Annotated in this window: 54 protein-coding genes and 1 pseudogene (2 of these 55 running past the window's edge); 23 read left to right on the top strand and 32 right to left on the bottom strand. The window is 70.9% G+C overall.

Annotated features, from left to right (window positions below; all coding sequences use genetic code 11):
* The 4 genes from ACFYR3_RS04480 to ACFYR3_RS04495 form a co-directional block, all read left to right on the top strand.
* Positions 1-582, top strand: the 3' portion of a protein-coding gene (locus tag ACFYR3_RS04480; protein ID WP_355846725.1) for a M18 family aminopeptidase. Its footprint begins 714 nt before the window's first position; 582 of the gene's 1,296 nt are visible here — the last part of the coding sequence; the start codon falls outside the window, past its left edge; the stop codon is at positions 580-582.
* Between the two features lie 150 nt (positions 583-732).
* Entirely contained in the window at positions 733-978 is a 246-nt protein-coding gene (locus tag ACFYR3_RS04485) for a DUF6458 family protein (protein ID WP_355846727.1), read from the top strand.
* A gap of 276 nt (positions 979-1,254) precedes the next feature.
* Entirely contained in the window at positions 1,255-2,292 is a 1,038-nt protein-coding gene (locus tag ACFYR3_RS04490) for a glycosyltransferase family 2 protein (protein ID WP_355846819.1), read from the top strand.
* A gap of 43 nt (positions 2,293-2,335) precedes the next feature.
* The gene (locus ACFYR3_RS04495; RefSeq protein ID WP_355846730.1) at positions 2,336-2,488 is read left to right on the top strand and encodes a hypothetical protein; all 153 of its coding nucleotides are present in this window, start codon (positions 2,336-2,338) and stop codon (positions 2,486-2,488) included.
* A 161-nt stretch (positions 2,489-2,649) separates the two neighbouring features.
* Here ACFYR3_RS04495 and ACFYR3_RS04500 read toward each other — a convergent pair whose 3' ends face one another.
* On the bottom strand, positions 2,650-3,060 hold the full coding sequence (locus ACFYR3_RS04500) for a cupin domain-containing protein (protein ID WP_389281442.1): 411 nt from the start codon (positions 3,058-3,060) through the stop codon (positions 2,650-2,652).
* 51 nt (positions 3,061-3,111) lie between these two features.
* On the opposite strand from ACFYR3_RS04500, the gene ACFYR3_RS04505 reads away from it, so the two are divergent.
* Both ACFYR3_RS04505 and ACFYR3_RS04510 read left to right on the top strand, forming a co-directional pair.
* Complete coding sequence (locus ACFYR3_RS04505) at positions 3,112-4,182, top strand: GlxA family transcriptional regulator (RefSeq protein ID WP_389281444.1); 1,071 nt, start codon at positions 3,112-3,114, stop codon at positions 4,180-4,182.
* Positions 4,179-4,673: an LURP-one-related family protein gene (locus ACFYR3_RS04510; RefSeq protein ID WP_355846739.1), complete on the top strand. Its 495-nt coding sequence runs from the start codon at positions 4,179-4,181 to the stop codon at positions 4,671-4,673. Before ACFYR3_RS04505 ends, ACFYR3_RS04510 begins: the two co-directional genes overlap by 4 nt.
* A 137-nt stretch (positions 4,674-4,810) precedes the next feature.
* Here ACFYR3_RS04510 and ACFYR3_RS04515 read toward each other — a convergent pair whose 3' ends face one another.
* Entirely contained in the window at positions 4,811-5,650 is an 840-nt protein-coding gene (locus tag ACFYR3_RS04515; protein ID WP_355846742.1) for a carbon-nitrogen family hydrolase, read from the bottom strand.
* Between the two features lie 154 nt (positions 5,651-5,804).
* Between ACFYR3_RS04515 and ACFYR3_RS04520 the strand changes: the two genes are divergently transcribed.
* On the top strand, positions 5,805-6,629 hold the full coding sequence (locus tag ACFYR3_RS04520; RefSeq protein ID WP_355846745.1) for a maleylpyruvate isomerase family mycothiol-dependent enzyme: 825 nt from the start codon (positions 5,805-5,807) through the stop codon (positions 6,627-6,629).
* Positions 6,630-7,040: 411 nt separating this feature from the next.
* Here ACFYR3_RS04520 and ACFYR3_RS04525 read toward each other — a convergent pair whose 3' ends face one another.
* Both ACFYR3_RS04525 and ACFYR3_RS04530 read right to left on the bottom strand, forming a co-directional pair.
* Positions 7,041-8,339: an MFS transporter gene (locus ACFYR3_RS04525; RefSeq protein WP_356783738.1), complete on the bottom strand. Its 1,299-nt coding sequence runs from the start codon at positions 8,337-8,339 to the stop codon at positions 7,041-7,043.
* On the bottom strand, positions 8,336-9,010 hold the full coding sequence (locus ACFYR3_RS04530) for a GntR family transcriptional regulator (RefSeq protein ID WP_355846751.1): 675 nt from the start codon (positions 9,008-9,010) through the stop codon (positions 8,336-8,338). Before ACFYR3_RS04530 ends, ACFYR3_RS04525 begins: the two co-directional genes overlap by 4 nt.
* Before the next feature lie 202 nt (positions 9,011-9,212).
* On the opposite strand from ACFYR3_RS04530, the gene ACFYR3_RS04535 reads away from it, so the two are divergent.
* Positions 9,213-10,109, top strand: a complete 897-nt coding sequence (locus tag ACFYR3_RS04535) for a serine hydrolase (RefSeq protein WP_356783737.1) — start codon at positions 9,213-9,215, stop codon at positions 10,107-10,109.
* Between the two features lie 192 nt (positions 10,110-10,301).
* On the opposite strand, the gene ACFYR3_RS04540 is transcribed toward ACFYR3_RS04535, so the two are convergent.
* The 3 genes from ACFYR3_RS04540 to pdhA (ACFYR3_RS04550) are packed head-to-tail and all read right to left on the bottom strand — an operon-like array spanning position 10,302 to position 14,012.
* The gene (locus tag ACFYR3_RS04540) at positions 10,302-11,789 is read right to left on the bottom strand and encodes a dihydrolipoamide acetyltransferase family protein (protein WP_389281447.1); all 1,488 of its coding nucleotides are present in this window, start codon (positions 11,787-11,789) and stop codon (positions 10,302-10,304) included.
* A 10-nt stretch (positions 11,790-11,799) separates the two neighbouring features.
* A complete protein-coding gene (locus tag ACFYR3_RS04545) occupies positions 11,800-12,780 on the bottom strand; it encodes an alpha-ketoacid dehydrogenase subunit beta (protein WP_355846760.1) in 981 nt (326 codons plus the stop codon).
* 2 nt (positions 12,781-12,782) lie between these two features.
* Complete coding sequence (gene pdhA, locus ACFYR3_RS04550; RefSeq protein WP_355846763.1) at positions 12,783-14,012, bottom strand: pyruvate dehydrogenase (acetyl-transferring) E1 component subunit alpha; 1,230 nt, start codon at positions 14,010-14,012, stop codon at positions 12,783-12,785.
* Between the two features lie 413 nt (positions 14,013-14,425).
* Here pdhA (ACFYR3_RS04550) and ACFYR3_RS04555 point away from each other — a divergent pair, with 413 nt between their 5' ends.
* Entirely contained in the window at positions 14,426-15,091 is a 666-nt protein-coding gene (locus tag ACFYR3_RS04555) for a response regulator (protein WP_389281450.1), read from the top strand.
* A gap of 186 nt (positions 15,092-15,277) precedes the next feature.
* Here the strand turns inward: ACFYR3_RS04555 and ACFYR3_RS04560 are convergent, their stop codons facing one another.
* On the bottom strand, positions 15,278-16,843 hold the full coding sequence (locus ACFYR3_RS04560; RefSeq protein ID WP_389281452.1) for a protein kinase: 1,566 nt from the start codon (positions 16,841-16,843) through the stop codon (positions 15,278-15,280).
* A 305-nt stretch (positions 16,844-17,148) separates the two neighbouring features.
* On the opposite strand from ACFYR3_RS04560, the gene ACFYR3_RS04565 reads away from it, so the two are divergent.
* Positions 17,149-18,765, top strand: coding sequence for a protein kinase (locus ACFYR3_RS04565; protein ID WP_355846771.1), 1,617 nt, complete (start codon positions 17,149-17,151; stop codon positions 18,763-18,765).
* Between the two features lie 238 nt (positions 18,766-19,003).
* On the opposite strand, the gene ACFYR3_RS04570 is transcribed toward ACFYR3_RS04565, so the two are convergent.
* Positions 19,004-19,546 carry a bacterial proteasome activator family protein gene (locus ACFYR3_RS04570; RefSeq protein WP_355846774.1) on the bottom strand — a complete coding sequence of 181 codons (543 nt, stop codon included), beginning with the start codon at positions 19,544-19,546 and terminating at the stop codon, positions 19,004-19,006.
* 228 nt (positions 19,547-19,774) lie between these two features.
* Between ACFYR3_RS04570 and ACFYR3_RS04575 the strand changes: the two genes are divergently transcribed.
* Positions 19,775-20,524 (top strand): hypothetical protein, encoded by a 750-nt coding sequence (locus ACFYR3_RS04575; RefSeq protein WP_355846777.1) that lies wholly within the window; start codon positions 19,775-19,777, stop codon positions 20,522-20,524.
* A gap of 198 nt (positions 20,525-20,722) precedes the next feature.
* On the opposite strand, the gene ACFYR3_RS04580 is transcribed toward ACFYR3_RS04575, so the two are convergent.
* Positions 20,723-21,703, bottom strand: a complete 981-nt coding sequence (locus ACFYR3_RS04580) for an NAD(P)H-quinone oxidoreductase (protein ID WP_389281455.1) — start codon at positions 21,701-21,703, stop codon at positions 20,723-20,725.
* Positions 21,704-21,803: 100 nt separating this feature from the next.
* Positions 21,804-22,157 (bottom strand): hypothetical protein, encoded by a 354-nt coding sequence (locus ACFYR3_RS04585; RefSeq protein WP_355846783.1) that lies wholly within the window; start codon positions 22,155-22,157, stop codon positions 21,804-21,806.
* Between ACFYR3_RS04585 and ACFYR3_RS04590 the strand changes: the two genes are divergently transcribed.
* Positions 22,147-22,470: a hypothetical protein gene (locus ACFYR3_RS04590; RefSeq protein ID WP_355846786.1), complete on the top strand. Its 324-nt coding sequence runs from the start codon at positions 22,147-22,149 to the stop codon at positions 22,468-22,470. The genes ACFYR3_RS04585 and ACFYR3_RS04590 overlap by 11 nt on opposite strands.
* 183 nt (positions 22,471-22,653) lie before the next feature.
* Here ACFYR3_RS04590 and ACFYR3_RS04595 read toward each other — a convergent pair whose 3' ends face one another.
* From ACFYR3_RS04595 to pdhA (ACFYR3_RS04630), 8 genes are all read right to left on the bottom strand, one after another.
* Positions 22,654-23,139 (bottom strand): hypothetical protein, encoded by a 486-nt coding sequence (locus ACFYR3_RS04595; protein WP_389281457.1) that lies wholly within the window; start codon positions 23,137-23,139, stop codon positions 22,654-22,656.
* A 222-nt stretch (positions 23,140-23,361) separates the two neighbouring features.
* Entirely contained in the window at positions 23,362-23,904 is a 543-nt protein-coding gene (locus tag ACFYR3_RS04600; RefSeq protein WP_389281459.1) for a SipW-dependent-type signal peptide-containing protein, read from the bottom strand.
* Positions 23,905-24,030: 126 nt separating this feature from the next.
* Positions 24,031-24,636, bottom strand: a complete 606-nt coding sequence (locus tag ACFYR3_RS04605) for a signal peptidase I (protein WP_355846795.1) — start codon at positions 24,634-24,636, stop codon at positions 24,031-24,033.
* A 1,200-nt stretch (positions 24,637-25,836) separates the two neighbouring features.
* Entirely contained in the window at positions 25,837-27,294 is a 1,458-nt protein-coding gene (locus ACFYR3_RS04610) for a molybdopterin molybdotransferase MoeA (RefSeq protein ID WP_356786836.1), read from the bottom strand.
* Positions 27,291-28,394: a DUF6457 domain-containing protein gene (locus ACFYR3_RS04615; protein WP_389281461.1), complete on the bottom strand. Its 1,104-nt coding sequence runs from the start codon at positions 28,392-28,394 to the stop codon at positions 27,291-27,293. The genes ACFYR3_RS04610 and ACFYR3_RS04615 overlap by 4 nt, the downstream gene beginning before the upstream one ends.
* Before the next feature lie 89 nt (positions 28,395-28,483).
* Positions 28,484-30,046, bottom strand: a complete 1,563-nt coding sequence (locus ACFYR3_RS04620) for a dihydrolipoamide acetyltransferase family protein (protein WP_355851706.1) — start codon at positions 30,044-30,046, stop codon at positions 28,484-28,486.
* Positions 30,046-31,050: an alpha-ketoacid dehydrogenase subunit beta gene (locus ACFYR3_RS04625; protein ID WP_355851691.1), complete on the bottom strand. Its 1,005-nt coding sequence runs from the start codon at positions 31,048-31,050 to the stop codon at positions 30,046-30,048. The genes ACFYR3_RS04620 and ACFYR3_RS04625 overlap by 1 nt, the downstream gene beginning before the upstream one ends.
* Entirely contained in the window at positions 31,047-32,216 is a 1,170-nt protein-coding gene (pdhA, locus tag ACFYR3_RS04630; protein ID WP_355851688.1) for a pyruvate dehydrogenase (acetyl-transferring) E1 component subunit alpha, read from the bottom strand. The genes ACFYR3_RS04625 and pdhA (ACFYR3_RS04630) overlap by 4 nt, the downstream gene beginning before the upstream one ends.
* A 174-nt stretch (positions 32,217-32,390) precedes the next feature.
* Here pdhA (ACFYR3_RS04630) and ACFYR3_RS04635 point away from each other — a divergent pair, with 174 nt between their 5' ends.
* Positions 32,391-32,891, top strand: coding sequence for an Lrp/AsnC family transcriptional regulator (locus tag ACFYR3_RS04635; RefSeq protein WP_261703685.1), 501 nt, complete (start codon positions 32,391-32,393; stop codon positions 32,889-32,891).
* A 195-nt stretch (positions 32,892-33,086) separates the two neighbouring features.
* Here ACFYR3_RS04635 and ACFYR3_RS04640 read toward each other — a convergent pair whose 3' ends face one another.
* Positions 33,087-33,674: a TetR/AcrR family transcriptional regulator gene (locus ACFYR3_RS04640; RefSeq protein WP_355851684.1), complete on the bottom strand. Its 588-nt coding sequence runs from the start codon at positions 33,672-33,674 to the stop codon at positions 33,087-33,089.
* Complete coding sequence (locus ACFYR3_RS04645) at positions 33,671-35,185, bottom strand: 3-hydroxyacyl-CoA dehydrogenase (protein WP_389281464.1); 1,515 nt, start codon at positions 35,183-35,185, stop codon at positions 33,671-33,673. Before ACFYR3_RS04645 ends, ACFYR3_RS04640 begins: the two co-directional genes overlap by 4 nt.
* Before the next feature lie 148 nt (positions 35,186-35,333).
* On the opposite strand from ACFYR3_RS04645, the gene paaN reads away from it, so the two are divergent.
* Complete coding sequence (paaN, locus tag ACFYR3_RS04650) at positions 35,334-37,046, top strand: phenylacetic acid degradation protein PaaN (RefSeq protein ID WP_356785124.1); 1,713 nt, start codon at positions 35,334-35,336, stop codon at positions 37,044-37,046.
* A 4-nt stretch (positions 37,047-37,050) separates the two neighbouring features.
* Here paaN and ACFYR3_RS04655 read toward each other — a convergent pair whose 3' ends face one another.
* The 3 genes from ACFYR3_RS04655 to ACFYR3_RS04665 are packed head-to-tail and all read right to left on the bottom strand — an operon-like array spanning position 37,051 to position 40,132.
* On the bottom strand, positions 37,051-37,800 hold the full coding sequence (locus ACFYR3_RS04655; RefSeq protein WP_355851675.1) for an RNA methyltransferase: 750 nt from the start codon (positions 37,798-37,800) through the stop codon (positions 37,051-37,053).
* Complete coding sequence (locus ACFYR3_RS04660) at positions 37,797-39,029, bottom strand: HTTM domain-containing protein (RefSeq protein WP_355851672.1); 1,233 nt, start codon at positions 39,027-39,029, stop codon at positions 37,797-37,799. Before ACFYR3_RS04660 ends, ACFYR3_RS04655 begins: the two co-directional genes overlap by 4 nt.
* Entirely contained in the window at positions 39,026-40,132 is a 1,107-nt protein-coding gene (locus ACFYR3_RS04665; protein ID WP_355851669.1) for a DUF5819 family protein, read from the bottom strand. The genes ACFYR3_RS04660 and ACFYR3_RS04665 overlap by 4 nt, the downstream gene beginning before the upstream one ends.
* A gap of 262 nt (positions 40,133-40,394) precedes the next feature.
* Between ACFYR3_RS04665 and paaA the strand changes: the two genes are divergently transcribed.
* From paaA to ACFYR3_RS04695, 6 genes are all read left to right on the top strand, one after another.
* Positions 40,395-41,435 (top strand): 1,2-phenylacetyl-CoA epoxidase subunit PaaA, encoded by a 1,041-nt coding sequence (gene paaA, locus ACFYR3_RS04670; RefSeq protein WP_389281468.1) that lies wholly within the window; start codon positions 40,395-40,397, stop codon positions 41,433-41,435.
* Positions 41,432-41,719 carry a 1,2-phenylacetyl-CoA epoxidase subunit PaaB gene (paaB, locus tag ACFYR3_RS04675; RefSeq protein ID WP_164372737.1) on the top strand — a complete coding sequence of 96 codons (288 nt, stop codon included), beginning with the start codon at positions 41,432-41,434 and terminating at the stop codon, positions 41,717-41,719. Before paaA ends, paaB begins: the two co-directional genes overlap by 4 nt.
* Positions 41,716-42,435: a 1,2-phenylacetyl-CoA epoxidase subunit PaaC gene (gene paaC, locus ACFYR3_RS04680; protein ID WP_355851662.1), complete on the top strand. Its 720-nt coding sequence runs from the start codon at positions 41,716-41,718 to the stop codon at positions 42,433-42,435. The genes paaB and paaC overlap by 4 nt, the downstream gene beginning before the upstream one ends.
* Positions 42,429-42,962 (top strand): 1,2-phenylacetyl-CoA epoxidase subunit PaaD, encoded by a 534-nt coding sequence (paaD, locus tag ACFYR3_RS04685; RefSeq protein WP_389281470.1) that lies wholly within the window; start codon positions 42,429-42,431, stop codon positions 42,960-42,962. The genes paaC and paaD overlap by 7 nt, the downstream gene beginning before the upstream one ends.
* A complete protein-coding gene (locus ACFYR3_RS04690) occupies positions 42,962-44,026 on the top strand; it encodes a 2Fe-2S iron-sulfur cluster-binding protein (RefSeq protein WP_355851656.1) in 1,065 nt (354 codons plus the stop codon). Before paaD ends, ACFYR3_RS04690 begins: the two co-directional genes overlap by 1 nt.
* A gap of 208 nt (positions 44,027-44,234) precedes the next feature.
* On the top strand, positions 44,235-45,368 hold the full coding sequence (locus ACFYR3_RS04695) for an acyl-CoA dehydrogenase family protein (protein WP_389281472.1): 1,134 nt from the start codon (positions 44,235-44,237) through the stop codon (positions 45,366-45,368).
* 13 nt (positions 45,369-45,381) lie between these two features.
* Here the strand turns inward: ACFYR3_RS04695 and ACFYR3_RS04700 are convergent, their stop codons facing one another.
* From ACFYR3_RS04700 to ACFYR3_RS04715, 4 genes are all read right to left on the bottom strand, one after another.
* A complete protein-coding gene (locus ACFYR3_RS04700) occupies positions 45,382-45,729 on the bottom strand; it encodes a rhodanese-like domain-containing protein (RefSeq protein ID WP_355851650.1) in 348 nt (115 codons plus the stop codon).
* 36 nt (positions 45,730-45,765) lie between these two features.
* Positions 45,766-46,788 (bottom strand): hypothetical protein, encoded by a 1,023-nt coding sequence (locus ACFYR3_RS04705; protein WP_389281474.1) that lies wholly within the window; start codon positions 46,786-46,788, stop codon positions 45,766-45,768.
* Positions 46,789-46,985: 197 nt separating this feature from the next.
* The gene (locus ACFYR3_RS04710) at positions 46,986-48,551 is read right to left on the bottom strand and encodes a DUF2252 domain-containing protein (RefSeq protein WP_355851644.1); all 1,566 of its coding nucleotides are present in this window, start codon (positions 48,549-48,551) and stop codon (positions 46,986-46,988) included.
* A 197-nt stretch (positions 48,552-48,748) separates the two neighbouring features.
* The gene (locus ACFYR3_RS04715; RefSeq protein ID WP_355851641.1) at positions 48,749-49,117 is read right to left on the bottom strand and encodes a helix-turn-helix domain-containing protein; all 369 of its coding nucleotides are present in this window, start codon (positions 49,115-49,117) and stop codon (positions 48,749-48,751) included.
* A gap of 297 nt (positions 49,118-49,414) precedes the next feature.
* Here ACFYR3_RS04715 and ACFYR3_RS04720 point away from each other — a divergent pair, with 297 nt between their 5' ends.
* On the top strand, positions 49,415-50,068 hold the full coding sequence (locus ACFYR3_RS04720) for an NAD(P)H-dependent oxidoreductase (protein WP_355851638.1): 654 nt from the start codon (positions 49,415-49,417) through the stop codon (positions 50,066-50,068).
* Positions 50,069-50,805: 737 nt separating this feature from the next.
* Here ACFYR3_RS04720 and ACFYR3_RS04725 read toward each other — a convergent pair.
* The 3 genes from ACFYR3_RS04725 to ACFYR3_RS04735 are packed head-to-tail and all read right to left on the bottom strand — an operon-like array spanning position 50,806 to position 53,161.
* Entirely contained in the window at positions 50,806-51,651 is an 846-nt protein-coding gene (locus ACFYR3_RS04725) for a phosphatase PAP2 family protein (protein WP_355851635.1), read from the bottom strand.
* A complete protein-coding gene (locus ACFYR3_RS04730) occupies positions 51,648-52,472 on the bottom strand; it encodes a polyphosphate polymerase domain-containing protein (protein WP_389281477.1) in 825 nt (274 codons plus the stop codon). Before ACFYR3_RS04730 ends, ACFYR3_RS04725 begins: the two co-directional genes overlap by 4 nt.
* Positions 52,469-53,161 (bottom strand): DUF4956 domain-containing protein, encoded by a 693-nt coding sequence (locus ACFYR3_RS04735; protein ID WP_355851629.1) that lies wholly within the window; start codon positions 53,159-53,161, stop codon positions 52,469-52,471. The genes ACFYR3_RS04730 and ACFYR3_RS04735 overlap by 4 nt, the downstream gene beginning before the upstream one ends.
* Before the next feature lie 212 nt (positions 53,162-53,373).
* Here ACFYR3_RS04735 and ACFYR3_RS04740 point away from each other — a divergent pair, with 212 nt between their 5' ends.
* Positions 53,374-54,045, top strand: coding sequence for a response regulator transcription factor (locus ACFYR3_RS04740; protein WP_355851626.1), 672 nt, complete (start codon positions 53,374-53,376; stop codon positions 54,043-54,045).
* A complete protein-coding gene (locus tag ACFYR3_RS04745; RefSeq protein ID WP_355851623.1) occupies positions 54,042-55,427 on the top strand; it encodes an ATP-binding protein in 1,386 nt (461 codons plus the stop codon). The genes ACFYR3_RS04740 and ACFYR3_RS04745 overlap by 4 nt, the downstream gene beginning before the upstream one ends.
* A 5-nt stretch (positions 55,428-55,432) precedes the next feature.
* On the opposite strand, the pseudogene ACFYR3_RS04750 reads toward ACFYR3_RS04745, so the two are convergent.
* Positions 55,433-55,851: pseudogene (locus tag ACFYR3_RS04750) on the bottom strand (MFS transporter) (it continues 722 nt past the right edge of the window).

Raw genomic sequence — 55,851 nt, forward strand, 5'->3', positions numbered from 1 at the left:
CACGCCGCCACGGCCGCACTGGCCGCGGTTGCGACAGCCGACTCCGGGCTCTCGTACATCCCGGTCCTCGCCGCCTTCGACCACGAGGAGAACGGCTCGCAGAGCGACACCGGCGCCGACGGGCCGCTGCTCGGAAGTGTGCTGGAACGTTCTGTCTTCGCCCGCGGCGGTTCCTACGAGGACCGCGCGCGCGCCTTCGCCGGCACCATCTGCCTGTCCTCCGACACCGGCCACGCCGTGCACCCCAACTACGCCGAGCGGCACGACCCGACGCACCACCCGCGTGCCAACGGCGGCCCCATCCTCAAGGTGAACGTCAACAACCGCTACGCCACCGACGGTTCGGGCCGCGCGGTGTTCGCCGCCGCCTGCGACAAGGCCGGCGTTCCCGTCCAGTCCTTCGTCTCCAACAACTCCATGCCCTGCGGCACCACGATCGGCCCCATCACGGCGGCCCGGCACGGCATCAAGACGGTCGACATCGGCGTGGCCATCCTCTCCATGCACAGCGTCCGCGAACTCTGCGGCGCCGACGACCCGTTCCTGCTGACCAACGCGCTGGTGGCGTTCCTGGAGGGATAGTCCTCCGCGGCGCAGAGGGGGTTCGGCACGCCGTCGTGAGGGACGGCGTGCCGTGACGTGAGCGATCGCCTCCGCATGTCTCTCGGGGTCCCGGGTACCCGGGACGGGTCCGGAATGACTCCGAGTTGCTTATTCAAGGAGGCGACACCCATGGGCCTGGGCGGATGCATCATCCTGATCGCCGCAGGGGCGATCCTCACGTTCGCGACCGACTGGCACATGCAGGGGGTCGACCTTCACGTGGTCGGCGTGATCCTCATGATCGCCGGACTGATCGGTGTGGCGAGCTTCGGCAGCATCGCCCGGCGCAGGCGAGTGGTCGTACCGCCGACGGCGACCGTCGTGGAGGACGAGCGGCACCACCGGAACGGCTATTCCGACGGATACGGCATATGAGCTGTATCACGAACTAAGGGCATTACAGGGATGGATACGGACAAGGCATGACAGAACGCACCTCTCCATCACCTGTCAAAATATGTACATATCGTGAAGAATTGACGCTCTTGCGGTCATAAGGCCACGCAATCCTTCGCGATAGGAGAGTCCGCCGTGCACGGTCTGACACTGTCCGGCGGTCTCTCCACCGACGCAGGCGCACGTGGCTCGCGGGTCACCCGTCCGCGGCGCCACGCCGCCGACGAGGAACCGGCCGACGGCCCCCGCCTCGCGGTGCTGATCCCGGCCCACAACGAGCAGGACCGCATAGCCGCCGCCATCGACGGCCTGTGGCAGCAGACCCGGCGCCCCGACCTGATCGTGGTGGTGGCCGACAACTGCACCGACGACACCGCCGCCGTGGCCGCCGCCCACGGCGCACAGGTCTTCCACACCGAGGGCAACACCCACAAGAAGGCCGGAGCCCTCAACCAGGCCATCGCCTCGACGCTGCCCCGTCTCGACGACCACGACCTGTTGCTGGTCCAGGACGCGGACACCGTCCTGAACCCCAGGTTCGTCGAGACCGCCCTCGCCACCTTCAGCCGCGAGGTCGGCGCCGTCGGCGGCGTCTTCTACGGCGAGGCGGGCGGCGGATTCCTCGGCCAGCTCCAGCGCATGGAGTTCCACCGCTACGCCTGGGAGCTGGAACGCACCGGCGGCAAGGCCCAGGTACTCACCGGCACCGGAACGGTGTTCCGGGCCCGGGTGCTGCGCGAGGTGCGCGCCGCCCGCCTCTCCGGCCGGATCGGCGGCGGCACCAGCTACTACAGCCTGGCCTCGCTCACCGAGGACGACGAGATGACCAAGGCCGTCAAGACCCTCGGCTACCGGGCCATGTCCCCGGCCGGCTGCGCGGTCACCACCGAGGTCATGACCACCCTGCCCAAGCTGTGGCACCAGCGGCTGCGCTGGCAGCGGGGTGCCCTGGAGAACCTCCGCGACTACGGCTGGACCCGGGTCACCGCCCGCTACTTCCTGCAGCAGTTCCTCATGGGCTTCGGCGCGCTGGCCCTGTTCGTCTACCTCACCTACATGGTCGCGTACACGGTGTTGTACGGCTGGCCCGGCCTCTCGCCGTTCTGGACGGCGATCGGCCTGATCTTCTTCGTCGAGAAGACCGTCTCCGTACGCCGCGCCGGACCCCGGGCCGTTCTGGTGGCCGCGCTGCTGATCCCGGAGATGCTCTACGACATGTTCCAGCACGCCGTCTACTTCTCCTCACTGTGGGGTCTGATGCGCCGCAGCGAGGAGAAGTGGGTGGCCACGTGAGCCACCCTCCCCTTCGTCCCACCGCAAGAGCACTCCGAAATTGATGAGTGCCAGCACCGCCGGAGCGGGCGGGGCCGCGGTGGCCTCCACCGGGGGGACGTGGATGAACAGCATGGCGCTGGTCGTGGCGGCCACCACGCTGGTGGCGGCCACGATGGCCATGTACAAACTTGCACGGTGGACGCGCCGCCACTGAGCCGCCGGGCACGCCGGGCCATTACATGCCCCGTGCCCGTAAGGAACCCCGAACCCACGCGCCCTGGCCGTCAGACGCCCTGAGTTGTCGTCAGACGTTCCGGACGGTGACCGCCGCGGTCCGGTCGGCCGGGGTGTGAACGTGTTCGGTCGGGGCGGGCGTCAGTCCAGGGCATGGCCCGTCGTGGCGTCCACGTGGGTGGGGATCTCGTCGTGGCGGTCGCCGACGGTGAGGGTGCCGGTGGGTTCGAAGAGGAGGATCGCCGCGCCGCCGGGGGCGGACGGCTTGTGCTCGGTTCCGCGCGGGACCGTGCAGACGGAACCCTTGGGAAGCACGACGGTCCGCTCGCCGGCCGGCTTCCGGAGCGCGATGGTCAACTCGCCCTCCAGAACCAGGAAGAACTCGTCCGTGTGGTCGTGCACGTGCCAGACATGCTCGCCCTCGACCTTCGCGACGCGCACGTCGTAGTCGTTGACGGCGGTGACGATGCGGGGACTCCACAGGTCGGTGAAGGAGGCGAGGGCGGCGGAGAGCGAGACGGGTTCGCCGCGTCGGGCGGATTCGCTGGTCATGCGCTCATCCTCGGCACTCCGCTGCGTGCCCGCGAGTGCTAGAAATCGCGTATGCCGCAAGGATCCTCGCACCCTCCCGTCTCCCGGGAACCCTCCCCCTCGCGCGGACAGGGAGGACGGGGAAGACAGGAAGAGCCGTCGCGTCGGCCGCATCGCGTCGCCGTGATCGTCGACGAGGGCACGAATCCGTTCGAAGTCGGCGTCGCGACGGAGCTGTTCGGGCTTCCCCGGCCCGAGTTGGGGCGACCGGAGCCGCTCTACGAACTGATCCTGTGCACCCCCACGCCCGGCGTCCGGATGAACCACGGGTTCTTCACCCTGAGCGGAGTACCCGGACTCGACGCGGTGGACGACGCCGACACCCTCGTCGTCCCCGGCCGGCCCGACAACGTCGTACCGCGCCGGGCCGTCGTCCTGGACGCCATCCGGCGCGGCCACGCGCGCGGGGCCCGGGTGGTGAGCTTCTGCACCGGAACCTTCGCGCTCGCCGAGGCGGGACTGCTCGACGGGCGGCGGGCCACCACCCACTGGCGGTGGACGAACCTCTTCCGGGAGATCCATCCGAAGGTGCTGCTGGATCCGGACGTGCTCTTCGTGGACGAGGGGGACGTGCTGACGGCGGCGGGCAGCGCGGCCGCGCTCGATCTCGGGCTGCACCTCGTACGGCGGGACCACGGCGCGGAGATCGCCAACGCGGTGTCGCGCCGGCTGGTCTTCGCCGCGCACCGGGACGGGGGCCAGCGCCAGTTCGTACAGCGCCCGCTGCCCGACGTGACGGACGAGTCGCTGGCACCCCTGCTGGCCTGGGCACAGGAGCGGCTCGGTGAGCCGCTGACGGTCGGCGACCTGGCGGCGCGCGCCGCGGTCAGCCCGGCGACGCTCCACCGCCGCTTCCGCGCCCAGCTCGGCACGACACCGCTGGCGTGGCTGACGGCGGAGCGGGTGGCGCTGGCCTGCCGGCTCATCGAGCGCGGCGAGGTCCGGCTCGACGTGGTGGCGGACCGGAGCGGGCTCGGGACCGCCGCGAACCTGCGCGAGCGGGTGCGCCGGGCGACCGGACTCAGCCCGTCGGCCTACCGGCGGCGTTTCGGACCGCCCACCGGGGAACCGGTGATGGCATGAGATACCTCGTACGCGACCGGCTGCTCGGTTTCGGTGACGACTACTGGATCGAGGACGACCACGGCAACAAGGTCTTCCTCGTCGACGGCAAGGCCATGCGGCTGCGGGACACCTTCGAGCTGAAGGACACCGGCGGACGCGTCCTGATCGACATCCACCAGAAGATGCTCGCGCTGCGCGACACGATGATCATCGAGCGGGACGGCGACCCGCTCGCGACCATCAAGCGCAAACGTCTGTCCCTGCTCCGCAATCACTATCGGGTGTCCCTGGTCGACGGCACCGAACTCGACGTCAGCGGCAAGATCCTCGACCGTGAGTTCGCCGTCGACTACGACAACGAACTCCTCGCCCAGATCTCCCGCCGATGGCTCCACATCCGCGACACGTACGGCGTCGACGTCGTACGGGAGGACGCCGATCCGGCGTTGCTGATCGCGGTGGCGGTGTGCGTGATCCATCTGGCGGAGAAGGAACGGGGGGACGACTGACAGCGGCGACTCGACTGACAGCGGCGGCCGACAGGGGCGGCCGACAGCAGACGGTCGACGGCAGGCGGCCGGCAGCGCGGCAGGGGCCGGCAGCGGGGACGTCCGGCCGCGCGGGTGGGCCGGGTCCCTGCCGCCCGTCAGCGGCGGGGAGTCTCCAGGCCCAACAGGCGGTCCTTCAGGGCCGGGAACTGTTCCCGCGTCGTCGCGACCTTCGCCGGGTCGAAGTCCACCGTGAGGATCTCCTCGTCCGAGCCCGCCTCGGCGAGGACCTCGCCCCACGGGTCCACCACGATCGAGTGACCGGCCTGGGGAACTCCCGCGTGCGTACCGGCCGTTCCGCAGGCGAGGACGTACGCCTGGTTCTCGACGGCGCGTGCCTGTGCGAGCAGGGTCCAGTGGGAGCGGCGGCGCTCGGGCCAGCCGGCCGGGAGGACGAAGGTCTGCGCCCCCGCGTCGACGAGCCCGCGGAAGAGCTCGGGGAACCGGAGGTCGTAGCAGGTGGCCACACCGAGGACGGTCTCCGGCAGCCGCACGGTCACCAGTTCGGTGCCCGCGCCCATCAGCACGGCCTCGCCCTGGTCGAAGCCGAAGCGGTGGATCTTGCGGTAGGCGGCGACGAGTTCGCCTGCGGGGGAGTAGACCAGGGAGGTGTTGTAGAGGGGTGCCTCGGAGGCGGACGCGGAGGCGGACGCGGAGGAAGAGCGGGCCTCGGACGCGGCGCGCTCGGGGATCGAGCCCGCGTGCAGCCACACGCCCGCGTCGCTCGCCGCCTTGCTCATCGCCTCGTGAGTCGGCCCGTCGAGCGGTTCGGCCTGCGCTCCGAACTCCTCGTAGGCGAAGGCCCCGGTGGTCCACAGCTCGGGGAGCACGACGAGATCGACTCCGGCTTGATCACGTACCAGATCTGCCACACGGCGTCTGCGGGCTGCGACCGATTCGTCGTCGTTTACGTCGATCTGGAGGAGCGAGGCGCGCACACTACCACCGTCCTGGCATTCGAGCCGTCGATACGGGCCTACGATCGTCACACGAAAGCACTGCCGGGGTGCCTCACAGCAGCGTAACTTAGCGTCCCAAGACACCCGCTGCCTGTGCACTGCCCGCGTCCAACCGCCCGAGGGGTCCCGTTCCGTGAGTCTGCATCCGAGTCTTCAGTCCTACGCCGACGCCTGGGCCCACTCGATCGAAGCTATATCCGAGCTGGTGCAGCCGCTTGTGGAGGGCGAGTGGAACCGGCGGACTCCGTGTCCCGGCTGGTCGGTCCGCGACATCATCTCGCATGTCATCGGGCTGGACTGCGAGATGCTCGGTGATCCCCGGCCGATCCACACGCTTCCCCGCGATCTCTACCACGTGACGAACGAACACCAGCGGTACATGGAGATGCAGGTCGACGTGCGCCGCCACCACACGGCGCCGGAGATGACCTCCGAGCTGGAGTACACGGTCATCCGTCGCAACCGGCAGCTGCGGAACGAGTCGCGGCAGCCCGACGCCAAGGTGCGCGGTCCTCTCGGCACCGAGGTGACCCTCGAACAGGCGATGCGCAACCGCGCGTTCGACGTGTGGGTGCACGAGCAGGACCTGCGGTACACGCTGGGCCGGCCGGGGAACCTCGACTCCCCCGGTTCGCAGATCGTGCGGGACGAGTTGCTGGCCGCGCTGCCGAAGGTCGTCGCCAAGGACGCGGGGGCGCCGGCGAACTCCGCGGTCGTCTTCGACGTGCACGGTCCGGTCGAGTTCCTCCGTACCGTCCGCATCGACGCCGACGGACGCGGATCGATAAACGGTTCGCCCTCCCTCGGTCCCGCCGCGAGCCTCGCGCTCGACTGGGAGACCTTCGTCCGGCTCGCCTGCGGCCGCGTCCACGCCGACGCCGTGTCCGACCGCATCAAGACCGAGGGCGACCCGGAGCTGACGGCGGCAATCCTGCGCAATTTCACCGTCACGCCGTAACGGGGCCGGGCGGGGCGGTCCCCCGCCCCTCCACCTCGCTCCACCGTTCCCGTATCCGGGAACGTTTCGCTTCCGGCGCCCCGGGTGCCTTCCAGGATCCGGGACCGTACCCGTGTCCGAGGACCTTCCGTGTACGGGGCCTGTCCTGTGCGCGGCCCCGTCCCACACAGCCCGGTCCCCTCCCGTGTCCGGGGCCGTCCCGAATCCGGGGCGCCGTCGGCCGGGACCTTCCGCGTCACGCCGACGCGTCTCTCGGCAGTCGCCGGACGGGCGAGGGCCTTCCGGCGCGCCCGGACGGCAGGGGCGGCTCGGCCCCTCCGGCGTTCGTGGAGCGGGTCCGGGCCGAAGGCGAACGCCCGGGTCGGGACAGCCGACGGGGGCCGGTGGCAGCGGGCGGCATGCCCCCGGCGGCTACGCCGGTACGTGCACCGTTTCCACCCGGCTGGCCACCAGCCGCTCCCTCTCCCGGCGGGCCGCCTGCTTCCGCAGCCGGAAGATCTGGCTCAGTCCGACCGCCTGGAGCACGAACACGGCGGCGAAGGCGATGCGGTAGTTGTCGTCGGTGGCGTCGAGCAGCACGCCGATGGCCAGCAGTGTCGTCATCGAGGCGACGAAACCACCCATGTTGGTGATCCCGGACGCGGTCCCCTGACGTTCCGGCGGATTCGCAGGCCGCGCGAAGTCGAAGCCGAGCATCGAGGCCGGCCCGCAGGCCCCGAGCACGGTGCACAGCACGACCAGCACCCACATCGGCGCGTGTTCGCCGGGGTACACCAGCACCCCCGCCCACACGAGCGCCGTCGCCGCGACCGTGCCCAGCGCCAGCGGCAGCCGCGCGGTGTGGTGCCGGGCGACGATCTGCCCGTACACCAGCCCGACGACCATGTTGGACAGGACGACGAGCGTCAGCAGTTCACCGGCCGTGGCCCGCGAGAGACCCTGTGCCTGGACGAGGAACGGCATCCCCCACAGCAGCAGGAACACCATCGCCGGGAACTGCGTGGTGAAGTGCACCCACAGACCGAGCCGGGTGCCGGGTTCCCGCCAGGACGCGGCGATCTGCCGGCGGACGTACGCGGCGCCCCGGTGCGGGAACGGCTCCGGCTCATGCCCCTCGGGATGGTCCTTCAGGAACAGCAGCAGGAGGACGAGGACGAGCACTCCGGCACCGGCGCTGCCGGCGAACGCGGCCGTCCAGCCCATCCCGTGCAGCAGCCGGGCGATCACGAGCGTCGAGACGAGGTTGCCCGCCATGCCGACCAGGCCCGCGAACTGCGCGACGAGGGGTCCGCGCCGGGCGGGGAACCACCGCGTGCCGAGCCGCAGCACGCTGATGAACGTCATCGCGTCACCGCAGCCCAGCAGGGCGCGCGAGGCGAGCGCCATGCCGTACGACGCGGAGAACGCGAAGCCCAGTTGCCCCGCAGTGAACAGCACCACGCCGATGGTCAGCACCTTCTTGGTGCCGAGCCGGTCGACCAGCAGCCCGACCGGTATCTGCATGCCCGCGTACACGAGGAGTTGGAGGATCGAGAAGGTGGACAGGGCGGACGCGCCCACGTGGAAACGGTCCGCGGCGTCGAGTCCGGCCACCCCCAGTGACGTACGGAAGATGACCGCGACGAAGTAGACCGAGACGCCGATGCCCCAAACGGCGATCGCGCGCCGGCCGCCGGGCGGATCGCCGGGCAGCGTGGCCGAGGAGCTCATCGGACCTCGCCCCGCGCCAGGTTGGAGAACCAGCTGACGTGTCCGTGGATGAGGCCGACGACTGCGTCGGCGTCGCCGGAGCGCAAGGCCTGGAGGATCTGTTCGTGCTCGACGAGCGTCTTGGTGATCCGGTCGGGGTGCGCGTGCATGACGGCGACTCCCATCCTCAACTGCCGGTCGCGGAGCTGGTCGTAGAGCCGGGAGAGGATCTCGTTGCCACCACTGCGGACGATCTCGGCGTGGAAGCAGCGGTCGGTGACGGCGGCGGCGGCCAGGTCTCCGGCGGCGGCCTGCTCCTTCTGCTGGGCGAGCAGTTCTTCGAGGCGGGCCAGGAGCTGCGGCGACGCCGGTACGGCCTTGCGCGCGGCGTGCTCCTCGACGAGCTGGCGGGTCTCGACCACGTCCGCGATCTCCTGGGCGGAGACCGGCAGGACGAGCGCGCCCTTCTTCGGATAGAGCCTGATCAGTCCTTCGGCTTCCAGCCGGAGCAGCGCCTCACGGACCGGGGTGCGCGAGACGCCCACCGCGTCGGCGAGTTCGCCCTCGGTGAGCAGGGACCCGCCCTCGTAACGGCGCTCCAGGACACCCTGTTTGACGTGTGCGTAGACGCGGTCGGCGGCGGGCGGCTGCTTCACGGAAGGCCGCATCGGCGCGGGTGGGGCTGAAGGCATGCGCACATCATAGATACAACACGTACGCATGCCCGGAGGCATTTCAGCATGCGGACCCCAACTGCCCCCAGGTGTAACCCAGGTCACATGAATTCCACTCGTTCGCCGTACATCCCTTTACCCGCCCCGCGAGTCCGAACGTGAGACGGCACTTCCATGTGCCGCTCTCCCAGGGGCATTTCGCGCATACGGAGCGTTCATTTTGATTACCGGCATTAAGGGCACGCGTTTCCGCAGGGCCGCCGCTGTGACCCTCACGACCGGCGCCGTGCTGGCAGCCGGAGCCTTCGGCGCCGCGCCCGCGGGTGCGGTCGCCACGCCTACGATCGCCGCCAAGGGCGGCTACGTCATGAACAATGGCACCGGCACGACCCTCTACACCAAGGCAGCGGACACCGCGCTGTCCACCGGCTCCACCACGAAGATCCTGACGGCCAAGGTGGTGCTGTCCCAGCCGAACCTGAACCTGGACGCCAAGGTCACGGTCCAGAAGGCGTACAGCGACTACATCGTCGCCAACACCGCCTCCTCGGCCCACCTGATCGTCGGTGACAAGGTCACCGTCCGTCAGCTCCTCTACGGTCTGATGCTGCCGTCCGGCTGCGACGCCGCCTACGCGCTCGCCGACAAGTTCGGCTCGGGCACGACGCGCGCCGCCCGCGTGAAGTCGTTCATCGGCAAGATGAACACCACCGCGCACAGCCTCGGCATGACGCACTCCAAGTTCGACTCGTTCGACGGCATCGGCAACGGCAACAACTACTCGACGCCGCGCGACCTGACGAAGCTCGCCAGCAGCGCCATGAAGAGCACCACGTTCAAGACGGTCGTCAAGACCGTCAGCACCAAGCAGAAGGTGACGACCGCGAGTGGCGGCTACCGCTACTACACGTGGGAGAACACCAACAAGCCTCTGCTGAACGGCTACAGCGGCACGATCGGCATCAAGACCGGCTCGGGCCCCGAGGCGAAGTACTGCCTCGTCTTCGCCGCGACCCGTAACGGCAAGACGGTCATCGGCACGGTGCTCGCCTCCACGTCGATCACCGCTCGTACGTCGGACGCCACGAAGCTCATGAACTACGCGTTCGCCCGGTAAGACGTGCGAACAAAAAAGAGGGGCCTGCCGGGCGGTGCGCGGCGGGCCCCTCTCGTGTCGCGGGCCGACCGGAAACCCGGCTCGACCACGCCGAGGGCGCCTCTTCCCCTACGTACGGGAAGAGGCGCCCTCGGCGTATACGGAATCACTTCCGGGCGGCCGGCGGGACTCGCGTCCCTCCGGCCGGTCGGCTCACGCCCAGGTGATCAGCCGCTTGGGCTGCTCCAGGACGGCCGCGGTGTCGGCGAGGACCCTGGAGCCGAGCTCGCCGTCGACCAGGCGGTGGTCGAAGGAGAGCGCCAGCGTCGTGACCTGACGGGGCTTGACCTTGCCCTTGTGGACCCAGGGCTGGAGCTTGATCGCGCCCACCGCGAGGATCGCGGACTCGCCGGGGTTCAGGATCGGCGTGCCCGTGTCGACGCCGAAGACGCCGACGTTGGTGATCGTCACCGTGCCGCCCTGCATCGCGGCGGGCGAGGTCTTGCCCTCGCGGGCCGTGGCCACCAGTTCGCCCAGCGACTCGGCCAGCTGCGGCAGGGTCTTGGTGTGGGCGTCCTTGATGTTCGGCACGATCAGGCCACGGGGGGTGGCGGCGGCGATGCCCAGATTCACGTAGTGCTTCTGGACGATCTCCTGGTTGGCCTCGTCCCAGGACGCGTTGACGGCCGGGTTGCGCTTGATCGCGACCAGCAGTGCCTTGGCGACCAGCAGCAGCGGATTGACCCGCAGCCCCTGCATGTCCTTGTCCTGCTTGAGTTCCTCGACCAGGCGCATCGTGCGCGTCACGTCGAGCGTCACGAACTCGGTGACGTGCGGCGCGGTGAACGCCGAGCCCACCATCGCGGTGGCGATCGCCTTGCGGACACCCTTGACCGGGATCCGGGTCTCCCGCGCGCCGTCGTACGACGCGGCCGGGGCCGGGACCTGCGGCTGGACGGAGGCCGGGGCCTGCGGAGCCGGGGCCGGGACGGCGACCGGAGCGGGAGCGGGTGCCTGCGCCGGGGCCGCCGCCGCGTGCACGTCCTCCCGCGTGATGATGCCGTCGGGGCCCGACGGGGTGACCGTCGCCAGGTCGACCCCGAGGTCCTTGGCGAGCTTGCGGACCGGGGGCTTGGCGAGGGGCCGCTGCCCGCCCGCGGGACCGTGGCCGTTGAGCTCGCCCTGGATGGCGGTGGCCGCGTAGAGCGTCTCGCTCTGCTGGGCCGGGACCTCGGCGCCCTTGCGGGGGCGCCGCTTGGTGGAGGACTCCGCCACGCCGTACCCGACGAGGACCGGCGTGCGGCCCTCGGGCTTGGCCTCCTCGGCGGGAGCCGCCTCCGCCACCGGAGCGGCAGGAGCGGCAGGAGCGGCAGGTGCGGCAGGTGCGGCAGGTGCCTGCCCGGCGGCCGGGGCCGCCTGCGCGGGCGCCGTGCCACCGGACACGTCCACCGCGATGATCACCTGGCCGACGTCCACCGTCGTGCCCTCGGGGAAGTGGAGCGCGGCCACCACACCGGTGAACGGGATCGGCAGTTCGACCGCGGCCTTGGCGGTCTCGACCTCGCAGACCACCTGGCCGTCGGTGACCGTGTCACCGGGCTGGACGTACCACTTGAGGATCTCCGCCTCGGTGAGTCCCTCGCCCACGTCGGGCATCTTGAACTCGCGGAGTCCCGACGCGTTCTCAGTCATCGTCGTCACGACTCTCTCCTCAGTACGCCAGCGAGCGGTCGACGGCGTCGAGCACGCGGTCCAGGCCCGGAAGGTACTCGTCCTCCAGGCGGGCCGGCGGATACGGGGCGTGATAGCCGCCGACCCGCAGGACGGGCGCCTCCAGGTGGTAGAAGCACCGCTCGGTGATACGGGCCGCGATCTCCGCGCCCGTCCCGAGGAACACCGGGGCCTCGTGCACCACGACCAGGCGGCGGGTCTTCTCGACCGAGGCCTGGATGGAGTCGAAGTCGATCGGCGACATCGAGCGCAGGTCCAGGACCTCGATCGACTTGCCCTCCTCCTGGGCGGCCGCGGCGGCCTCCAGGCAGACCTTCACCATCGGGCCGTACGCGACCAGGGTGAGGTCGCTGCCCTCGCGCGCCACCCGCGCCTTGTGCAGCGGACCGGGGATGGCGTCCTTGTTGACCTCGGCCTTGTCCCAGTAGCGCCGCTTGGGCTCGAAGAAGATCACCGGGTCGTCGCTCTGGATGGCCTGCTGCATCATCCAGTAGGCGTCGCCGGCGTTCGACGGGGAGACCACTTTCAGGCCCGCCACGTGCGCGAAGAGCGCCTCGGGGGACTCCGAGTGGTGCTCGACGGCGCCGATGCCGCCGCCGTACGGGATGCGGATGACGACCGGGAGCTTGATCTTGCCCAGCGCCCGCGCGTGCATCTTCGCGAGCTGGGTGACGATCTGGTCGTACGCCGGGAAGACGAATCCGTCGAACTGGATCTCCACGACGGGGCGGTAGCCACGCAGGGCCAGGCCGATCGCGGTGCCGACGATGCCCGACTCGGCGAGCGGGGTATCGATGACCCGCTCCTCGCCGAAGTCCTTCTGGAGCCCGTCGGTGACCCGGAAGACACCGCCGAGCTTGCCGACGTCCTCGCCCATGATGAGGACCTTGGGGTCGGCGTCGAGAGCCGTCCGCAGCGATTCGTTGATCGCCTTGGCCAGCGCCATCTTTTCCGTCGCCATGGCTACTTGCCCTCCCCTGCGTCCGCGAACGACGCCTGGTAGGCGGCGAACTGGGCGCGCTCCTCGTCGACGAGCGCGTGCCCGTCCGCGTACACGTTCTCGAAGATGGCGAATTTGTCCGGGTCAGGCATGGCCCGTACGACTTCACGCACCCGCTTGCCCAACGCTTCGCTCTCGGTCTCGAGTTCCGCGAAGAACGTTTCGTCGGCGTACTTCGCGGCCTCCAGGTAGGCGCGCAGGCGCAGGATCGGGTCCTTCGCCTCCCACGCCTCGCGCTCCTCGTCGGCCCGGTACTTGGTCGGGTCGTCGGAGGTGGTGTGCGCGCCCATGCGGTAGGTGTACGCCTCCACCAGGGTGGGGCCCTCGCCGTTACGGGCCCGCTCCAGCGCCCAGCGGGTCACCGCGAGGCTGGCGAGCACGTCGTTGCCGTCCACGCGCACGCCGGGGAAGCCGAAGCCCTGCGCGCGCTGGTAGAGCGGCACGCGCATCTGGCGCTCGGTCGGCTCGGAGATCGCCCACTGGTTGTTCTGGCAGAAGAACACCACGGGAGCGTTGTAGACCGCCCCGAAGTTGAAGGCTTCCAGGACGTCGCCCTGGCTGGAGGCGCCGTCACCGAAGTACGCGATCACGGCCGAGTCGGCGCCGTCCTTGGCGATGCCCATGGCATAGCCGGTGGCGTGCAGCGTCTGCGAGCCGATGACGATCGTGTACAGGTGGAAGTTGTTGCCGTTCGGGTCCCAGCCGCCGTTGTTCACACCCCGGAACATGCCGAGCAGGTTGGTCGGGTCGACCCCGCGGCACCAGGCGACGCCGTGCTCGCGGTAGGTCGGGAAGACGTAGTCGTCGTCGCGGGTGGCCCGGCCCGAGCCGATCTGCGCGGCCTCCTGGCCGAGCATCGAGGCCCACAGGCCCAGCTCGCCCTGGCGCTGCAGGGAGGTGGCCTCCGCGTCGAAGCGGCGGCTCAGGACCATGTCCCGGTACAGGCCGCGCAGCTCCTCGGGGGTGATGTCGGCGACGTACGGGTCGTACGTGGCGTCCTTGACCCGCTTGCCTTCCGGGGTCAGCAGCTGAACGAGCTCCGGCTCGCCGCCCATCGCCCCGGGCGACTTCTTGGCGGCCGCGCCGGCGCTCCTGCTCGCGGCGGTCTTGGTACCGGTCGTACTGGCGCTCGCTGCGCTCTTCGTACCGGCGCTGCGTCGCGGCTTGCGCGCGGCAGTGCTCTCCACGGTCACGTGTGCTCCTCCGTCGGTCCGGCCCCCGGGGTTGCCGGAAGGCTGGGGTCCCCCTCGCTCGCGGTTTGAGCTCGGGGGAGCGGCTCGCCTGTTCCGGCACCCGTGCACGGGGTGGGTGCCACTCGGCCGGGAACAGGCGTGACAGGTGCCCCGGCGAGCGCCCTGCAACAGTCACGTTACCCAGTGCTTCACAATTCTGTGAAACCCCTCCTGACCTGCGATTTTGCTAGGAAATCCAAGTACTTGGATACGTGGATTTCCTACTAGATCGAGCAGATCGGGAACACTCGCTGGTCACAGCACTGGTCACAGCCTTGCAGGGGGCCGGAACACCGGCACGTTATCCCGGCCACCCCGGACTCGGGAAGAGTTCACCTGGAGCAATGCGCATGATCATGTGTGACACTGACAGCGTGCGTGAAATCGGGAAAATCACCGTATTCCTGCTCGATGACCACGAAGTGGTCCGCCGCGGAGTCCACGAACTGCTCTCGGTCGAGGACGACATCGAAGTGGTCGGGGAGGCCGGTACGGCGGCCGACGCACTGGTCCGGATCCCGGCCACCCGCCCGGACGTGGCCATCCTGGACGTACGCCTCCCGGACGGCAGCGGCGTGGAGGTCTGCCGCGAGATCCGCTCCGCGGACGAGGACATCAAGTGCCTGATGCTGACCTCGTACGTCGACGACGAGGCCCTGTTCGACGCGATCATGGCGGGCGCTTCGGGCTATGTCCTCAAAGCCATCCGCGGCAATGAGCTGCTCGCGGCCGTACGGGACGTCGCGGCCGGAAAGTCCCTGCTCGACCCGGTGGCCACCGCGCGTGTCCTGGAGCGGCTACGGGAGGGCGGCGGCCCCGGGGGCGACGACCGGCTCACCCGCCTCACCGACCAGGAGCGCAAGATCCTCGACCTGATCGGCGAGGGGCTCACCAATCGCCTGATCGGAGAGCGACTGCACCTCGCCGAAAAGACGATCAAGAATTACGTGTCGAGCCTGCTCTCCAAACTGGGAATGCAACGCCGGTCGCAGGCGGCGGCCTATGTGGCGCGCATCCAGGCGGAACAGCAGCACCACTGACGCCGAACACCACTGGCACCGAACACCACTGACACCGCGCAGTATTGACATCGACCACCGGGCGGCGCCGGCACGGCCCGTGACGCACCGGACGCCCCAACGCCACGCGCGCGTGAAGCCCGTTGTGGGCCCCCGCGCGCGTGGAAGGTGTGCTCTTCGGATCCGTTCGGACCCTGCCGAATCGGGTCAGCCCACGTCTCCCGCGGCGGGAGACTCGGTGCCGCCGCCCGCCGGATCGCTGGACGTCGGCTCCGACGTCGGCGTGGTCGGTTCGTCCGTCGGGGCGGCCGTGGTCGGCTTCGTCTTCGTCGGCTGGTCGGTCGGCTCGTACGACGGCGGCTGGCTGGTGACGCTCCGGGTCGGCTCGTACGACGGGGTGTAGTCCGTGCCGTCGCCGGTGTTGGTCGAGTCGTCCGAGGTGCCGTCCGTTGACTGGTCCGTGGCCGCGTCGGTGGGCTGCTCGGTGGAGTCGTCGCTCTTTTTGGAGTGCGTGGCGGTCGGCGAATGCGTGGTGCCGGTCCCCGAACCTGTGCCGTTGCCCATGTTGTGGAGCGCGAGCCCGACACCTCCGGCGATAGCGATCAGTGCGAAGAGCGCGAGGATCCACAGCTTGCCGCCGCCTCCGCCCCGGTTGCCGTGGCCCTCGAAGCCGCCGTCGTCACCGCCGCCCCGGTAGGGCGGGATGAGCGGCGCCGGGATCTGCGTGGTTCCGGAGTCACCGGGGTGCGGCAGCGCGGCCGTACCGGCGAAACCGGACGCCGGGGTGTGCAGCCCCTCGTGCAGGGTGACCGGACCGGTGTTCCAGGTGCCGGTGTGACTGCCCTGGTCGTACAGCATCTGCAGCGCGTACTGGACGAGGCCGCGCATCTCCTCGGCGGTCTGGAACCGGTCGTCCGGGTCCTTCGCGAGGGCGCGCATGACCAGGCCGTCGAGCTCCGGAGGCGCCCCGGCCGCGACCTCCGACGGAGGCACCGGGATGTCCTGGACGTGCTGGTAGACCACCGACAGCGGCGTCTCTCCGGTGAACGGAGGCCGCAGCGCGAGGAGTTCGTAGAGCAGACAGCCGGTCGCGTACAGGTCGGAACGGTGGTCGACGGCCTTGCCGAGCGCCTGCTCCGGGGAGAGGTACTGCGGGGTGCCCATGACCATGCCGGTCTGGGTCATCGTCGACTGCGCGCCGTGCAGGGCGCGCGCGATACCGAAGTCCATCACCTTGACCGCGCCGGTCTCCGTGATGATCACGTTCGCCGGCTTGATGTCACGGTGCACGATGCCGTGCTGGTGCGAGTAGGCGAGCGCCTCCAGCACACCGGAGACGATGATCAGCGCCTGCTCGGGCCCGGGGGCCTCGGCGTTGATCAGCAGATCGCGGATCGTGTGACCCTCGACGATCTCCATCACGATGTACGGGACGACACCGTGCCCGACCACGTCCTCGCCCGAGTCGTACACGGCGACGACCGCGTGGTGGTTGAGCCCCGCGACCGACTGTGCCTCGCGTGTGAAGCGCGCCTTGGACACGGGGTCCTCGGCCAGGTCGGAACGGAGCAGCTTGACCGCCACGGTCCGCCCCAGGCGCACGTCCTCGGCGGCGAACACCTCGGCCATACCGCCCCGGCCGAGTCTGTGCGTCAGCCGATACCGGCCGTCGCCGACCAGCCCGCCGTTACCCCACATCTCCGGCGCATCTGACATACCGCCGCCAGTCGCCTCGGGGTCGGACGGGCCCTGAGCGCGCTGCTGCTGTGCCATCAGTCCTCGCCGTCGTTTCTGCCCGCGGTCTGCGCGGTGGTTGTTACGGTCTCCGTCGGGCCACGCTACAGGCTCCGCGCATGGCGCCGGTCCGAGATGGACGTGAGATGGACCGGCCGTCCGACCCGTCGAAGGTCCGTGTGTGCCAATTCCGTGTACCGGCCGTACGCCACCTGTAACGCTTCCGCGACGCTTCTTTCTCAGACGGTCACGGAACGGGCACCGAGCTTGACGTGTCCGTGCCCTCGGGCAGACTTGGCCCGGAATAAGCCAATCGATCACCGATGCCTCGGGGGACGCAGAACATGAGCCAGGACGGCGCACAGGGCCGGTACGCGGGGCGCGCGGTCGCCGGCGGCCGCTACCAGCTGCGCGATCTGCTCGGCGAGGGCGGTATGGCCTCGGTGCATCTCGCCTACGACTCGGTGCTCGACCGCCAGGTCGCGATCAAGACGCTGCACACCGAACTCGGCCGCGAGCAGGCCTTCCGCGAGCGCTTCCGCCGCGAGGCCCAGTCGGTGGCCAAGCTCACGCACACGAACATCGTCTCGGTCTTCGACACCGGCGAGGACGACCTCAACGGCATGACGACGCCGTACATCGTCATGGAGTACATCGAGGGCAAGCCGCTCGGCTCGGTCCTCGACGCGGACATCCAGCAGTACGGCGCGATGCCCGCCGACAAGGCCCTGAAGATCACCGCGGATGTGCTTGCCGCCCTGGAGATCAGCCACGAGATGGGCCTGGTCCACCGGGACATCAAGCCGGGCAACGTGATGATGACCAAGCGCAACGTCGTCAAGGTCATGGACTTCGGCATCGCCCGCGCCATGCAGTCCGGCGTCACCTCCATGACGCAGACCGGCATGGTCGTCGGCACTCCGCAGTACCTCTCCCCCGAGCAGGCCCTCGGCCGGGGCGTCGACGCCCGGTCCGACCTGTACTCGGTCGGCATCATGCTGTTCCAACTGGTCACCGGGCGGCTGCCGTTCGAGGCGGACTCCCCGTTGGCCATCGCCTACGCGCACGTCCAGGAGGAGCCGGTCGCGCCCTCCTCGGTCAACCGCTCGCTGCCCCCGGCGGTGGACGCGCTGATCGCCCGCGCGCTGAAGAAGAACCCGAACGAGCGCTTCCCCAGCGCCGAGATCATGCGGGACGAGTGCCTGCGGGTCGCCCAGTCGTTCCAGCCCGCCGCGCCGAACATCGTGCCGGGCGCCCAGACGCCGAGCGGCTCGGGCGTCGGCTCCGCCGTCTTCCCGCCGGTCGACCAGGGCACCCCGGCACCCGGCCCCGTGCAGACGCCCTACCAGCCGGGCCCGTACGGCACACCGACCCCCGCCCCCGCGTACGGCTACCCGCAGCAGGGCGGCTACCCGACTCCGCCGACCGCCGCGTACTCCCCGCAGCACGGCACGTCGACCCCGCCGCCGTACAACCTCACGCCCCAGTCCGCTCCCGGCGGCCCGGGCGGCGGCAGGAGCAGCAAGGCGGTCGTGATCGGTGCCGTCGTGGTCGCGCTCATCGCGATCGGCGGCCTGATCACGGCGCTCGCCATGAACGGCGGGAGCGGCGACGACAACAAGGGCGGCGGCGGCAACACCGCCAGCAAGTCGCCCACCGTGGTCGAGGGGCACAAGGGTCCGGACACGTCGAAGACGATCGACACCGAGAAGTGCACGGATCCGCAGGAGTCGTACGACGACCCGAACAAGATCCAGGTACCGGACTTCCACTTCAAGAACCTCACCTCGGTGAAGTCCTGCTTCCAGGCCGCCGGTTGGCAGATGAAGATCACGCGTGTCGACGAGAACACGTACGGCGAGGACACGGTCATGGACCAGTTCCCCTCCGCCGGCGACGACGTCGACCCCAAGAACATGCCCGAGATCGAGCTCAAGGTGTCGTCGGGCGACCCTTCCTGACGCGTCCCTGATCGCTCGGAGCGGTCCGGGCGGGCTGGGCGGGCTGGGCGGTCCGAGCGGTCCGAGCGCGCTTCGGCAGTGGATCCGGGAAGTGGATTCGGGAAGTGGATTCGGGAAGTGGATTCGGGAAGTGGATTCGGGAACGGGCCCGGCACTTCGGTGCCGGGCCCGTTTCGGTCGGGGTGACCTCGGATCTCTGGGGTGACCTTGTTCGCCGCGGTGGCTCGGTGACCTGTGGTTACAGGTACGGTCCGCCCGAGCGGCCTCCCGCACGCGGGTCCTCGTCGCCCTCCAGACCGCCGACACCCGGCGGAAGGGCACGGCGCATCTGCTCCAGCTGCGCCCTGGCCGCCATCTGCTGGGCGAACAGGGTCGTCTGGATCCCGTGGAAGAGTCCCTCGAGCCAGCCCACCAACTGAGCCTGCGCGATCCGCAGTTCCGCGTCGCTGGGCGTCTGCTCGTCCGTGAAGGGCAGGGAGAGCCGCTCCAGTTCCTCCACGAGCTCGGGGGCCAGACCGTCCTCCAGCTCCTTGACGGAACTCGCGTGGATCTCCTTGAGCCGGACCCGGCTGGCCTCGTCCAGAGGTGCGGCGCGCACCTCCTCCAGCAGCTGCTTGATCATGCTGCCGATGCGCATCACCTTGGCGGGCTGTTCCACCATCTCCGTCACCGGGATCTCGCGGGAGTCCTCGTCCCCGGTGCCGCCGAGAGCCATTCCGTCCTGGCCGACAACCAGGATCTGAGGGTTCTCCGGCGACCGTTCGTTCCTCGGCATCTCCATGCCGCCATTCTCTCGCACCCACGTACTCCATCACGGTGGTGCCCCCCGTACACGGTGATCCACCGCGTACGACGGCGCAGTTCGCGAGAGGACGGGGCTGCACGGCCCCTGAAGTGCGCGAATGGGGTCACTTTCTGTCGAGATGCCGGGATCACGGCGTCATGTGAGGCTTGATTCGTCGATCACGGCACCCGTCTTGGCGAACCGTACCGGGAGGGGGTCACCGACGTGACTCCATGGCTCCGCACCCTGCCCACGGCCGGACTGCTGGCGGCCGCCCTGCTGAACGGCGCCGGCCCCCTCTCGAACGCCGCCCCCGCAAGCTCCGGGGCCCCCTCGTACGCCGCCGGTTCCGGGGCCCTCGCGTCCGCCGCAAGCTCCGGGGCCCACTCGTCCGCCGCCGCCCCGGTTCCGTCCCCCGGGGGAACCGCCACGTCCACCACCGTGCCGGTCCCGTCCGCCGGAGGAACCGCCGCCTCCACCGCCGCCCCGGCGCCGTCCGCCGGAGAAACCGCCACGTCCACCACCACCCCGGCGCCGTCCGCCCGAGGAACCGCCACGTCCACCGCCGTACCCTCTTCGTCCGCCGACGGAACCGCAGCCTCGGAGGCGGCCGGCCCCGCCGCCTCCGATCCCGCACGGCCTACTCCCACGGCGGACCCCTCCCGTGCGGGCAGCTTCGCGGGCGAGGGACGCGTGCGGCCCGGCCGCACGGAGCCGGATACCCCAGACGGCCAGGACAGCACGGACACCCCGGACCTCCAGGACACGGCCCCCGCCGCCGACACCGGGCTCACGGAGCCGAGCGTGGCCCCCGAGCCCTCGCACGACAACGCGGTCCCCGTCCAGCAGAGCGTCGTGGGCCCCGGCTCCACGCCCGACCCGGCCCTGGCGATCCTGCCGCTGGGCAGCGGCCTGATCCTCATCGGCCTGGGCCTGGGGCTGGCCTTCCTGGCCCTGCGCGCACGACGCGGCTGAGGCGCACCGCACGGAAGGGGCGGCACGCCTCGTCGCCTTTTTCTTGCGTGCGCACGACACCCGGGCGCACGACACCCGAGGGCAAGGAATCGGAGAGCACGGAATCGGAGAGCACGGAACCGGCTCTGGGCGGCCACAGCGCGTCCCCGGAAGCCGGGGTCGGTGCTTCCACCACGCACGCCGGAAGCGGGGCCGCCACTAGGGAGCGACCAGCAGCACCTTTCCGATGTGGCTGCTCTCCTCCAGCACCCGGTGCGCCCCCGCCGCGTCGCTCATCGGCAGCTCGCGGTCGATGACCGGACGGACATGGCCGGAGTCGATCAGCGGCCATACGTGCTCGCGTACCGCCGCCACGATCGCCGCCTTCTCGCTCAGCGGCCGGGCGCGCAGCGAGGTCGCGCTGACGGCGGCGCGCTTGTTCAGGAGGGCGGCGATGTTCAGCTCCGCCTTGATGCCGCCCTGCATGCCGATGATGGCCAGCCGTCCGTTCACGGCGAGGGCGCGCACGTTCGGGTCGAGGTACTTGGCGCCCATGTTGTCGAGGATGACGTCGGCACCCGCCCCGCCGGTGGCCCGCTTGATCTCCTCGACGAAGTCCTGCTCGCGGTAGTTGATCAGGATGTCCGCGCCCAGCTCCGCGCAGAAGTCGAGCTTCTCCTTGGTACCCGCAGTGACCGCGACCTTCGCGCCGACGGCCTTCGCCAGCTGGATCGCCATGGTGCCGATGCCGCTGGAGCCGCCGTGCACGAGCAGGGTCTCGCCGGGGCGCAGGTGGGCGACCATGAAGACGTTCGACCAGACGGTGCAGGTCACCTCGGGCAGCGCCGCCGCCTGCTGAACGTCCAGGCCCGCCGGCACTGGCAGCAGCTGCCCGGCCGGGACGGCGACCTTCTGGGCGTATCCGCCGCCCGAGAGCAACGCGCACACCTCGTCGCCGACCGTCCAGTCGAGGACACCCGTGCCGACCGCGGCGATGCGCCCCGAGCATTCGAGTCCGGGATACGGGGACGCCCCGGGCGGCGGGTTGTACAGGCCCTGCCGCTGCAGCAGATCGGCACGGTTGACGGCGCTGGCCACCACCTCGACCAGCACCTCGCCCTCGGCCGGCACCGGATCGGGGACCTCGGCCCACACCAGCGCCTCGGGCCCACCAGGTTCGGGAATCGTGATCGCGTACATGGGAGGGACGCTACTCCTGAGAGGCGTTGCCCATTTTCCGTGGCAGGCGGTCGGCCGACGGGGACCCGTCGGCCGACCGTCTCGTCGCACCGGGCCCGGGTCAGGCGGCGGCGTAGGTGAAGCTGAGGGTGATCTTCTTCGCGTCCGGCATGGCGACGTCGTAGTTCTTCGGACCCATGAGCCGGACCTCGTAGACGGCCTTGTTGTTGGCACCGGCCTTCAGCGTGGCCGGGCCGTTGTCGGTCCGTACGACCACTGCCGTCACACCCGCCGCGGTGAGTGTGGCGGGCAGCGTTGCCCCGGCCGTCACAACCAGGTCGACGTCACCGGAGTTGGTGGCCGTGACCTGTGAGAGCGGTGTGAAGCCGGAGCTGTTGAGCGTGAAGGACCTCTTGTAGGTGTAGGCGAAGTTGCCGCCGTCGCTCTTGTTCCAGTCGGAGGCCGTGACGTCCACGGTGAGCTTGCCGACCTTCGAAGGCGTGGAACTGGCGGTCGCGGTCGCGGTCGCGGTCGCCGTAGTGGTGGCCGTCGCCGTGGCGGTCGAACTCGTGGATACCGACGGCGTGGGCGTCGGCGTGTCCGTTGCCGTGCTCGTGGCCGTCGGGGTGGGAGAGAAGATCGCCTTGACCGCGAAGGAGCCCGTCACGGTGTCGGTGAACGTGGCACCGCTGCTCACGCCGATGAGGCCAAAGCCGCCCGCGGCGAGCGTGAGCGCCGCCACGATCTTTCTCCGGTCGGAGATGGCCATGGGGGTAGAGCCCTTCTGATAGAGCCGGGTGTGTCTCGTGTTCCGGGCGGTACGGCCGTCAGGCGGACGGCCGTACCTGGACGCCCGGGTGCGAGCGGTGGTGAAAACACCTCGGCCCACCCGGCCTGACCTGGCAAAAATCCAGGTCAGGCCGGGTGAGCTGTGGGTGCGTCGTTCAAGTTCCCGCCGTGACCGGCAAGGATCAGGCGGTGCCGCTGACGCTGAAGGTGATGTTCTCCGTCTTGCCGGAGACCTCGTTGCCGAGGTTGTTGGCCTTGATCGTCACGACGTACTGGACGTAGTTGCCCGCGGCCAGGTCCGGACGGCCGTCGCCCGTGCCACCGACGCGCTCGTAGCTGACCTGCAGGCCGAGGTCGTCGCCGCCGGTCTGCACCTTGGGGGTGACGTCGAGGTTGACGTCACCGTCGTTGAAGACGTTGATGATCGAGGTGGTGATGGTCTTCGTCGACGAGTCGAGGAATTCCACATGGTTGAGGGTGGCGGTGTGATTGCCGGTGACGGTCCAGCCGTCGGCCTGGATCCGGAGCTTGGCGGTGCCCGCCTTGACGGACGCCTGACCGGTCACGGTGTCGGTGAACACGGCGCTGCTGCCCATGCTGACCAGGCCGAGGCTGCCGGCGAGGATCGCCGCGGCGGCGATCGCCTTCTTCTTGTTGGAGATGGCCATGTTGTTGTGCCTTTCGCGAGTGCTGTTCTGGACACGCGGGGGCATCGGGCCGCCTGACTCGGCCCGGTGCCCCACGTAAGGTGGCCGCGGCGCCTGAACCCGCCGCAGGAGGGCATTCCTGCGGTGCGGCGGAGGTCACCGGACCGTGGCGTGCGCGGAGCGGACCGGGGTTTCCGGCCGGTGGATGCGGTCGGAAACCCGGCCCGCTCACGCAACGGTGGATCAAGAGGTGGCTGTGACCTTGACGGCGACCGAACCGGTCAGGTTCTGGGAGCTGTTGTCGAGGTTCTTGACGTTGATCGCGACCCTGTACTTGGCGGTGGCGCCCTTGTTCAGCCAGTCCTTGTCGGTGGTGCTGTCGACGCGCTCCACCTGGATGTCCAGCTTGTCCTTGAGGTCGCCGCTCTTCACGATCTCGAAGGAGACGCCGGCACCGGCGGTGCCGTCGTTCTCGACGGTGAACTCGGTGACCAGACGGCTGGTGGAGGAAGCCAGCAGCTTCTCGCCGTTGAGAACGGCGTAGTTGCCGTCCACGATGTTCCAGGCGGCCGACGCCCACGTGTAGGTCTGGTGGGAGGCACCGTCGTAGGTCGCGGTGGCACCGTCGGTCTTGACGATGTTCAGGTCGGCGTGGCCGGAGCGCACGTTCGTCTGAGCGGTGACGGTGTCGGTGAAGGAAGCACCGGAGCCCGCGCCGATCAGGGCGAGGCTGCCGACTGCGATCGCGGCACCCGCGACGAGCTTCTTCTTGGCGGAGATGGCCACTGCTGTGGGCCTTTCTGCGTAATGGGTGAACGTTCGGGCTTGCGCCCGGGCAGGACACGGCTCCCCCCGGCAGCCCACTGGCTGGGGCCGCCCGGCTTCGTGTCACGGGAAGGAGTCCCGTTGCCCCTATGAGGTGGTGGTCTCTGAGGCCGGCTTCTTCGGGCGCCACAGCAGGACGACGACGCCGCCGAGGATCAGCACTGCGGCTGCGCCGAGCAGCACCTTGAAGCCGGTTTCGGTGTGGATCGACGTGGCGACGTAGCCGACGTAGGGCACGTCGTGACGGACGATCCAGGCGGTGTGGCCTTCGGGGCGGACCCGCCAGGGGTCCTCGCTCTCGTTGGCGTCGCCCTGGGTTTCGAGGATCGGGCCCTCCTTGGAGGGCGTCATCTTCACGATCCGGTGGACGACCTGGCGTTCCGGCTCGTCCGGGCGATGGAAGATGACGACGTCGCCGACCTTCAGCGTCTTCACGGGTTCCCGTTGGGCGATGACGATGCTTCCGGTCGGGAGCTTCGGCTCCATGCTGCCGCTCAGGACCGAACTGGCCTGCCAGTTACCGGACTTGACCGCGATCGCCGCCACCGTGAAACCGGCCGCGAGCAGGAGGACCACGAGGCTCATGAAGGCCGAGAGGACTCGGCGCGCCCAATGCCGACGCCTGGGCGACTCCTGGGCGGTCGGCATCTCGTCGGGAGACGACGTCGCCACCTCACGTACTGCCAGCTCCACGGTTTTTCTCCTGCAAACGATTTCGGTCTTGCGGGACTTGCGGGCATTACGGCGTCGCGCCGCTGGGCGGCGCAGGGGAATTCACCCAGGGGCTGGTGAATTCCCCTGCGCCAGTCAGGGAGAAGACAGTGGTTTCCACGGGAATCCCTCACCCCGGTGGGGCGCTGGAAGGGTGGAGCCGACGGAACGGGCTGTACCTGGGCCGAACGGTGACTCCCGGGACGCTCCGCCGCTCCCGCTCTTCACGGGATGCACACAGATTCGGATCGGCGCCGACCAGCCGTGAGGGTCGCCCACTGCCGCTGGTTGCCGAGCTGCCGAGCTGCTGGGCGATGACTCAAGTACCGTCTGGCCAGGCCATTTTCATTGACTCCCACACTCTTCGCATGCCGCGCACCTCCCCAGGGAGTGACCCCCATCACGGCGACCAAGATCAGAGTAAAGGCGGTGTGAGCATGATGAAAAGAGTGTGAACAAAGTGTGTAGGCAGCGTTATGGAAACGTAATATTGCGAGGGTTTCGAAAATGGCGAGACAGCCGCTAAAGCGGCTTCCGGGGGGTGTGTCTGGTTTTGGATACTGGTGACTGGCGGGTATTTCCGTTGATTCCGCGGGTATTTCATCGCGGCCATCTATCAACTGTGTTGTTGCGTAAGGGAGTTGAGTTGAGATGCGCGTCGGCGAGGGACGGGCACCCAAGACTTGGGCCTAGTCGCGTGACGCCCGGTTCATGGCGATCCGCCGACTCGGCGATGCCTCCTGGGACGTGACGGCCACGGTTTCCGAGATCGTGGAGTTCTCAACGCCCCGTGATCCGAGCGGAGTACGCCATCGGCTCGCCGTTGTGCTCGCGCAGTCACCGCGTGCGCCGCTCTTGCCGGAGCGACCTCACTGCCGGAGCGACCTCACTGCCGGACCTCGCTGCCGGAGCGACCTCACTACCGGCTGCCGGCGCTCGGCGCTCGGCGCTCGGATCGCCGACGCCCCGCCACACGCGCTGGAACAGGTCGGCGTCCATCCTGATCCGCTTCTGCCCGACAGGTCCTGCCCGCCGGACCTGCTGGACGCCTCCTCGGTGCGTCCCGCAGGCCACCCTCACCACGAGATGTTCGTCCGATTGGCGGGCGATCGCATCATGGCCCGGAGGTTTCACGTGAAACACTCCCCGCTCGGATTCAGGCCGCTGCCGCCCGCGACCGGCTCAGGCGAAGCACGCGTCGATCCCCGCGGTCGCCCACGGCAGATCGAGGAGTTCCAGCTCCTGGCCGGCCCGCGCACCGCCCGGCGGTACGACCGCGAGCGCATCGGAGGCGGCGATGCCCCGCAGCATCGCCGGGCCGTTGTAGTGCAGTGGCGCGGCGCGGTCGCCGCGCAGCGAGACGGGGACGATCCGGGTGTCGTACGGGTGCCCCTGCACGGCTTCCTTGAGCGGCAGTGTGTACGGCTCCGGGGCCGCCCGCCCGGCCAGCGTGCGCAGCAGCGGCTCAGCGAGCGTGAGCAGTCCGGAGACGGCGGCGAGGGGGTTGCCGGGCAGGCCGACGAGGTGCTGGTTCTCCCGGGTGCGGGCCAGTAGCATCGGGTGCCCCGGCCGCACCTTGACGCCGTCCACCAGCAGTTCGGCGCCGATCCGGCGCAGGGTGGGGTGGACATGGTCGACGGGGCCGCCCGCGGTGCCGCCGGTGGTGACGATCAGGTCGGCCCGGGAGCCGGTGATCGCCTTGTGCAGTGCCTTGGCGTCGTCGCCGAGCCGGCGTACCGCGACCACCTCGGCGCCCAGCGCCCGCAGCCATGGCGGCAGCATGGGGCCGAGCGCGTCCCGGATGAGCCCCTCCCGGGGCAGTCCCCCGGTGAGCAACTCGTCGCCCAGGACGAGAACTTCGGCGCGCGGGCGGGGGAGGACGGCGAGCGTGTCGTACCCGGCCGCCGCCGCGAGGCCCAGCACTGCGGGGGTGACCAGCACTCCGAGCGGCAACAACTGGTCGCCGCTGCGGCACTCCTGGCCGCGCGGGCGGATGTCCTGACCGTGCGCGATCGCCAGGATTCCCCGGGAGCGGGCGGAGCCGGGCGCTTGCGCGCCGCCGGCGTGCAGCCGCCCCTTGTCGTCGAGGCGGCCGTGCTCGCTGCGCAGGACGGCGGTCGCATCCCGCGGGACCCGTGCCCCGGTGGCGATCCGGACCGCCTCGCCGTCGCTGAGCCGCTCCGGCTCCGCGTGCCCGGCGAGTACGCCGTCCTCGCGCACTTCCCAAGGCCCGGGTCCGGCCACCGCCCAGCCGTCCATGGCGGAGGTGTCGAAGGAGGGAAGGTCCGTGAGCGCGGTCAGGGGGGCGGCGAGGACGAGGCCGAGAGAGGCATCGAGGGGGACCGAAACGGGGGTGCGGCGGGGCAGGGAGCGGGCGGCCCGTTCGGCGACGGCTCGGGCCTCCGGCCACGGGGTGGACCGGTGATGGGCGTGCGCGCCCTTGCCGCTGTCCTGCGCTTCGGGCGCGGGACCCGCCGTCCTGTCGGTTCCCTGGGGGCCGAGGGCGGCACTGTCCGCTCGGCCGGGCTCACCGGGCGCTCGCGCGCCGGCCCCCTTGACCAGGGCGAGCGCCTCCTCGACGTCGAAGTCGTCTGCGTCCTGACTGTCCTGACTGTCCCGGGTGGAGCGGGCGGCGGTCATCCGGCGTCCGGCTCGGTGGCGGGGGCTGTCGGGGTGACGTCGGCGGGCGCGGTTGGGGTGGCGGCGGGCGACGGGGTGTCGGCGGCGTCCGGTTCGGCGTCGGGGGTGTCCTCGTCGGCCCAGCGGAGCGCGAGCGCGACGGCCTTGCGGGCGGCCTCGGCGACCGCCTCCGGTCCTCCGCCGGCCCGCGCGGCCGCGTATCCGACGAGGAACGTGGTCAGCGGCGCGGCCGGCCTGGCCACCCCGTGCGCGGCGTCGCGGGCCAGGTCGAGCAGAACGCCGGTGTCGACGTCCAGCTCGATGCCCAGCTCGTCCTTGACTGCGGAAATCCATTCATCCAGCACGTGCCCATGCTCCCTGATGCGTGCTCTGGCGGCGGCGATGTCGTCCCAGGTGTCGCAGTCGAAGGACGCGACGGGGTCGGAGATACGGGTGAGATCGAGCGCGGCGACCAGCCGTCGTAGCGGCAGCCCGCCGAGTCCCCCGTGCGCGGCGGCGAGCACGGCCAGCTCACGACGCAGCGCGTCCGCCCGGTAGACGGCCACGAGGGGCTGATCCCGCCCGTCGGGGTCGGTGAGGAGGACCCCGTCGGGGCGGATGCCGGGACCGTCGGGGTCGAGGTGGCCCGCTTCGGTGGCGGGCGGGGTCTTGTGGGTGTCACCCGCGCGAGCGGGCGTGGCCTCGTGGCTGCCGTCGGCGCGAAGGGTGTCCAGCAGGCGCCGTACCGTCCCCTCTTCCAGGAACGGCAGGTCGGCCGAGAGCACGACGACGTACGGCGCCGTGGTGGACCGCAGTCCGGCGTCCAGCGCGGCGAGCGGTCCGCCGCCGGGCGGGTCCTCGCGGGCCCACTCCACGGGGCGCGCGGTGGACCTGGGTTCGGCCACGACCACCGTGCGGGTCGCACCGGCGCACGCGGCCAGCACCCGGTCCAGCAGCGCCCGGCCGCCGACCCGCACGCCGGGCTTGTCCGCGCCGCCGAGCCGCCGGGCCGCACCGCCCGCGAGCACGACGGCGTCGTACTCTGCATCGGCACCGGGGGTGCCCTGCGGGCCGGAGCTGCCCGAACGCCCGGTCGCACCCTCGGGCTCGTAGGCGGTCATGCCCCGAGTATGGGCGCCCGAGGGATCAGTGCCACCCCCGGGGCACGGCATGGGAACGGGGGTGACCGGATCCCCGGACCGGACAGGTCCTAGAGAGTCCGCAGCAGCACCGCCGGCTGTTCCACGCAGTCCGCCACATACCGCAGGAAGCCGCCCGCCGTACCGCCGTCACAGACCCGGTGGTCGAAGGCGAGCGAGAGCTGGACGACCTGGCGCACCGCCAACTCGCCCTGGTGCACCCAGGGCTTGGGGATGATGCGGCCGACGCCGAGCATGGCCGCCTCGGGGTGGTTGATGATCGGCGTGGAGCCGTCGACGCCGAACACGCCGTAGTTGTTCAGCGTGAAGGTGCCGCCCGTGAGGTCCGCGGGCGTCAGCGTCCCGGTCCGGGCCGCCTCGGTCAGCCGGCCGAACTCCGCGCTCAGCCCTTCGGCGTCCCGTGTGTGCGCGTCCCGTACGACGGGGACGACGAGTCCCCGCTCGGTCTGGGCCGCGAAGCCCAGGTGCACCTGGTCGAGCCGGACGATCTCGCGGGCGTCCATGTCGACCGTCGAGTTGAGCTCGGGGAACCGGGCCAGCGCCGCGGTACAGATCCGGGCCAGCAGGGCGAGCAGGGAGATCTTCGGGCCGCCTGCCGCGTTCATCGCCCTGCGTGCCTGCATGAGCTCCGTCGCGTCGGCGTCCACCCAGCAGGTCGCGTCGGGAATCTCGCGCCGACTGCGCGAGAGCTTGTCGGCGACGGCACCGCGGACACCCCGGAGCGGGACACGGACACCCTGCGGCGTGGCGCCCCGGGAGGCTCCGCCCGCACCGGGCACGACCGACGTGATGTCCGCGTACGAGGTCGCCGAAGCCGCAGCACGGTCGTACGAGGGTCCCGCGACAGGCGTGTCGACACCGAGTCCGACCGCCTGGGCGGGGTACGGCTCCATGGTGGCGGACGATCGCAACCGGCCGGCCGCCGCCGCACGCAGCGCGTACTCGACGTCGGCCCGCAGGATGAGTCCTTCGGGGCCGGAGCCCTCCAACTCCCGCAGATCCACGCCGTTCTCCCGGGCGAGCCGTCGCACGAGGGGCGAGATGACCGGCACGGGGCCGTCACCTCGCTTCGCGGCGGCGCCGTTCCGCGCGCTCCCCGCCTCGCCTGCCGCTTCCGGCCGTACGGCACCGACGGGCTCGGGGCGGCCCGGCTCGGGCCGGGCGGGCGAAGTGCCCGTGCCCGCCGGTGCCGGTGCCCCAGGTGGTGCCGCGGCCGCCGGTCGGCCGGCGGCCGCGGCACCACCGGAGGGACGGACCCTCCGGCGCCGCGCCGGGGGCGCTCCCGTGCCGTAGCCCACCAGCACGTTCCCGGAGCCCTCGTGGCCCTGGTCGTCCTTGTCGATCCCGCTGTCCTCGCCGCCGACCGGGGCGCCCACGGCGACGGTCAGCAGCGGTGCCCCCACGGGCAACTCCGTGCCCTCCTCGCCGAAGCGGGCGGTGACCACGCCGCCGTAAGGACAGGGGACCTCCACCATCGCCTTGGCCGTCTCGACCTCGACGACGAGCTGGTCGACGGCGACGACATCGCCGACCTCCACCAGCCAGCGGACGATCTCCGCCTCGGTGAGTCCCTCCCCGAGGTCGGGGAGCTTGAACTCCAGCACCTGTGCCATCAGCTCTGCGCCTCCCATTGCAGACGCCCCACGGCGTCCAGGATCCGGTCGACGCCGGGCAGGTGGTGCCGCTCCAGCATCGGTGGCGGATACGGGATGTCGAAACCGGCGACACGCAGCACCGGCGCCTCCAGGTGGTGGAAGCAGCGCTCCGTGACGCGGGCCGCGATCTCCCCGCCCGGTCCGCCGAACCCGCCCGACTCGTGCACGACGACCGCTCGTCCGGTCCGCCGCACCGACGCGGAGACCGTCTCGTCGTCGAACGGCACCAGCGAGCGCAGGTCGACGACTTCGAGGTCCCAGCCCTCGGCCCGCGCCGCCTCGGCGGCTTCGAGACAGACGGGCACGGACGGCCCGTAGGTGATGAGTGTGGCGCTCCGGCCCGAGCGCCGCACCACCGCGCGGCCTATCGGCTCAACGGCCGGCGGCTCGTCCGGGTTCCAGGAATCCTTCGACCAGTACAGCCTCTTGGGCTCCAGGAAGACGACCGGGTCGTCCGAGGCAATGGCCTCGCGCAGCAGTCCGTAGGCGTCGGAGACGGTCGCGGGCATGACGACATGGAGGCCCGGGGTCGCCATGTAGTACGCCTCGGAGGAGTCGCTGTGGTGCTCGACGCCGCCGATGCCGCCGCCGTAGGGAACGCGGATCGTGATGGGCAGGGGCATGGCGCCCCGCGTGCGGTTGCGCATCTTCGCCACGTGCGAGATCAGCTGCTCGAACGCCGGGTAGGCGAACGCGTCGAACTGCATCTCCACGACGGGCCGCAGGCCGTACATGGCCATGCCGACCGCCGCGCCGAGGATGCCCGCCTCGGCGAGCGGGGTGTCCGTGCAGCGGTCGTCGCCGAACTCCTTGGCGAGCCCGTCGGTGACCCGGAAGACGCCGCCGAGGGTGCCGACGTCCTCGCCCATGACATGGACGGCCGGGTCGGCGGCCATGGCGTCGCGCAGGGCGCGCCCGAGCGCCTGCGCCATGGTGGCCGGTTTGAGGGCAACCGTGGTCATCGCCCGGCTCCTTCCGGGCCGTGCGGGCCCGCTCCGGGCGTGCCGTCCGCCTCGGCGTCCAGCTCCGCTCTCAGCTGGCTCTCCTGCTCAAGCAGTTGAGTAGTGGGTTGGGCATACACATGGGCGAACAGATCCATGGGGTCGAGCACCGGGTCCTGGTTCATGCGCTCGCGCAGGTCCGCGGCCATCGTCTCGGCGTCGTCGCGCACCGCCTGGAGGGCGGACTCGTCGAGCAGACCGCGCTCGGTCAGTTCCCGCTCCACCAGCACGATGGGGTCGTGCCCGCGCCAGGTCTCGACCTCGGAGTCGCCTCGGTAGCGGGTGGCGTCGTCGGCGTTGGTGTGGGCGTCGATGCGGTACGTCACGGCCTCGACGAGCGTGGGACCGCCGCCCGCGCGCGCGTGGGCGATGGCCTCGCTCAGGACCTGGTGCACGGCCACCGCGTCGTTGCCGTCGACCAGGCGGCCCGGCATCCCGTAACCGACGGCCTTGTGGGCCAGCGACGGGGCGGCGGTCTGCTTGGCGAGCGGGACGGAGATGGCGAAGCCGTTGTTCTGTACGAGGAAGACGACCGGCGCCTGCCACACGGCGGCGAAGTTCAGCGCTTCGTGGAAGTCGCCCTCGCTGGTGCCGCCGTCACCGACCAGGGCGAGCGCGACCACGTCGTCGCCCTTGAGGCGGGCGGCGTGCGCGAGGCCCACGGCGTGCGGGAGCTGGGTCGCGAGCGGGGTACACAGGGGGGCGATGCGGTGCTCGTGCGGGTCGTAGCCGGTGTGCCAGTCGCCGCGCAGCAGAGTGAGGGCCTGAACGGGGTCGAGGCCGCGGGCGACGGCGGCGAGGGTGTCCCGGTAACTGGGGAAGAGCCAGTCGCGCTCCTCCAGTACGAGCGCGGCGGCGACCTCGCAGGCCTCCTGTCCGGTGCTGGAGGGGTACACAGCGAGACGGCCCTGCTTGGTGAGGGCGGTGGCCTGAACGTTGTAGCGGCGGCCACGCACCAGCTCCGTGTGCAGACGGCGCAGCAGGGCCGGATCGACCTGCGCGGCCGCGTCGGTGCCGAGGACGCGGTGGGGCAGCGCGTCGGGCAGCAGCGGCGCGGGGTCGGTGCGGGGCTGCCAGGCGGGCGGCGGCGTGGGCCGGTAGGCCCCTCGCTGCTCCATGACCGTCATGACGGCACCTCCTCGTGGGAGCGGCTTCAGGCGCGTCACGGGTGTGACACCCCTCACCTACCGATTGTTCGGTCGTCGGCACATTTTGGCTACAGGCACCGCCAGGCTGTGGACAAACGGTTCTGCACAGCCTGAGATGGACGCAGTACGTCCATGGTAGGGAGGCGGGGGGACATGGCACCTGAACAAATGGCCGAGCCGCCGGAGGCCGGCCCCGTCGCGCCGCCCGCCCGTCCGCTCGACGCGATCGACCAGGACATCCTGCACATGCTGCAGGCGGACGGCCGTGCCTCCATACGCTCCGTGGCGGAACGGGTCCATGTGTCGCGGGCCAACGCCTACGCGCGGATCAACCGCCTCATCGAGGACGGCGTGATCCGCGGCTTCGGGGCACGCGTCGACCACGAACGCGCCGGGCAGGGCACATCGGCGTACATCACCCTCAAGATCGTGCAGAACTCCTGGCGCACGGTGCGGGAGCGGCTGAGGGTGCTCCCCGGGGCCTCTCACATCGCTCTGGTGGGCGGCGATTTCGACGTGCTTCTTCTGGTGCACACACCGGACAACCGGGCGCTGCGCGAACTGGTGCTCACCCGCCTGCAGGCCATCCCGGAGGTGCTCAGCAGCCGGACGCTGCTGGTCTTCGAGGAGGAGGACCTGGAGCCGGAGGGCTGATGCCGCCGGGGCCCAGGGCCCCCACGACTCCCGCACGAGCCCAGCACTGCCGGACTCCGGGACCTCACGGCTCCCGCACGAGCCCAGCACTGCTGGACTCGCTGGACTCACGACTCGTGACCCGCCCGGCACCGCCGGGCTCCCGGGCCTCACGGCTCCTGCCCGAACCCGGGGCTGCCCGACTCGTGGGCCCCACTACTCCCGCCGGAGCCCTCCGAAGACCAGCACCACCACGGCGTCGGCCACTTCCCGCGCGCCCATGCCCCGCGCGTCGGGGCGGTACCACTCCACGAGCGAGTTGATCATTCCGAAGACCAGCCGGGTCGCGAGCCGGACCTCCACGTCACCGCGTACGTCTCCGTCGGCGGCAGCGGCCTTCAGGAGCTCGGCGACCCTGTGGTCGAAGTCGCGGCGCCGCTCCAGGGCCCACCGCTCGGTGCCCGTGTTGCCGCGCACCCGAAGCAGCAGCGTCACGTAGGGCAGCTCGGACGTGAGCACCTCGACCATGCGCCGCACGACGTACTCCAGGCGCTCCACGGCACGCCCCACGCGCGCGTGCTCCTCGTCGAGGATCTCGAAGAGGCCGTCCAGCGCCCGGCTCACCGCGCGCCGCAGCAGCTCCTCCTTGCCCGCCACATGGTGGTAGATCGACGACTTGGAGATGCCGGCCGCCTTGGAGAGGTGCTCCATGGAGGTGCCGTCGTAGCCGCGTTCGTTGAAGACCTGGACGGCGACGGACAGCAGCGTCTCGGGGGTGTACGTGTCCCGCTTGGCGGTGGTCACTGGGTGCCCTCCCGCTTCTCGTTGGCGTACGCGTGGCGGTAGAGCGCCAGCGACGGGGCGTAGCGCCCGGAGGGGTCGCGAACGTGCAGTTCGTCCAGGACGTCGTAGGACCAGTTGGTGCCGAGCCTGCGGCTCCACTCGAAGGGGCCCAGGGGGTAGTTGACGCCGAGGCGCATCGCGGTGTCGATGTCCTCCTCGGTGGCCACGCCCTTGGCGACCGCGTCGTGCGCGAGGTCGACGATCCGGGCCACCGTGCGGGCGACGATCATGCCGGGGCAGTCCCCGATGACGCTGACGTCCTTGCCCAGGGCCTGGAAGAGGCCGATGGCCTCGGAGAGGGTCTGGGGAGCGGTGTCCTGGGACGCCGACAGGGCGATCCGGGTGGCCTTGCGGTAGTCCAGCGCGAGGTCGAAGTAGACGACGTCGCGGAACTCGACCGAGGTCTGGCCGTCGGCTAGGACCAGCTGGCCGCCGCTCGGCAGCACCAGGCGGGTGCCGTGGTCCTCCTCGTCCTCCCGGACCTGGATGCCCGCCTCGCGGATCAGGCCGAGGACGTCGGCGGCGGGGCCGAGGTCGCCCTCGGCGACGACATAGGCGGGCGGCTGCGCCTTCTCCGCGGTGTGCGGTTCGGACCGCTCGGCGTCGTCCCCGTAGTCGTACCAGCCGTGCCCCGCCTTGCGTCCGAGCCGGCCCGACTCGACGAGCCGTCGCTGGGCGAGCGAGGGCGTGAAGCGCACGTCCTGGAAGAAGGACTGCCACACGGAGTGCGTGACGGACTCGTTGACGTCCTGGCCGATCAGGTCCGTGAGCTCGAAGGCGCCCATCCGGAAACCGCCGGACTCGCGCAGGACCGCGTCGATGGTGGCGGGGTCGGCGGCCTGGGACTCGTGGACCGCGAAGGCCTCGGCGTAGAAGGGCCGCGCGATGCGGTTGACGATGAAACCGGGTGTGTCCGCGCAGGCGACGGGCGTCTTGCCCCAGGCCCTGGCCGTCTCGTACGCGCGCGTGGCCGAGGTGACGTCGGTCGCGAACCCGGAGACGACCTCCACGAGAGGCAGCAGCGGCGCCGGGTTGAAGAAGTGCAGTCCGACGAGGCGGCCCGGGTTGCGCAGGGCGCCACCGATGGCCGTGACGGACAGCGAGGAGGTGTTGGTGGCGAGCAGGCAGTCGTCCCCGACGATGTCTTCGAGATCGCTGAACAGCCGCTGCTTGACGTCGAGTTGTTCGAGTACCGCCTCGACGACGAGCGCACAGTCCGCGAGGTCGGTGAGGCTCTCGGCCGGCCGGAGCCGGGCGCGCGTGGCATCCCGGTCGGCGCCGGTGAGCCGGTCCTTCGCGACGAGCCGGTCGAGACGGGCGCCGATCGCTTCGGCCGCCGCCGCGGCACGCCCGGGAGCCGCGTCGTAGAGCCGCACGGGGTGGCCCGCCACCAGCGCGACCTGGGCGATGCCCTGGCCCATGGTGCCGGTGCCGACGACTGCCACGGGGCTGCTGAGGTCGAGTGCTGTCATGTGCGCGATCCTCCCGCACGCCGTTTTCCACAGATGCGGCGGACCCCCTTGTCCCGACCGATCGTTCGGTTACTCTAACTCTGACTGTCCATTCCTGCCCAGCTCGCGAGCTCGACGAGGAGCTCTTGAGACAAGGAGTTGGTCCTTGATGGCCGCCGAACTCACCGCGCACCAGCTGATCGCCCAGCACCGGCCCACCCTGGATCAGGCGCTGGAAGTGATCCGCACGCGCGCGTACTGGTCCCCGCATCCCGAGCATCCCAAGGCGTACGGCGAGAACGGCAGCCTGGGCATGGCCGAGGGCAAAGCCGCCTTCGACGCCCTCCTGGGCACCCGCCTCGACCTGGACCAGCCCGGCACGGACGACTGGGTCGGCGGCGAGGTGTCGCCGTACGGCATCGAGCTGGGCGTCACGTACCCGCACGCGGACATCGACGCCCTGCTGCCCGCCATGCGCGCGGGACAGCGCGCCTGGCGCGACGCGGGAGCGGAGATCCGCGCCGTGGTCTGTCTGGAGATCCTCAAGCGGATCAGCGACCGCACCCACGAGTTCGCGCACGCGGTCATGCACACCAGCGGCCAGGCCTTCATGATGGCGTTCCAGGCGGGCGGCCCGCACGCACAGGACCGCGGCCTGGAAGCGGTGGCGTACGCGTACGTGGAGCAGGTCCGCACGCCCGACACCGCGGAGTGGAGCAAGCCCCAGGGCAAGCGCGACCCGCTCGCGCTGACGAAGCAGTTCACGCCCGTCCCGCGCGGCATCGCGCTGATGATCGGCTGCAACACCTTCCCGACCTGGAACGGCTATCCGGGCCTGTTCGCCTCCCTGGCCACCGGCAACGCGGTCCTGGTGAAGCCCCACCCGCGCGCGGTGCTGCCGCTCGCGCTGACCGTGCAGGTCGCACGCGAGGTGCTCGCCGAGGCGGGCTTCGACCCGAACCTGGTGGCGCTGGCCGCCGAGCGTCCCGGCGAGGGCATCGCGAAGACGCTGGCCACCCGCCCCGAGATCCGGATCATCGACTACACCGGCTCCACCGCCTTCGGCGACTGGCTGGAGACCAACGCCCGCCAGGCGCAGGTCTACACGGAGAAGGCCGGCGTCAACACGGTGATCGTGGAGTCGACCGGTGACTACAAGGGGATGCTGTCCAACCTGGCGTTCTCCCTGTCGCTCTACAGCGGCCAGATGTGCACCACCCCGCAGAACCTGCTGATCCCCCGCGACGGCATCTCCACGGACGAGGGCAACAAGTCCTACGACGAGGTGGTCGCCGACCTCGCGAAGTCGGTCGGCGGACTCCTCGGCGACGACGCCCGCGCGAACGCGCTGCTCGGCGCCATCGTGAACCCGGACGTGAAGGCCCGTCTGGAGGCAGCCGCCGGACTCGGCGAAGTGGCCCTGCCCTCACGGCAGATCGACAACCCGGAGTTCCCGGGCGCCGTCGTACGCTCGCCCGTCATCGTGAAGCTCGACGGCGCGCGCAAGTACTGGGAGACCGCCGAGAACGCCGACGAGGCCGCCTACATGAGCGAGTGCTTCGGGCCGGTCTCCTTCGCCGTCGCGGTCGACTCGGCGGCGGACGCGGTGGAGCTGCTGCGGCGCACCATCAGGGACAAGGGCGCGATGACCGTCGGCGCGTACACCACGGACGAGGCGTTCGAGAGCGAGGTGCGGGAGGCCTGCCTGGAGGAGTGCGCCCAGCTCTCGCTGAACCTCACGGGCGGGGTCTACGTCAACCAGACGGCCGCGTTCTCGGACTTCCACGGCTCGGGCGGCAACGGCGCGGCCAACGCGGCGCTGTGCGACGGGGCGTTCGTGGCGAACCGCTTCCGGGTGGTCGAGGTGCGCCGGGAGGCGTGAGCCCCTACGCCGGTGCGCCCCCGGTGGCGCTCCAGTGGAACAGCGTCATGGCCACACTGGTCGCGAGGTTGTAGCTGGAGACCTGGGGGCGCATCGGCAGGGACACCAAGTGGTCGGCCCGGGCCCGTAGTTCGGCGGACAGACCACTGCGTTCCGAGCCGAAGGCGAGCAGCGCGTCGTCGGGGAGCTTCGACCCGCGGATGTCCTCGCCCTCCGGGTCGAGCGCGAACACCGGGCCCGGCGGCAGTTCGTCCACCGTCAGGCGCTCCACGGCGGTCGCGAAGTGCAGTCCGGCCCCACCGCGGACGACCGTGGGGTGCCAGGGGTCGAGCGTGCCCGTCGTGACCACCCCGGTCGCGCCGAAGCCCGCGGCGAGTCGGATCACGGCGCCCGCGTTGCCCAGGTTGCGCGGATTGTCGAGGACGACCACCGGCGCGGTGCGGGGCGTGCGGGCCAGCGTCTCCAGGTTGGCGGCGCGGGAGGGACGTACGGCGAGAGCGGCCACCGAGGTGGGGTGCGGACGCGGCACGAGGGCCGTGAAAGTCGCCTCCGGGACCTCGGTCAGGAGCTCGCCGAGAACGGCTCGTACGTCGGGAGCGAGTTCGTCGGCCAGGTCGAGGACCGCCCGCCGGTCGGTCGTGACGGCGACCGGGACACGCGCCCCGAAGCGCACCGCGTGCTTGAGGGCGTGGAAGCCGTCGAGCAGGACGGAGTCGTCGGAGAGCTTGCGCCAGGCACGAACCGGGTCGTTCATGCGGTGAAGCCTACGTGCGTGTGCTCGGGCTCCTGCGGAACGCCCGGCTCGGGCTCCCGGGGCCTCGGGAGCGCCCGGCCGCGGCCGGGAATCAGCCCGGCACGCGCGCGTGCCACCCGTCCGCCCAGGCGCCGCAGGAAGGACGTGGGCAGGAACACGGCGTCCGCGGCGATCATCGCGAGCGAGAAGAACGGCAGCCCGAGGAGCACGGCGATCACGGCGTGCTCGGTCATCATGGCCGCCAGCAGGACGTTCTTGACCCGCCGGTTGAACAGGGTGAACGGGAAGGCGACCTGTACGGCGACCGTCCCGTACGTCACCAGCATCACGATCGTGCCGTGCGCGGACAGCTGGTCGGACAGGGCCGGCCACGGCGAGAAGGACTCGAGGTGGAGCGGGTAGTAGACGGCGGTGCCGTCCTGCCAGCGGGAACCCTGGATCTTGTACCAGCCGGCCGTCGCGTAGATCAGGCAGGCCTCGGCCATGATGATCATCAGGGCCGCGTTGTGCACGAGGTTGGCGACGACGTCCAGCAGGACGCGCGGCTCCGCGGCGCGGGCGACCCGGCCGACCGTCCACCACAGGCCCTGCACCGCCCACAGCCCCCACAGGACCGTGAGCCAGCCGCCCGCGACGCCTCCGTCGATCCGTCCCGCGCCGGTCGCCACCGCCAGGACGACCCCGAGACCCGCCCACAGCGCGGGGCCCCCTCGGTCGGGCCCGGTCCGCTCGCCACGCGCGCGAGCCTCCCGGGCGAGGCGTTCCCGCCGCGCGTCGAGGGACCACACCCGGCCGCAGCGGGTGAACACGAGGTAGATCGCCATCAGGTGGAGGACGTTGTCCCCGCCGTCCCCGATGAAGACGCTGCGGTTCTGCAGGGACAGCACGCCGATCATGAAGAGCACCGACATCGCGCGGGTCCGCCGGCCCACCAGCAGCAGGGCACTGGAGAGGACGGCGAGGGCGTAGACGATCTCGAACCACACCTGGCTGTCGGACCACATCAGGACCGTGAAGGCGTGGTTGCTCGCGATGAGCTGCTGGGCGAGGTCCCAGCTCCACGGTGCGTCGGGCCCGTACAGCTCCTGCCGGTGGGGGTACTCGCGCAGCAGGAACAGCAGCCAGGTGGCGGCGAAGCCGATACGGATCACGGCGCTCTGGTACGGGCCGAGGGCGGACTCGGTGACCCGGGCGATGCCGCGCGCGATCGTCGGAGCGAATCGGTTCACCGGGCGCTCGCCTCCGTCAGCCCGTCCGCGCGGTCGCTCTCGGGAACGGCCCACCAGGGCAGCTCACGGACGACGGGCCGGTCGGACACCTTCTCGTCGCTCCACGCGGGAGGCCGCACGTCGGTGGTGAGGGAGCGGAACTGGACGCGTTCGATGACGGCGCCCTCGCCGCCGGCGTGCTCACGGTCGAGCCGCAGCACGCCGACGCGTCGCAGATAGCGCTCCGAGAGGTCGCCGCGCAGGCCCACGGGCCGGTTCTCGCCGTCGTGCGTGCCGACGTAGAAGTCCCAGGCGCGGCGCAGCTCGTTCTGCTGGGTGTGACTCGGCAGCGGATTCCCGTCGATGGCGAGTCCGTCGAGCGCTGACAGGTCGTACCAGCCGGTCTCGCGACCGGTGCCGTCCGCGGCGCGGACCAGAGCACGGACCTGCACCGCGATGTCCTGCTGCAACGGGTTGGGGGCGAAGAGCTTCCAGTTCTGCTCGAACTCGGGGTAGATCCACTCGTCGATCGCCTGACCGTGCTGCCTGGTCACCGTGTTCGACGGCGCGACGTGCAGGAACACCATGCCGAGGTGAACACAGGAGACGACGGCCACGACGGCCAGGGCGAGGGCGGCGGCGATCTGATACCGAAGAGAGAGAGCGGCCAGGCCCGCAGGGGCCTCGGCCCCCTCTTCGGACCCCGCCCACGGGACCGCCCCGGGCTTGGTCTCGTCGAAGTCAGCGGGTGCAACCAGTCGGGGTTCGCCCCTCTCAGGCTCCGCGGAAACGACCGGCCCGGGTTCGGCCTCATCGGACTGCGCAGAAGCGACCGTCTCGAGCACGGCCTCCTGGGACTCCGGCTCCACAGGCGCGACCGCCTCGATCTCGATCCGCTCCGACTCCGGAGGAACAACCGCCTCGGTCCTCGAAGCGTCGGCCGCCGGATTGCCGGGCGCAGGCTCGTCGCGGGCCGGATCTCCGGCCGTCGGATCGCCGGGGGACGACGTACCACCGATGACCTCGTCAGGCGCGGCGCTCTCGGACGCGGTCCCGCCGGGAGCGGCCCCCTCGGGGGCGCCCGGACCCGGCTCCGGCTCAGAGCCCTCGTCGTTCGCGTCCATCCCGCCCCGATTCACGATCCCGAATCCGACTGTCGGCCGCCGGACTGCGGGCACCGTACCGCCGCGTCGCACCACACCACGACGTTCGCAAGCGAACCGTACTCAGACCCGACCATCCGGCACAGCCCCATGTGTCACAACGACCACGCCAACGCGCACGAGGTTATCCACAGCGGTTGACACCATACGGCGCTCGACCGACCATTGATGCGAGCGGACCGAACGATCGGTCGGTCGGGAGTGAGAGGTCGAGGGGGACCGCATGGCGACAGCATCAGCGCACCACACGGCCCGCACACAGGCGGACGAAGCCGCCGACGAAGCGGTGCGCACAGCGGCATACGAGGCCGTCTTCGACGCCGCGGTGGCGGCCGACGAACGCATCGAGCCCCGTGACTGGATGCCCGACGCCTACCGTTCCACCCTGGTCCGCCAGATCGCGCAGCACGCCCACTCCGAGATCATCGGCATGCAGCCGGAGGCCAACTGGATCACGCGCGCGCCCTCCCTGCGCCGCAAGGCGATCCTGATGGCGAAGGTCCAGGACGAGGCCGGACACGGGCTGTATCTGTACAGCGCGGCCGAGACCCTCGGCGTCGGCCGCGACGAACTGCTGGACAAGCTGCATTCCGGCCGCCAGAAGTACTCGTCGATCTTCAACTACCCGACGCTGACGTGGGCGGACGTCGGCGCCATCGGCTGGCTCGTCGACGGCGCCGCGATCACCAACCAGGTCCCCCTGTGCCGCTGCTCCTACGGTCCCTACGCGCGCGCGATGGTCCGCGTGTGCAAGGAGGAGTCCTTCCACCAGCGCCAGGGGTACGAGCTGCTACTGGCCCTGAGCCGGGGCACCGCCGAGCAGCACGCGATGGCGCAGGACGCGGTCGACCGCTGGTGGTGGCCCTCCCTGATGATGTTCGGCCCGCCCGACGACGAGTCCTCGCACTCCGCCCAGTCGATGGCGTGGAAGATCAAGCGCCATTCGAACGACGAGCTGCGCCAGCGCTTCGTCGACATAGCCGTACCCCAGGCCGAGTCCCTCGGTCTGACCCTGCCCGACCCCGACCTGGTGTGGAACGAGGAGCGGGGACACCACGACTTCGGCACGATCGACTGGACGGAGTTCTGGGAGGTCCTCAAGGGCAACGGCCCCTGCAACGAACAGCGGATCACCCAGCGCCGGCGCGCCCACGAGGAGGGCGCTTGGGTACGGGAGGCGGCCGCGGCGTACGCGGACAAGCACACGAGCGGGACCGGCGGCTCCGCGAGCACGACCGGTGAGACAGGAGCGACCCGAGCATGACGAACACCGACTGGCCGCTGTGGGAGGTCTTCGTGCGCTCGCGCCGCGGGCTCTCGCACACCCACGCCGGCAGCCTGCACGCGCCGGACGCCGAGCTGGCGCTGCGCAACGCCCGCGACCTGTACACCCGCCGCGGCGAAGGCGTCTCGATCTGGGTCGTCCCGTCCGCCGCCGTCACGGCCTCCTCGCCCGACGAGAAGGACCCGTTCTTCGAGCCGTCCGCCGACAAGCCGTACCGGCACCCGACGTTCTACGAGATCCCGGAAGGGGTGAAGCACCTGTGACTCTCACCGTGAACACCGCGGCGGCCCTGGCCCTCGGCGACGACGCCCTGGTGCTCTCGCACCGCCTGGGGGAGTGGGCCGGCCACGGACCCGTCCTCGAAGAGGAAGTCGCCCTGGCCAACATCGCGCTGGACCTGCTCGGCCAGGCCCGGGTCCTACTCTCCATGGCCGGTGACGAGGACGAGTTGGCGTATCTCCGCGAGGAGCGCGCCTTCCGCAATCTCCAGCTCGTCGAGCAGCCGAACGGCGACTTCGCGCACACCATCGCCCGCCAGCTCTACTTCGCCACCTACCAGCGGCTTCTCTACTCGCAACTGGCAGCCGGGGAGAGCGAGTTCGCCCCCCTCGCCGCGAAGGCCGTCAAGGAAGTCGCCTACCACCAGGACCACGCCGAGCAGTGGACGCTGCGCCTCGGCGACGGCACGGACGCCAGCCATGAGCGGATGAGCCGGGCCTGCGAGGCGCTGTGGCGCTTCACCGGAGAGATGTTCCAGCCGATCCAGGGCATCGACGTCGACTGGGAAGGAATGCGGGCCGCCTGGACGGAGTCCGTGGGAGCCACCCTGCGCCGTGCCACGCTGTCGGTCCCCGAGGGACCGCAGTCCGGGGCATGGGCGGCGGGCGCCGGACGCCAGGGTCTGCACACCGAGTCCTTCGGACGGATGCTCGCCGAGATGCAGCACCTGCACCGCAGCCACCCGGGGGCGTCATGGTGAAAACGACCGCCCTCGAGGAGGAGCTGCGCAGACTGGCCGGCTCCGTGCTCGACCCCGAGCTGCCCGTCGTCACCCTGGACGAGCTCGGCGTGCTGCGCGCCGTGCATGTCCGCGGCGCGGACTCCGTCGAGGTCGAGCTGACCCCGACCTACACCGGCTGTCCGGCCGTCGAGGCCATGTCCATGGACATCGAGCGGGTACTGCACGAGCACGGCATACGCGATGTGTCCGTGCGCACGGTACTCAGTCCCGCCTGGTCGACGGACGACATCTCGGACGAAGGCCGCCGCAAACTGCGGGAGTTCGGAATAGCGCCGCCACGCGGCGGCCGTCCCGCGGGCCCGGTGACGCTCGGCCTGGGGCCGACCCGGACGGCCAACGCCGAACCGGAACTGGAGCCCGTCCGCTGCCCGTCCTGCGGATCGGCCGACACCGAATTGCTCAGCCGCTTCTCCTCCACCGCGTGCAAGGCGCTGCGCCGCTGCCTGTCCTGCCGCGAACCGTTCGACCACTTCAAGGAGTTGTGATGGCCCGCTTCCACCCGCTCCCGGTGGCCGCGGTCGACCGGATCACCGACGACTCCGTGGCCCTGACCCTCGCGGTACCCGCGGAGCTGCGCGAGGACTACCGGCATGCCGCCGGCCAGCATCTGGCACTGCGCCGCACGGTCGACGGCACCGAGATACGCCGCACGTACTCCATCTGCTCACCGGCACCCGCCCCCGACGGCGAGGGGCCGCGCACCCTGCGGGTCGGAGTGCGCCTGGTCGACGGCGGTGCGTTCTCGACGTACGCGCTCAAGGAGATCGCCGTCGGCGACGAGGTGGAGGTGATGGTTCCGGCCGGACGCTTCACCCTGGAGCCCTCGGCCGGCCTGTACGCGGCGGTGGTGGGTGGCAGCGGGATCACCCCGGTGCTGTCGATCGTCTCGACGCTGCTGGCGCGAGAGCCGGACGCGAGGTTCTGCCTGATACGCAGCGACCGTACGTCGGCCTCGACGATGTTCCTGGAGGAGGTCGCCGACCTCAAGGACCGCTATCCGCAGCGGTTCCAGCTGGTGACGGTCCTCTCCCGGGAGGAGCAGCAGGCCGGGCTGCCGTCCGGGAGGCTCGACCAGGAGCGGCTGGCCGGGCTGCTTCCGGCTCTGCTGCCCGTGGACCGGGTGGCGGGCTGGTTCCTGTGCGGGCCCATGGGGCTCGTACAGGGGGCCGAGCGGGCACTGCGCGGGCTCGGGGTGTCCCGGACCCGGATCCACGAGGAGATCTTCCACGTGGACGCCGGCATCACGACCGCCTCCGCCGTACCGGCCCCCGCGCACAGCACGGTGACCGCACGGCTCGACGGACGCGGCGGCACCTGGCCCGTCCAGGACGGCGAGTCGCTGCTCGACGCGGTGCTGCGCAACCGTCCGGACGCGCCCTACGCCTGCAAGGGCGGCGTGTGCGGCACCTGCCGGGCGTTCCTTGTCTCGGGCGAGGTGCGGATGGACCGCAACTTCGCGCTGGAGCCGGAGGAGACGGAGGCCGGGTACGTACTGGCCTGCCAGTCCCACCCGGCCACGGAAAAGGTGGAGCTGGACTTCGACCGCTGAGCCCGGCGGACACGCCTCGACCACCGAGCCCGGCGGGCACCCTCCAACGGCCGAGCCCTGCCGGCAGGACATCGCCCGCCGAGCCCGGTTGACAGGTGACCGATCGTCGGCCGTTCCCTTCTCGTAGAACCTGTTCTATCTTGACGCACCGTCAGATCAGGCGTTCCGTCTGGTCGTTGGTCCGGCGCGTGTGCGGGAGGACGGGATCGTGGACTTCACCTTCACCGAGGAGCAGCAGGCGGCGGTCGAGGCGGCGAAGGCGGTGTTCGCCGGGGTCTCCCCTGACACGGTGCCCAGTCCCGCGCTCACCGCGGGCGCCGTCGCCGAGGACTTCGACCGGGCCCTGTGGGCAAAGCTCGCCGACGCGGACCTGCTGAGCCTGCTGCTCGACGAGGAGTCCGGCGGGTCGGGCCTCGACGCGGTCGCGCTGTGTCTCGTGCTGCGGGAGTCGGCGAAGGTGCTGGCGCGGGTGCCGTTGCTGGAGAACAGCGCGGCGACCGCCGCCGTACAGCGCTACGGCGGCAAGGAGTTGAGGGCGGAGCTGTCGGCGCCGGCCGGCCGGGGTGAGCTCGTGCTGACCGTCGCCGCCAACGGCAGGACCGGTCACGACCCGGCCGAACTCGCCGTGACCGCACGGCAGGACGGTGCGGGGTGGGTGCTGGACGGAGTGCAGACGGCCGTCCCCTGGGCCTGCAACGCCGACTTCATCGTCGTGCCCGCGCACACGGACGCCGACCGGACCGTCCTCGCTCTGGTTCCACGCGACCACGAAGGGGCCGTACTCGCCGAGCAGATCTCCACGACCGGTGAACGGCTCGGCGAACTGCGGCTGGAGTCCGCCCGGATCGCCTCCCGGGCTGTCATCGACGCGCAGGGGGCGTGGGAGTGGCTGCGTGACCTGCTGGCCACCGGCACATGCGCGCTGGCGCTCGGGCTCGGCGAGGAAGTCCTCCGGATGACGAGCGCGTACACGAGCAAGCGGGAGCAGTTCGGGTTCCCGGTCGCCACGTTCCAGGCGGTCGCCGTGCAGGCCGCCGACCGCTATATCGACCTGCGGGCGATGGAGGCGACGCTCTGGCAGGCCGCATGGCGGATCGGCACGGGAGCCGGGGGTGCGCTCCCGGCCTGCGGTGACGTGGCCGTAGCCAAGATCTGGGCGTCCGAGGGAGTACGCCGGGTCGTGCAGACCGCCCAGCATCTGCACGGAGGGTTCGGCGCCGACACCGAGTACGCGCTGCACCGCTACCACGCCTGGGCCAAGCACCTGGAACTGTCATTCGGCCCGGCGTCGGCACACGAAGAAGCCCTGGGCGATCTGCTGGCGGCGCACCCCCTGGGGTGAGAGGGACCGGCGGCTACAGCACGAAGCCGGGCTCGCCCTTGTCGTTCACGACCGGGCGGCCCGCGGCCTCCCAGGTCTGCATGCCGCCTTCGACATTCGCGGCGTCGATGCCCTGCTGGACCAGGTACATCGTGACCTGGGCCGAACGGCCACCGGAGCGGCAGATCACATTGACGCGGCCGTCCTGCGGGGCGGCCTCGGTCAACTCGCCGTACCGGGCGACGAAGTCGCTCATGGGGATGTGCAGCGCCCCCTGGGCGTGACCTGCCTCCCACTCGTCGTCCTCCCGGACGTCCAGCAGGAAGTCGTCGACCGCGAGATTGTCGACCCCGACCGTGGGCACACCAGCTCCGAAACTCATGCCTCCGACGCTACCCGACCGCGCCGGCGGGGAAGCTCAGGGAGCCTGGGCGATCAGTTCGGCCAGCTCGTGCTCGCGCTCGCCGACCTGCGTCAGCAGCTGTTCGGCGATCTCCTCCAGAAGACGGTCCGGGTCTTCCGGAGCCATCTTGAGCATGGCGCCGATGGCGCTCTCCTCCAGTTCGCGGGCGACGAAGGTGAGCATCTCCTTGCGCTGCGAGAGCCATTCGAGACGGGCGTAGAGCTCCTCGCTGCGGCTCGGCTTCCACTCTTCGGGCGCGGGGCCTGCGGCCCACTCCTGGGCCAGTTCCCGCAGCAACGCCTCGTCGCCCCTGGCGTAGGCGGTGTTCACGCGGGCGATGAACTCGTCGCGCCGCTTGCGCTCGCCCTCGTCCTGCGCCAGGTCGGGGTGCGCCTTGCGGACCAGCTCACGGAAGAGCTTGCGGGCCTCCTCGCTGGGGCGCACACGCTGCGGGGGCCGCACGGGCTGGTCCGTGAGCATCGCCACAGCCTCGGGGAACAGTCCCTCCGAGTCCATCCAGCCGTGGAACAGCTCCTCGACACCGGGCATGGGCATGACCCGCGCCCGTGCCTCGTGCGCCTTGAATATGTCTTCCGGGTCGCCGGTGCGCGCGGCACGCGCCTCGGCGATCTGGGCCTCAAGCTCGTCGAGGCGCGAGTACATCGGACCGAGCTTCTGGTGATGCAGCCGCGAGAAGTTGTCGACCTCGACGCGGAAGGTCTCCACGGCGATCTCGAACTCGATCAACGCCTGCTCGGCCGCTCGCACGGCCCGCTCGAGCCGCGCCTCGGGCCGGGCATCCTCACTCTGAGCCGGGCTCCGGCCCTCGCCGTCGGCCTCGCTCCGAGCCTCGGTGCGGGCCTCGCTCCCGGCGGCATCCCGGGCGCCGGAGGGGGCGTCCGCGCCCTCCGCCTCCGTGATGCGGCCGTCGTCGCCGGGGGAGGCTTGGGGCGTCCCACCCTCCGGGGCACCGGAGTGTTCCCGGCCCCCCTCGAAGGCGGGCTCGGACTGGCTCTGATCGGCTTCCGGGGTCGTCACCCGACCAGCGTAGGCCACACTCCCCCGCGACTCACTGCCTTCCCCGCCTCTACAGCCACCTGACCGGCCACAACGACCCCAAAGACCCCAACCACCCCGATCATCCCGACCACCGGAACCGGTGCCGACAACGGCATCGGCACCGGTGGACCGCCCCGTCCGGAGGGGCGGACCGGACGCCCCCGTTCACACCCCCGTCACACCCCCGCTTCAGAAGCGATCCGTCCGCTTCGGACCGCCGCCACCAGGGCCGCGTGGTCCGCCTCCGTGCGGTCCGCGTAGGCAACGGCGAAGGAGGCGATGGCCTCGTCCAGCTCCTCGTTCTTGCCGCAGTACCCGGCGATGAGGCGCGGGTCTGCGCTGTGGCTGTGGGCGCGGGCCAGCAGGGCGCCGGTCATGCGGCCGTAGTCGTCGATGTGGTCGGCGGCCAGGGCTGCGGGGTCGACGCTGCCCTTGCGGTTGCGGAACTGGCGCACCTGGTAGGGGAGACCGTCGACCGAGGTCCAGCCGAGAAGGATGTCGCTGACGACCTGCATGCGCTTCTGGCCGAGGACGACACGGCGGCCCTCGTGAGCCACCTCGGGCATCGGATGGCCGGCCGTCGCGAGGTGCGGGAGCAACACCGAGGCGCGGGCCTCCTTGACCTGGAGGACGAGGGCCTCGCCGCGATGGTCCAGGAGCAGTACGACGTACGAGCGGGTGCCGACACTGCCGGTGCCGACCACCCGGAAGGCGACGTCGTGCACCGCGTAGCGGGCGAGCAGGGGGAGGCGGTCCTCGGAGAGCGTCGTCAGATAGTGGTCCAGGGACGCCGCGACCGCGGCCGCCTCCTCGTCGGGAACGCGGCGCAGCACGGGCGCCGCGTCCACGAACCGGCGGCCACCGCCCTCGACTGCCTCCGTCGACCTGGCGGCGAACCGCCCGCTGGTGTTGGCCCGCGCCTTCTCGGAGACCCGCTCCAGAGTGCCGAGCAGGTCGTGGGCGTCCGTGTGCGAGACGAGTTCCTCGTCGGCGATGGCGTTCCACGCGTCCAGCACCGGCAGCTTGGCCAGCAGGCGCATCGTGCGGCGGTACGCGCCCACGGTGTCGCGCGCTGCGGCCCGACAGGTGTCCTCGTCCGCTCCGGCCTCCCGGCCCGCGAGCACGAGCGAGGTGACGAGCCGCTTGAGGTCCCATTCCCAGGGGCCGTACACCGTCTCGTCGAAGTCGTTCAGATCGATGACCAGGCCGCCGCGCGCGTCCCCGTACAGACCGAAGTTCGCCGCGTGCGCGTCACCGCAGATCTGGGCACTGATGCCGGTCATCGGGGTGCGGGCGAGGTCGTACGCCATGAGGCCCGCGGAACCGCGCAGGAACGCGAAGGGCGTGGCCGCCATCCTGCCGACCCGTATCGGCGTGAGCTCGGAGAGCCGACCCCGGTTGGACTCCTCGACCGCGGTCACGGCGTCCGGCCGGTCGGCGTCCACGAGGAACTCGGCGTGCACCGTCCGCGACACCCGCCCGCGCAGGGCCTTCCCCTCCTCCTTGGGCGAGCCCTTCACCGGCCAGGCGGCGAACCCCGCGACAGCGAACCCCCGGGCCCCGAACGCCCCGGCCGCCGGCCGGGCCTCGGACGAAGGACGCCCGTCGGAGTCCGACGCGGACCCCGCCCCGGGCCGCCGGTCACCGCGGTCCTGCCGCTCCGGACCGGCCTGTTCGATCAGCCCGGCCTGCCCCGTCGGCGCCGTCTGTCGCTCCGTACCCGCTGTACCGACCTCGGCCATCACGACCGCCTCCCCCGCACACGAACATCAACTCGTGCTGACCGTACAGCCGGTCGGGAAAACTCGTCAGACCCTGTGGACAACTCCACGGGCCCACGGGGAAGAAGCCGCGATCACACCCGCTCACGCGGCCCGACCGGGCGCCGGTGCGACACCCTCGCGAACGGCTCGAGCGAGTCGGGTCACGCCCCGGGCCGCTACCGCAGCCGCCCCGGACAAGGTGCGCTCTCCGGCAGATACCTCTCCGCCCAGGAACCCAGCTCCTTGAGGGCCGGTTCCAGAGCCGCGCCCGCCTCCGTCAGACGGTACGAAACCCGCAGCGGGGGACCCTCATTGACCTCGCGCACGACCAGGCCGGCCGCGCCGAGTTCGGTGAGCCGGTCCGAAAGCATCCGCTCGCTGATCCCCGGGATCGCCCGGCGCAGATCGGCGAAGTGGACGGGGTGCTGCATCAGAACCGTGACGACGAGACCCGTCCAGCGCTTTCCGAGCAGCGTGAAGACACGGGTCATGCCGTCGTCGACCTTCTGACACGGCCCCGCGTCGTGGCTGCCCGGTTCTGCCATGGGCCCAGGGTACTGCGTCCTCACAAGGGGATGAAAAAAAGTAAGTAGCTGTGTTATTTCTAGTTAGGAACGAAAGAGAAGCCCTTCGGGGTGACTCGACTCCCTTCGACAGCCCTGCCCTGGATCCGGTTCAACGACCGCGCCCCGGGCCCGCCCCAGGAGCCCGCAAGGACGGACTCCACCCCAAGAGTCCGCACGGACCCCCGCCCGCAGCCCTATTCGGCCCCGACCCCGGTCCCAACCTCAGTCCCGGTCCCGGCCCACCGCCCTACACATCCCGTTTGTCTGGAGATCCCCATGGCCACCCTCCTCCACATCGACTCGTCCGTCTTCCCGGACGGCGCCTCCACCTCGCGTGCCGTCACGGACGCCTTCCGCACGGCCTGGGAGGAGCAGCACCCCGACGGCACGGTCATCTACCGCGACCTGGCCGCGCACCCTGTGCCGCACATCACGGCCGACGCCCACACCGCCGGTTTCGCCGCCCCGGACACGCACACCCCCGGGCAGGCCGAGGCCTTCGCCTCACGGCTGAAGCTCATCGAGGAGCTGGAGAACGCGGACGCGATCCTGATCGGCGCCCCCATGTACAACTTCACCATCCCCTCGACCCTCAAGGCATGGCTCGACAACGTCGTCCTCATGGGGCGCACCGCCATGGCCGAGGACTCGAAGCTCAAGGGCACCCCGGTCACCGTCGTCGCCAGCCGCGGCGGCTCGTACGCGCCGGGCACTCCGCGCGAGGGCTTCGAGTACGTCCAGAACTACCTGGAGGCCGTGCTGCGCGACGCGCTCGCCCTCGACCTCGACTTCATCGTTCCGGAGCTCACCATGGCCCCGCACAACCCGGCGATGGCCGAGCTGGTCCCGCTCTTCGAAGCGTCCCGGAGCAAGGCCCTCGAAGACGCGGCCGCTCAGGCCAAGAAGGTCGCGGAGCGCCTCGCCGCCTGACCACGGCACCCGACGACCGCCGCCGTTCCGCCCACCGGAGACGGCACAGCGGCACAGAGCCCCGCAGGACCGGACACCTCAACCCTGCGGGGCTCCCCCCTTCACCGGCTCCGCTTCACCGGGACGCCGGTTCACCAGCCGCCGCCCGGGCAATTCCCCGGCACCACGTGAGAGCATCGTCACACTTCACAGCGGCTCCGAGCCCTCCGCGTCGCGCGGCACTCCCCGTCGCGGGACCTCGCACGAGAACTCGGGAGCAGCACCGGAAGCACCCGGACAACGTGAAAGCCCCTCAGGTCGAAGACCTGAGGGGCTTTCAGCTGGTGGGGAACCGACGAAATTCTCTGGCCAGGGAAAGTTCAGCGCCTTCGAAGATCGAATCCCGCGATCACTAAGATCTTTTCCCACTCACCAAGTAAGAGGGCCCCTGGGAGCCGCTCCGTCGCCAGCGCTCGGCAAACACGACGAGACGGGTGCGGAACCGGACGTGCGTGGCCGCCTCCGGCTATACCTGAACGAAGCCCGGGACGGCGGGTTCCTCGTCAGGCGTGTGCTGGGCTTGAGGTTTGGAAGGGGGCTCAACGCATAGGGCACGTCTCGGGCCGCAGCGCCGGGCTTTCTCTGGGCCACCCTTGAAACTTCATCGAAGCGACGTGTGCTCCGCAGCCGAGGCTGCGTCGGTCGCCGCTGCCCGAATCCGCGACCGACAGAAGGGTGGCCTGGGGGCGACCACGCCGTCAGTTCCCCTTGATGGACAGCTCGTAGTCGCCGATGAGGTCGCCGAGCAGCGTGCCGGCGAGGATGTCGCTCGGGACATGGCCCGCCATGTAGACGCGGGAGTACACGACCTCGTCCTGCATCCACCGGTAGTCCTCGGTGCGGTGCGGGGCGAAAGCGCTGAGCAGGGTGACAGCGGCGGCGGAGCGGGCGGCGTGGCGGGAGGGGTAGGAGTACGGGCCCTTGGCCCCGGGGGTGATGTGCTTGTCGGGGCGCAGGCTCGGGTCGAGGACGAAGGGGGCGGGCTGCTTGTCCCGCGCGGCAAGCTGGTCGCTGATGGTCTTGGCCAGTTTCAGGGCGGACTTGAGCCGGGCCTTCTCGTCCGTGCCCTTGGCGGCGGGAACGAGTTCACGCTGGTCGTGCTGGTAGAGCTTCCAGATGTCCTGCTTGCCGTAGAGCTCCAGCCAGGTGGCGGCCTTCTTCCCGGCGGCGGTGCGGGTCTTGGCGAGGTCCTGGACCTTGTGGAGTTCGGCGGTGCGGGCCGTGGCCGTGGGCGGGGCCGGAATCTGCTGGGCGGCCCAGGCGGCGAATGCTTTGTCGTCCTGTGTCGTCCCGTGCTGGTTCTTCCACTGGGCGAAGAGGGTGTCCGCCTGCGTGCGCTGGGCGGCGACCCTTCGGCCGAGGGGAGCGACGGCCGCGTCGGTGAAGAGTGTGGGCGGCGGGTTCTGCCCGATGAGGGCGGTCGCCCCGGGGCTGCCGGTGACGACGGCGGCGAGCTGGGGGCGGAGCAGGCCGACGGAGGCCACCGCGACGGCGATGACCGCGATCACGGCGTACGGCCACCTGATGCTGCGCAGGACGCTCATGCGGCGTGGGTCCCTTCGAGGAGCAGGCCCGACGTGAGGTGCGGGCCGGTGTGGAAGCAGGTGCGGGCGAGGCGACGTATGTCGTTGTCGGGGAGGCCCGGGGTCAACAGGGCCTGGCCGACCAGGTACTTGCTGATGGAGACCGGCCGGACGCCGAGGGCGAGCAGCATCCGGTCGGCGGGGGCCGGGCGGGCGCCGCCCTTGGTCTCGACGAGGACGAAGTCTGGGTCGAGGGCGGCAGAGCGGTCACCGTGGTGGCACGTGAGGACGCCGTCGAGGGTGATGCGGGTGCCGTGGTCGAGGTCGGCGAGGGCGGCGCGGAGGTAGCGGATCTCGGTGGTGGCGACGAGGTCCGCGGCGCGGACGGGGATCGAGGATCCGGCGAGGACCCTGTCCAGGAACTCTGCTGCCTGCTGACTGAGCGTGCCGTACTCCGCTGCCGGGGCCCCGAGCGCGTGCTTGACCGTCGCGCCGCGGCCGTCCTTGGTCTTGACCTCCACCCGGCACAGCCCGTCCTCCGCGTACAGCCGGGTGCGTACCTTCCAGCGGCGGCGCCGCCCCTGGACGTGCGCGTGCCAGGCACCGAGCTGAGGCGTGTCGAAGTAGGTGCTGTGGTAGGTGGTCGTACGGCGTCCGTCGAGGTCCAGGATTCGGTGGCTGTCGGCCAGTTGCCCGACCAGACGGCGGGCGAGGTCGAGGGTGACCAGGTACTTGCGGTCGGTGCGGTGCTGCAGGGCCGCGGCCGCGTCGACCTCGGTGAGGGTCGCGCCGCGGGGCATGGAAAGGCCGAGCGCGAGAGCGAAGGAGGCCTCTGGGGTCACAGCGCCCGCCCGGCTCCCGCGGCCACCGGCACGTCGGGTTCCCCGACCGCGGAGATCTCGGTGGCCTGTGCGGGTCCGCCCGGCTCGACGGGGAAACGGGCCACGACCCGGGTCGTCTCGCGTACGTAGTCGACCTCGTCGACCTCCACCGCGAGGGGCACCCGGCCGAAACGGGCCGCGACATCCATAAGGATGTCGGCCTGGTCGGCGTAGGTCCGGTCGAGGGTGAGCTTGACCACGCGGGTCGGGTTGTAGGTCCGCGGGTCGTCGACCACCAGAACGGCCACCAGTACGAGGACGTCGAGCGAGATGGCGAGCCAGCTCGCGCGTTGCGGCAGTCCGTTGCACAGCGCGATGACCAGCGCGGCGAAGGTGTAGGCCACGTCCCGCAGGGTGAACGCCGCGCTGCGCAGCCGGACGAGGGAGAGGATGCCGAACAGGCCGAAGCCGACCCCGGTCGGGAACTTGCCCGCGCTGATCGCGCTCATCGCCACGAACAGGCCGATGTTCAGGGCGGTCAGGACGAGCGGCATCTCCTGCGCGCTGCGGCGGCGCCGGTAGAGCCAGCCGACCAGGATCAGCAGGGCTATGACGTCGAGGGCGCCTCGCGTGATCAGGTCCATGGGGGCGATGTGACCCGTGACCCCCTTGGCGGCGAGCACCGATGCCACCGTGTGCGGCGCGTGCATGGCAGTTCCTTCCGTGCGGTGCGTCAAGCGGCGGACCTGTCCCGGCCCGCGAAGCACCGCGGCGCGAGGAACGCTAGAGATGGCGCATGAACAGACCATGAAGGCTTCCGAGCGTCCGGCGCCCGGTGCCCGAAACGGGACGGCCTCCGCTCGTCGTGGGGTGATCTCGCTCCGGGCAGGGTGTGGTCCCGCGCCCGGTTAGCCTGGCCGGCATGCACTGCCTGGTCGTCGACGACGAGACCCGCCTGACCGATCTGGTCGTCCGCTACCTCAGCGAGTCCGGCCATACCGCCGAGGGCCGCTACGACGGCCCCTCCGGCCTCGCCGCCGCCCGCGACCCCCGCCTCGACGCGGTGGTCCTGGACGTCATGCTCCCGGGCATGGACGGCGTGGAAGTGTGCCGCTCCCTGCGCGACGAGGGCATCGATGTCCCGGTGATCCTGGTCACCGCCCGCGGCGACGTGAGCGAGCGGGTCGCCGGGCTCGACGCGGGCGCCGACGACTATGTGGTCAAGCCGTTCGCGATGGAGGAGCTGCTGGCCCGGCTCCGCGCGATATCGCGGCGCCGCCCCGACCCGGCGGGCCGCCTGCGGGCCGACGATCTCGTCCTCGACCCGGAACAGCAGCGGGCATGGCGCGGCGACAGCGAGCTCGACCTGTCACGGCGGGAGTTCGACGTCCTGCGGGTGCTCATGGAGAACGCCGGCCGGGTCGTCTCACGCCTCCAGCTCCTCGACGAGGTCTGGGACGGCGAGACCGACCTGCGCAGCAACGCCATCGACGTCCATGTCTCCAAGGTCCGGGCCAAGGTCGACCGTGCCTTCGGCCGTGCCACGATCACCACCTTGCGCGGCCGGGGCTACCGCCTGGAGACCACCCCGTGACACGGCCGCCCGGACCACTTCTCCCACGGTTCCAGCGGTTGCCCGTCGTCGGCCGGCTGGTGCTCGCCGTCGCCCTCGCCATGGCACTCGTCCTCACCGGCGCCGCCGGCCTGGTCTACTGGCGCGTCGAGACGGCCCTGGACGGCCAGCTCGACGAGGACCTCGCCGCCTACCAGCAGACCCTCGACCGGGCGGTCCGCGGCGGCCAGGAGCTGCCGGCCGGCCCGAACGGCAGCCTGCGCCAGGTCCTCGACACGGACGGCCGGGTGGTGCGCTCCAGCGCCTCGGTCCGCGACCAGCGACTGCTCACGCCGGCCGAACGAGAGGCCGCCGCCCACGGTGCCGTCGTCCGGCGCGACATAGGCGCCCTGCTGCCCATCACCGACGGCACCCTGCGGCTGCGCGCCCAGCGCGTCACCGCCGACGGACAGCCGCTCATCGTGATCGCGGCCGTCCAGCGCGGCCACCGCGACGAGGCACTGCGCGAGCTCCTCGCCCAGCTCGCCCTCGCCTCGGGGCTCACGCTGCTGGCCGCCTCCTACGTCGGCTACCGCACCGCCCGCGCCGCGCTGCGCCCCGTGGAGCGCTACCGCGTGGGTGCCGCGGCCCTCGCCGACGGCGCCGACGCGTCGCCGGGCCTGCGGCTGGAAGTGCCGACCGACCGGGACGACGAGATCACCCGGCTCGGGCACACCCTCAACCGTATGCTCGGCCGGCTGGCCGCCTCCGCCGCCCGCGAGCACCAGTTCATCGCGGACGCCAGCCATGAACTGCGCACGCCGCTCACCCTGATGCGCGCCGAACTCGACGTCGCCCTGCACCGGCCGCGCACCGCCGAGGAGCTGACCGAGACCCTGCGTTCCGTCGACGCCGAGGCCCGTCGCCTGGTCACCCTCGCCAACGCCCTTCTCGACCTCGAACAACTCGGCAGCGGCGAACGCATCCAACGCGTCCCGACCGCCCTCGACAGCCTCCTCGACGACGTCTGCGCGCAGTACCGTACGGCCGCGGAACGCGACGGCCGCACCCTGACCGCCGTGTACGACCCCGCCACGGTGCGGGTCGACTCCCGTTGGCTGGAACCGGCCGTTGGCACCCTCCTGGACAACGCCCTGCGGCACGGCCGCGGTGCCATCGTGGTGCGCGCCGAAGTGCACGACGGTCGGCTGACCTTGTCGGTCTCCGACGAAGGTTCCGGTTTTCCGCCGGACTTCCTGCCGCGGGCCTTCGACCGTTTCAGCCGCGCCGAGGCGAGCCGCACCACGCCCGGCGCGGGACTGGGCCTGGCGCTCGTGACCGCGGTCGCGGCCTCGCACGACGGAACGGCCCGCGCCGAGAACGGTCCACCGGGCGCCACGGTGACGCTCGACGTGGCCTGCTGAGCAGGTCAGCGCGATGTACGCGGCCGGGCGGCCCGGCGCACGAGACCGGCCGCGGGAGCGAGGACGAGGAGCAGGGCCAGGGTCGCGTAACCGTGGTCGAGGGTGGTGAACGTGGCGACGCCGGCGACGAGCAACGGGCCGCCCGCGTCGCCGAGTTCGCGGCCGAGCTCGGCCGCTCCCATGGTCTGGCCGAGCCGCTCGGCGGGAGTCGAGGCGGCCAGCGCCGCGAAGCCGAGCGGAGTGATCAGGCCGGTCCCGATGCCGATCAGGGCCGCGGCGGACAGCACGCCCGGCACACCCGGCAGGGTCGCGCAGCCCAGGCCGGCGGCGGTGAGCAGCAGCCCCGCCGTGATGCCGCCGCGCGCGGTGAGGCGCCCGGCGTCCAGGGCGCGTCCGGCCCGGGGCTGAACGACGGCGGCAGGCC

The sequence above is a fragment of the Streptomyces sp. NPDC005784 genome, from assembly GCF_042871525.1.
In the GTDB taxonomy this organism is placed as follows: domain Bacteria; phylum Actinomycetota; class Actinomycetes; order Streptomycetales; family Streptomycetaceae; genus Streptomyces.

Coding starts and splice junctions, on each gene's coding strand:
- paaA (WP_389281468.1), top strand. CDS start 40,395: ATGGCGACAGCATCAGCGCACCACACGGCCCGCACACAGGCGGACGAA.
- ACFYR3_RS04595 (WP_389281457.1), bottom strand. CDS start 23,139: ATGGCCATCTCCAACAAGAAGAAGGCGATCGCCGCCGCGGCGATCCTC.
- ACFYR3_RS04530 (WP_355846751.1), bottom strand. CDS start 9,010: ATGCCTTCAGCCCCACCCGCGCCGATGCGGCCTTCCGTGAAGCAGCCG.
- ACFYR3_RS04720 (WP_355851638.1), top strand. CDS start 49,415: ATGGCCACCCTCCTCCACATCGACTCGTCCGTCTTCCCGGACGGCGCC.
- ACFYR3_RS04545 (WP_355846760.1), bottom strand. CDS start 12,780: ATGGCGACGGAAAAGATGGCGCTGGCCAAGGCGATCAACGAATCGCTG.
- ACFYR3_RS04565 (WP_355846771.1), top strand. CDS start 17,149: ATGAGCCAGGACGGCGCACAGGGCCGGTACGCGGGGCGCGCGGTCGCC.
- ACFYR3_RS04560 (WP_389281452.1), bottom strand. CDS start 16,843: ATGGCACAGCAGCAGCGCGCTCAGGGCCCGTCCGACCCCGAGGCGACT.
- ACFYR3_RS04655 (WP_355851675.1), bottom strand. CDS start 37,800: ATGAACGACCCGGTTCGTGCCTGGCGCAAGCTCTCCGACGACTCCGTC.
- ACFYR3_RS04615 (WP_389281461.1), bottom strand. CDS start 28,394: ATGACCGCCTACGAGCCCGAGGGTGCGACCGGGCGTTCGGGCAGCTCC.
- ACFYR3_RS04710 (WP_355851644.1), bottom strand. CDS start 48,551: ATGGCCGAGGTCGGTACAGCGGGTACGGAGCGACAGACGGCGCCGACG.
- ACFYR3_RS04610 (WP_356786836.1), bottom strand. CDS start 27,294: ATGACCGCCGCCCGCTCCACCCGGGACAGTCAGGACAGTCAGGACGCA.
- paaB (WP_164372737.1), top strand. CDS start 41,432: ATGACGAACACCGACTGGCCGCTGTGGGAGGTCTTCGTGCGCTCGCGC.
- ACFYR3_RS04485 (WP_355846727.1), top strand. CDS start 733: ATGGGCCTGGGCGGATGCATCATCCTGATCGCCGCAGGGGCGATCCTC.
- ACFYR3_RS04525 (WP_356783738.1), bottom strand. CDS start 8,339: ATGAGCTCCTCGGCCACGCTGCCCGGCGATCCGCCCGGCGGCCGGCGC.
- ACFYR3_RS04665 (WP_355851669.1), bottom strand. CDS start 40,132: ATGGACGCGAACGACGAGGGCTCTGAGCCGGAGCCGGGTCCGGGCGCC.
- ACFYR3_RS04510 (WP_355846739.1), top strand. CDS start 4,179: ATGAGATACCTCGTACGCGACCGGCTGCTCGGTTTCGGTGACGACTAC.
- ACFYR3_RS04725 (WP_355851635.1), bottom strand. CDS start 51,651: ATGAGCGTCCTGCGCAGCATCAGGTGGCCGTACGCCGTGATCGCGGTC.
- paaN (WP_356785124.1), top strand. CDS start 35,334: ATGGCCGCCGAACTCACCGCGCACCAGCTGATCGCCCAGCACCGGCCC.
- ACFYR3_RS04495 (WP_355846730.1), top strand. CDS start 2,336: ATGAGTGCCAGCACCGCCGGAGCGGGCGGGGCCGCGGTGGCCTCCACC.
- ACFYR3_RS04645 (WP_389281464.1), bottom strand. CDS start 35,185: ATGACAGCACTCGACCTCAGCAGCCCCGTGGCAGTCGTCGGCACCGGC.
- ACFYR3_RS04740 (WP_355851626.1), top strand. CDS start 53,374: ATGCACTGCCTGGTCGTCGACGACGAGACCCGCCTGACCGATCTGGTC.
- ACFYR3_RS04570 (WP_355846774.1), bottom strand. CDS start 19,546: ATGGAGATGCCGAGGAACGAACGGTCGCCGGAGAACCCTCAGATCCTG.
- paaD (WP_389281470.1), top strand. CDS start 42,429: ATGGTGAAAACGACCGCCCTCGAGGAGGAGCTGCGCAGACTGGCCGGC.
- ACFYR3_RS04580 (WP_389281455.1), bottom strand. CDS start 21,703: ATGTACGCGATCACGATTCCCGAACCTGGTGGGCCCGAGGCGCTGGTG.
- ACFYR3_RS04690 (WP_355851656.1), top strand. CDS start 42,962: ATGGCCCGCTTCCACCCGCTCCCGGTGGCCGCGGTCGACCGGATCACC.
- ACFYR3_RS04635 (WP_261703685.1), top strand. CDS start 32,391: ATGGCACCTGAACAAATGGCCGAGCCGCCGGAGGCCGGCCCCGTCGCG.
- ACFYR3_RS04505 (WP_389281444.1), top strand. CDS start 3,112: ATGCCGCAAGGATCCTCGCACCCTCCCGTCTCCCGGGAACCCTCCCCC.
- ACFYR3_RS04625 (WP_355851691.1), bottom strand. CDS start 31,050: ATGACCACGGTTGCCCTCAAACCGGCCACCATGGCGCAGGCGCTCGGG.
- ACFYR3_RS04735 (WP_355851629.1), bottom strand. CDS start 53,161: ATGCACGCGCCGCACACGGTGGCATCGGTGCTCGCCGCCAAGGGGGTC.
- ACFYR3_RS04700 (WP_355851650.1), bottom strand. CDS start 45,729: ATGAGTTTCGGAGCTGGTGTGCCCACGGTCGGGGTCGACAATCTCGCG.
- ACFYR3_RS04715 (WP_355851641.1), bottom strand. CDS start 49,117: ATGGCAGAACCGGGCAGCCACGACGCGGGGCCGTGTCAGAAGGTCGAC.
- ACFYR3_RS04500 (WP_389281442.1), bottom strand. CDS start 3,060: ATGACCAGCGAATCCGCCCGACGCGGCGAACCCGTCTCGCTCTCCGCC.
- ACFYR3_RS04620 (WP_355851706.1), bottom strand. CDS start 30,046: ATGGCACAGGTGCTGGAGTTCAAGCTCCCCGACCTCGGGGAGGGACTC.
- pdhA (WP_355851688.1), bottom strand. CDS start 32,216: ATGACGGTCATGGAGCAGCGAGGGGCCTACCGGCCCACGCCGCCGCCC.